Source organism: Treponema sp. (assembly GCF_052169735.1).
Classification (GTDB): domain Bacteria; phylum Spirochaetota; class Spirochaetia; order Treponematales; family Treponemataceae; genus Treponema.
Map to the genome: position 1 here is coordinate 1 of NZ_JBQNBW010000002.1, position 57,671 is coordinate 57,671.

Annotated in this window: 54 protein-coding genes and 2 pseudogenes (1 of these 56 running past the window's edge); 40 read left to right on the top strand and 16 right to left on the bottom strand. The window is 43.5% G+C overall.

The genetic code is table 11. The features are described 5' to 3' along the window. The first annotated feature begins 150 nt into the window (after positions 1-150). The 13 genes from ACTTJ8_RS00565 to ACTTJ8_RS00625 all read left to right on the top strand — a co-directional run bounded on the left by ACTTJ8_RS00565 (position 151) and on the right by ACTTJ8_RS00625 (position 15,988). The gene (locus tag ACTTJ8_RS00565; protein WP_442720032.1) at positions 151-279 is read left to right on the top strand and encodes a hypothetical protein; all 129 of its coding nucleotides are present in this window, start codon (positions 151-153) and stop codon (positions 277-279) included. A 195-nt stretch (positions 280-474) separates the two neighbouring features. Continuing rightward, a complete protein-coding gene (gene hisS, locus ACTTJ8_RS00570) occupies positions 475-1,866 on the top strand; it encodes a histidine--tRNA ligase (RefSeq protein ID WP_442720033.1) in 1,392 nt (463 codons plus the stop codon). Beyond that, positions 1,863-4,265 carry a 30S ribosomal protein S1 gene (gene rpsA / locus ACTTJ8_RS00575; RefSeq protein ID WP_442720034.1) on the top strand — a complete coding sequence of 801 codons (2,403 nt, stop codon included), beginning with the start codon at positions 1,863-1,865 and terminating at the stop codon, positions 4,263-4,265. The genes hisS and rpsA overlap by 4 nt, the downstream gene beginning before the upstream one ends. Before the next feature lie 20 nt (positions 4,266-4,285). Continuing rightward, positions 4,286-5,752: a sigma-54-dependent Fis family transcriptional regulator gene (locus ACTTJ8_RS00580; RefSeq protein WP_442720035.1), complete on the top strand. Its 1,467-nt coding sequence runs from the start codon at positions 4,286-4,288 to the stop codon at positions 5,750-5,752. 18 nt (positions 5,753-5,770) lie between these two features. Continuing rightward, the gene (locus ACTTJ8_RS00585) at positions 5,771-6,442 is read left to right on the top strand and encodes a tetratricopeptide repeat protein (RefSeq protein WP_442715897.1); all 672 of its coding nucleotides are present in this window, start codon (positions 5,771-5,773) and stop codon (positions 6,440-6,442) included. A 70-nt stretch (positions 6,443-6,512) separates the two neighbouring features. Beyond that, the gene (locus ACTTJ8_RS00590; RefSeq protein WP_442719292.1) at positions 6,513-7,190 is read left to right on the top strand and encodes a hypothetical protein; all 678 of its coding nucleotides are present in this window, start codon (positions 6,513-6,515) and stop codon (positions 7,188-7,190) included. Positions 7,191-7,299: 109 nt separating this feature from the next. Further along, positions 7,300-9,390, top strand: coding sequence for a methyl-accepting chemotaxis protein (locus ACTTJ8_RS00595; RefSeq protein WP_442720036.1), 2,091 nt, complete (start codon positions 7,300-7,302; stop codon positions 9,388-9,390). Between the two features lie 198 nt (positions 9,391-9,588). After that, entirely contained in the window at positions 9,589-10,770 is a 1,182-nt protein-coding gene (locus ACTTJ8_RS00600; protein WP_442720037.1) for a dicarboxylate/amino acid:cation symporter, read from the top strand. A gap of 9 nt (positions 10,771-10,779) precedes the next feature. Continuing rightward, entirely contained in the window at positions 10,780-12,072 is a 1,293-nt protein-coding gene (locus ACTTJ8_RS00605; protein ID WP_442719295.1) for an L-cysteine desulfidase family protein, read from the top strand. Between the two features lie 125 nt (positions 12,073-12,197). Beyond that, entirely contained in the window at positions 12,198-12,608 is a 411-nt protein-coding gene (locus tag ACTTJ8_RS00610) for a hypothetical protein (protein ID WP_442715892.1), read from the top strand. After that, positions 12,601-13,473 (top strand): J domain-containing protein, encoded by an 873-nt coding sequence (locus ACTTJ8_RS00615; RefSeq protein WP_442720038.1) that lies wholly within the window; start codon positions 12,601-12,603, stop codon positions 13,471-13,473. The genes ACTTJ8_RS00610 and ACTTJ8_RS00615 overlap by 8 nt, the downstream gene beginning before the upstream one ends. 90 nt (positions 13,474-13,563) lie before the next feature. Then, the gene (map, locus tag ACTTJ8_RS00620; RefSeq protein ID WP_442715890.1) at positions 13,564-14,328 is read left to right on the top strand and encodes a type I methionyl aminopeptidase; all 765 of its coding nucleotides are present in this window, start codon (positions 13,564-13,566) and stop codon (positions 14,326-14,328) included. 451 nt (positions 14,329-14,779) lie between these two features. Further along, entirely contained in the window at positions 14,780-15,988 is a 1,209-nt protein-coding gene (locus tag ACTTJ8_RS00625) for an ATP-binding protein (RefSeq protein WP_442720039.1), read from the top strand. Positions 15,989-16,041: 53 nt separating this feature from the next. On the opposite strand, the gene ACTTJ8_RS00630 is transcribed toward ACTTJ8_RS00625, so the two are convergent. The 3 genes from ACTTJ8_RS00630 to coaD form a co-directional block, all read right to left on the bottom strand. Beyond that, positions 16,042-17,193, bottom strand: coding sequence for an HAD family hydrolase (locus tag ACTTJ8_RS00630; RefSeq protein ID WP_442720040.1), 1,152 nt, complete (start codon positions 17,191-17,193; stop codon positions 16,042-16,044). Positions 17,194-17,255: 62 nt separating this feature from the next. Next, a complete protein-coding gene (pepT, locus tag ACTTJ8_RS00635) occupies positions 17,256-18,470 on the bottom strand; it encodes a peptidase T (RefSeq protein ID WP_442720041.1) in 1,215 nt (404 codons plus the stop codon). A gap of 320 nt (positions 18,471-18,790) precedes the next feature. Further along, positions 18,791-19,273 (bottom strand): pantetheine-phosphate adenylyltransferase, encoded by a 483-nt coding sequence (gene coaD, locus ACTTJ8_RS00640; protein WP_442720042.1) that lies wholly within the window; start codon positions 19,271-19,273, stop codon positions 18,791-18,793. A 394-nt stretch (positions 19,274-19,667) separates the two neighbouring features. On the opposite strand from coaD, the gene ACTTJ8_RS00645 reads away from it, so the two are divergent. Beyond that, positions 19,668-20,552, top strand: a complete 885-nt coding sequence (locus ACTTJ8_RS00645) for an IS256 family transposase (protein ID WP_442715886.1) — start codon at positions 19,668-19,670, stop codon at positions 20,550-20,552. A 74-nt stretch (positions 20,553-20,626) separates the two neighbouring features. Here the strand turns inward: ACTTJ8_RS00645 and ACTTJ8_RS00650 are convergent, their stop codons facing one another. Continuing rightward, on the bottom strand, positions 20,627-20,857 hold the full coding sequence (locus tag ACTTJ8_RS00650; protein ID WP_442720043.1) for a hypothetical protein: 231 nt from the start codon (positions 20,855-20,857) through the stop codon (positions 20,627-20,629). A gap of 367 nt (positions 20,858-21,224) precedes the next feature. Between ACTTJ8_RS00650 and ACTTJ8_RS00655 the strand changes: the two genes are divergently transcribed. Next, positions 21,225-21,614, top strand: a complete 390-nt coding sequence (locus ACTTJ8_RS00655) for a hypothetical protein (RefSeq protein ID WP_442719510.1) — start codon at positions 21,225-21,227, stop codon at positions 21,612-21,614. Between the two features lie 261 nt (positions 21,615-21,875). Here ACTTJ8_RS00655 and ACTTJ8_RS00660 read toward each other — a convergent pair whose 3' ends face one another. After that, positions 21,876-22,331 carry a DUF2004 domain-containing protein gene (locus tag ACTTJ8_RS00660; RefSeq protein ID WP_442720044.1) on the bottom strand — a complete coding sequence of 152 codons (456 nt, stop codon included), beginning with the start codon at positions 22,329-22,331 and terminating at the stop codon, positions 21,876-21,878. 156 nt (positions 22,332-22,487) lie between these two features. Here ACTTJ8_RS00660 and ACTTJ8_RS00665 point away from each other — a divergent pair, with 156 nt between their 5' ends. Then, positions 22,488-23,777, top strand: a complete 1,290-nt coding sequence (locus ACTTJ8_RS00665; RefSeq protein WP_442720045.1) for an ATP-binding protein — start codon at positions 22,488-22,490, stop codon at positions 23,775-23,777. A 24-nt stretch (positions 23,778-23,801) separates the two neighbouring features. Here the strand turns inward: ACTTJ8_RS00665 and ACTTJ8_RS00670 are convergent, their stop codons facing one another. Beyond that, positions 23,802-24,467: a DUF4272 domain-containing protein gene (locus ACTTJ8_RS00670; RefSeq protein ID WP_442720046.1), complete on the bottom strand. Its 666-nt coding sequence runs from the start codon at positions 24,465-24,467 to the stop codon at positions 23,802-23,804. A 218-nt stretch (positions 24,468-24,685) separates the two neighbouring features. Between ACTTJ8_RS00670 and ACTTJ8_RS00675 the strand changes: the two genes are divergently transcribed. The 8 genes from ACTTJ8_RS00675 (at position 24,686) to ACTTJ8_RS00710 (ending at position 32,207) form a co-directional block, all read left to right on the top strand. Continuing rightward, the gene (locus ACTTJ8_RS00675) at positions 24,686-26,104 is read left to right on the top strand and encodes an ATP-binding protein (protein ID WP_442720047.1); all 1,419 of its coding nucleotides are present in this window, start codon (positions 24,686-24,688) and stop codon (positions 26,102-26,104) included. Positions 26,105-26,714: 610 nt separating this feature from the next. Continuing rightward, positions 26,715-26,933: a type II toxin-antitoxin system Y4mF family antitoxin gene (locus tag ACTTJ8_RS00680; RefSeq protein ID WP_442715880.1), complete on the top strand. Its 219-nt coding sequence runs from the start codon at positions 26,715-26,717 to the stop codon at positions 26,931-26,933. Between the two features lie 145 nt (positions 26,934-27,078). Beyond that, on the top strand, positions 27,079-27,414 hold the full coding sequence (locus tag ACTTJ8_RS00685) for a HipA N-terminal domain-containing protein (protein WP_442715879.1): 336 nt from the start codon (positions 27,079-27,081) through the stop codon (positions 27,412-27,414). Beyond that, positions 27,411-28,361: a HipA domain-containing protein gene (locus ACTTJ8_RS00690; RefSeq protein ID WP_442720048.1), complete on the top strand. Its 951-nt coding sequence runs from the start codon at positions 27,411-27,413 to the stop codon at positions 28,359-28,361. Before ACTTJ8_RS00685 ends, ACTTJ8_RS00690 begins: the two co-directional genes overlap by 4 nt. 219 nt (positions 28,362-28,580) lie before the next feature. Then, positions 28,581-29,609, top strand: a complete 1,029-nt coding sequence (locus tag ACTTJ8_RS00695; RefSeq protein ID WP_442720049.1) for a sugar ABC transporter substrate-binding protein — start codon at positions 28,581-28,583, stop codon at positions 29,607-29,609. Continuing rightward, complete coding sequence (locus ACTTJ8_RS00700; protein ID WP_442718410.1) at positions 29,587-30,360, top strand: ATP-binding cassette domain-containing protein; 774 nt, start codon at positions 29,587-29,589, stop codon at positions 30,358-30,360. Before ACTTJ8_RS00695 ends, ACTTJ8_RS00700 begins: the two co-directional genes overlap by 23 nt. Beyond that, positions 30,353-31,324: an ABC transporter permease gene (locus ACTTJ8_RS00705; protein ID WP_442720050.1), complete on the top strand. Its 972-nt coding sequence runs from the start codon at positions 30,353-30,355 to the stop codon at positions 31,322-31,324. Before ACTTJ8_RS00700 ends, ACTTJ8_RS00705 begins: the two co-directional genes overlap by 8 nt. A 337-nt stretch (positions 31,325-31,661) precedes the next feature. Then, positions 31,662-32,207: a restriction endonuclease subunit S gene (locus tag ACTTJ8_RS00710; RefSeq protein WP_442720051.1), complete on the top strand. Its 546-nt coding sequence runs from the start codon at positions 31,662-31,664 to the stop codon at positions 32,205-32,207. Positions 32,208-32,306: 99 nt separating this feature from the next. Here the strand turns inward: ACTTJ8_RS00710 and ACTTJ8_RS00715 are convergent, their stop codons facing one another. Together ACTTJ8_RS00715 and ACTTJ8_RS00720 are read right to left on the bottom strand one after the other, a co-directional pair. Further along, on the bottom strand, positions 32,307-32,519 hold the full coding sequence (locus ACTTJ8_RS00715) for a type II toxin-antitoxin system VapC family toxin (protein WP_442715874.1): 213 nt from the start codon (positions 32,517-32,519) through the stop codon (positions 32,307-32,309). Beyond that, positions 32,516-32,755: a DUF2281 domain-containing protein gene (locus ACTTJ8_RS00720; RefSeq protein WP_442715873.1), complete on the bottom strand. Its 240-nt coding sequence runs from the start codon at positions 32,753-32,755 to the stop codon at positions 32,516-32,518. The genes ACTTJ8_RS00715 and ACTTJ8_RS00720 overlap by 4 nt, the downstream gene beginning before the upstream one ends. Before the next feature lie 357 nt (positions 32,756-33,112). Here ACTTJ8_RS00720 and ACTTJ8_RS00725 point away from each other — a divergent pair, with 357 nt between their 5' ends. Then, positions 33,113-33,922, top strand: coding sequence for a tyrosine-type recombinase/integrase (locus ACTTJ8_RS00725; protein WP_442720052.1), 810 nt, complete (start codon positions 33,113-33,115; stop codon positions 33,920-33,922). 100 nt (positions 33,923-34,022) lie between these two features. Here the strand turns inward: ACTTJ8_RS00725 and ACTTJ8_RS00730 are convergent, their stop codons facing one another. From ACTTJ8_RS00730 to ACTTJ8_RS00740, 3 genes are all read right to left on the bottom strand, one after another. Then, positions 34,023-34,283, bottom strand: a complete 261-nt coding sequence (locus ACTTJ8_RS00730) for a hypothetical protein (protein WP_442720053.1) — start codon at positions 34,281-34,283, stop codon at positions 34,023-34,025. Positions 34,284-34,408: 125 nt separating this feature from the next. Then, positions 34,409-34,996 (bottom strand): hypothetical protein, encoded by a 588-nt coding sequence (locus ACTTJ8_RS00735; RefSeq protein WP_442718415.1) that lies wholly within the window; start codon positions 34,994-34,996, stop codon positions 34,409-34,411. 565 nt (positions 34,997-35,561) lie between these two features. Then, positions 35,562-36,938 (bottom strand): SUMF1/EgtB/PvdO family nonheme iron enzyme, encoded by a 1,377-nt coding sequence (locus ACTTJ8_RS00740; protein WP_442720054.1) that lies wholly within the window; start codon positions 36,936-36,938, stop codon positions 35,562-35,564. A gap of 227 nt (positions 36,939-37,165) precedes the next feature. Here ACTTJ8_RS00740 and ACTTJ8_RS00745 point away from each other — a divergent pair. Then, a pseudogene (locus tag ACTTJ8_RS00745) lies at positions 37,166-37,315 on the top strand (integrase); the annotation flags it as partial. 286 nt (positions 37,316-37,601) lie between these two features. Here ACTTJ8_RS00745 and ACTTJ8_RS00750 read toward each other — a convergent pair. Beyond that, positions 37,602-38,381 (bottom strand): tetratricopeptide repeat protein, encoded by a 780-nt coding sequence (locus tag ACTTJ8_RS00750; protein WP_442715931.1) that lies wholly within the window; start codon positions 38,379-38,381, stop codon positions 37,602-37,604. 405 nt (positions 38,382-38,786) lie between these two features. Continuing rightward, positions 38,787-39,365, bottom strand: coding sequence for a restriction endonuclease subunit S (locus ACTTJ8_RS00755; RefSeq protein ID WP_442720055.1), 579 nt, complete (start codon positions 39,363-39,365; stop codon positions 38,787-38,789). A 353-nt stretch (positions 39,366-39,718) separates the two neighbouring features. Between ACTTJ8_RS00755 and ACTTJ8_RS00760 the strand changes: the two genes are divergently transcribed. The 14 genes and pseudogenes from ACTTJ8_RS00760 (at position 39,719) to ACTTJ8_RS00825 (ending at position 54,335) form a co-directional block, all read left to right on the top strand. Continuing rightward, on the top strand, positions 39,719-39,904 hold the full coding sequence (locus ACTTJ8_RS00760; RefSeq protein ID WP_442720056.1) for a hypothetical protein: 186 nt from the start codon (positions 39,719-39,721) through the stop codon (positions 39,902-39,904). A 366-nt stretch (positions 39,905-40,270) separates the two neighbouring features. Further along, positions 40,271-41,371: a slipin family protein gene (locus tag ACTTJ8_RS00765; RefSeq protein ID WP_442720057.1), complete on the top strand. Its 1,101-nt coding sequence runs from the start codon at positions 40,271-40,273 to the stop codon at positions 41,369-41,371. Between the two features lie 10 nt (positions 41,372-41,381). Further along, a complete protein-coding gene (locus ACTTJ8_RS00770; protein WP_442720058.1) occupies positions 41,382-43,793 on the top strand; it encodes an ATP-dependent helicase in 2,412 nt (803 codons plus the stop codon). Between the two features lie 857 nt (positions 43,794-44,650). Further along, on the top strand, positions 44,651-44,875 hold the full coding sequence (locus ACTTJ8_RS00775) for a hypothetical protein (protein ID WP_442718420.1): 225 nt from the start codon (positions 44,651-44,653) through the stop codon (positions 44,873-44,875). Positions 44,876-44,984: 109 nt separating this feature from the next. Continuing rightward, positions 44,985-45,215: pseudogene (locus tag ACTTJ8_RS00780) on the top strand (type II restriction endonuclease); the annotation flags it as partial. Beyond that, positions 45,194-45,502 carry a type II restriction endonuclease gene (locus tag ACTTJ8_RS00785; RefSeq protein ID WP_442720069.1) on the top strand — a complete coding sequence of 103 codons (309 nt, stop codon included), beginning with the start codon at positions 45,194-45,196 and terminating at the stop codon, positions 45,500-45,502. The pseudogene ACTTJ8_RS00780 and the gene ACTTJ8_RS00785, both read left to right, overlap by 22 nt. Then, positions 45,493-46,554: an aldose epimerase family protein gene (locus tag ACTTJ8_RS00790; RefSeq protein ID WP_442720059.1), complete on the top strand. Its 1,062-nt coding sequence runs from the start codon at positions 45,493-45,495 to the stop codon at positions 46,552-46,554. The genes ACTTJ8_RS00785 and ACTTJ8_RS00790 overlap by 10 nt, the downstream gene beginning before the upstream one ends. Positions 46,555-46,752: 198 nt before the next feature. Continuing rightward, on the top strand, positions 46,753-47,367 hold the full coding sequence (locus tag ACTTJ8_RS00795) for a V-type ATP synthase subunit E (protein WP_442720060.1): 615 nt from the start codon (positions 46,753-46,755) through the stop codon (positions 47,365-47,367). A gap of 3 nt (positions 47,368-47,370) precedes the next feature. Continuing rightward, positions 47,371-47,916, top strand: coding sequence for a hypothetical protein (locus ACTTJ8_RS00800; RefSeq protein WP_442720061.1), 546 nt, complete (start codon positions 47,371-47,373; stop codon positions 47,914-47,916). Continuing rightward, positions 47,913-49,706: a V-type ATP synthase subunit A gene (locus ACTTJ8_RS00805; RefSeq protein ID WP_442720062.1), complete on the top strand. Its 1,794-nt coding sequence runs from the start codon at positions 47,913-47,915 to the stop codon at positions 49,704-49,706. Before ACTTJ8_RS00800 ends, ACTTJ8_RS00805 begins: the two co-directional genes overlap by 4 nt. Next, the gene (locus ACTTJ8_RS00810; protein ID WP_442720063.1) at positions 49,687-51,006 is read left to right on the top strand and encodes a V-type ATP synthase subunit B; all 1,320 of its coding nucleotides are present in this window, start codon (positions 49,687-49,689) and stop codon (positions 51,004-51,006) included. Before ACTTJ8_RS00805 ends, ACTTJ8_RS00810 begins: the two co-directional genes overlap by 20 nt. Before the next feature lie 31 nt (positions 51,007-51,037). Then, positions 51,038-51,655: a V-type ATP synthase subunit D gene (locus ACTTJ8_RS00815; RefSeq protein ID WP_162664304.1), complete on the top strand. Its 618-nt coding sequence runs from the start codon at positions 51,038-51,040 to the stop codon at positions 51,653-51,655. Continuing rightward, on the top strand, positions 51,652-53,622 hold the full coding sequence (locus ACTTJ8_RS00820) for a V-type ATP synthase subunit I (protein WP_442720064.1): 1,971 nt from the start codon (positions 51,652-51,654) through the stop codon (positions 53,620-53,622). The genes ACTTJ8_RS00815 and ACTTJ8_RS00820 overlap by 4 nt, the downstream gene beginning before the upstream one ends. A gap of 290 nt (positions 53,623-53,912) precedes the next feature. Continuing rightward, on the top strand, positions 53,913-54,335 hold the full coding sequence (locus ACTTJ8_RS00825; RefSeq protein WP_442720065.1) for a V-type ATP synthase subunit K: 423 nt from the start codon (positions 53,913-53,915) through the stop codon (positions 54,333-54,335). A 722-nt stretch (positions 54,336-55,057) separates the two neighbouring features. Here the strand turns inward: ACTTJ8_RS00825 and ACTTJ8_RS00830 are convergent. The 3 genes from ACTTJ8_RS00830 to ACTTJ8_RS00840 all read right to left on the bottom strand — a co-directional run. Beyond that, on the bottom strand, positions 55,058-56,077 hold the full coding sequence (locus tag ACTTJ8_RS00830) for a hypothetical protein (protein WP_442720066.1): 1,020 nt from the start codon (positions 56,075-56,077) through the stop codon (positions 55,058-55,060). Positions 56,078-56,098: 21 nt separating this feature from the next. Next, a complete protein-coding gene (locus tag ACTTJ8_RS00835) occupies positions 56,099-57,037 on the bottom strand; it encodes a hypothetical protein (protein WP_442718427.1) in 939 nt (312 codons plus the stop codon). Between the two features lie 63 nt (positions 57,038-57,100). Beyond that, positions 57,101-57,671, bottom strand: the end of a protein-coding gene (locus tag ACTTJ8_RS00840; protein WP_442715942.1) for a CsgG/HfaB family protein. 926 nt of this gene lie beyond the right edge of the window; 571 of the gene's 1,497 nt are visible here — the last part of the coding sequence; its start codon lies off the right edge, out of view — the gene reads right to left on this strand; it ends in the stop codon at positions 57,101-57,103.

The window sequence follows — 57,671 nt, forward strand, 5'->3', positions numbered from 1 at the left end:
AAACGATGTTTCAGCTGTGCTGAAACTCGCTCTTTCCATCGTACACGGATGTACAATGGAAAGAAATGCATAATCATTGGTGAGGGTTATCTGTAATTCGTCTTCCATAGCTGTAGAAAGTATAGGACATCGGGATATAAAATGCAATGTGTGGAGTACAGGAGAAAAACACAAAGCGGGGCGGAACATAATTATGAAGAGATAGTACCGCGTACAGCGTTTGAAGGTAATTATAATGCGGAATCCCTGGCAGGGGTTCCGCATTATAAGCTTTTGTAGATAAAATTCACTGAAACCGCTGCTATACGTAACACCCCAAGCTTTTAATCGTAAAAAAGGCTTTATACCTTCAAGTGTAAAGGTATTTCTATGGTTTAGAACATAGATTTCATGTGTTTTTATGTATAATGCGGAAGTCTTGTGATCGTTTGACATTAGCTAGTAATTGATACGAAAATCAGCTATACTGAAAGAATGAGTGCATTGATACAGCCTAAAATACTCAAAGGCTTCCGTGATTTTTTGCCTCGCGATGAAATACGGCGAGCCTTGTTAATTGAAAAAGTAACCGGAGTTTTTCGTAACGCCGGTTTTGTTCCCATCGATACTCCTGCCTTGGAATATTCGGAAGTTCTTTTGCGTAAAAGCAACGGCGAAACGGAGAAGCAGGTGTTCCGCTTTAGCGACAACGGAGGGCGTGACGTTGCGCTTCGTTTTGATCTTACCGTTCCCTTTGCCCGCTTTGTTGCAGAACACTATAGTGACCTCTATTTTCCATTTAAGCGCTATCACATTGCCAAAGTGTGGCGGGGCGAAAAACCGCAGGCTGGACGGTACCGAGAATTTATCCAATGCGATTTTGACAGCATCGGTTCCGACTGTGCCTATACCGATTTTGAAATACTCAAAGTAATGTATACCTCCCTGAAAGCACTGGGAGTAGAGCATTTTAAGATACATATTTCCCATCGCGGTATCTTTAACCGCTTTTTAGCCCGCTTGGAACTCAAGGATAAAAGCGAAGACATCCTCCGTATTGTTGACAAATTAGCAAAGATCGGCAAAGAGGAGGTAATACAGCAGCTTACTGAAATAAGCGGAACCGAAAAGGCAGAACAAATTGCTGCATACAGCGCTGCCCCGCTCAGCAGCGATTTTGAACAGGTGCTTTCTCATATTGAATCTCTTGCCGGAGGCTGTGCCGCTGACACTGACCGTTTACGCGAGGTGCATCAGTTCTTATGCGATGCAGGCATTGCTAGTAACTTTGTGCTTGATCCGTCCATCACACGGGGGCTGGACTACTATACCGGCATTGTATACGAAACCTTTTTAACCGACCTCCCGCAGCTCGGCTCAGTGTGTTCGGGCGGACGGTATGATAACTTAACGGGTTTGTATATGAAGGATACCGTCAGCGGGGTTGGTGCCTCGATCGGCTTAGACCGCCTGCTTGCCGGTCTCGAACAGCTCGGTATTCTCTCCAAGGATGCAGGTTTTATCGAAGCCATTGTGTTTTACGAAAAAGGTAACTCTATTCGCGTGAACAGTGCTGCGGCGGAGTATCTTGAACGGAACGGCTGCTGTGTAGAAGTGTTCCCGGAACCCAAAAAAATACAGCAGCAGTATACCTATGCGGAAAAGAAGGGGATTGACTGGGGGCTTTTTATTGAGCCGCTGCCTGAAAGAGCGAGTGAGGGCGGACAGCAGAGCGGAAGCTCTGTGTCTACGGAATCGAATGTGGGTGCCGCACTACCGGATGACTGCTCCGGTGTATCAGTACGGCTGAAGCAGCTTTCCACCAGAACTGAGACAAAGCTCGTATTAAAAGATGTGCCTGCTGCCTTAAAAGGCGGTGCAAAATGATCATAGCTATTGACGGTCCTGCCGGTTCAGGAAAAAGCACCATTGCAAAGATGATTGCGGTAGATTTTGGTTTCACCTTTATGAATACCGGCAGCTTTTACCGGGCAATGGCACTCGCAGTCCTCCGCTCATTAGGCGGCGATGAAAGCGGTGCCGGAGCAGCGGTGCCGGATCTCGCAGATGAAGCAAAGTGGGTTGCATTTGCGCGTACCGTACCGCTTGAATATCGGCAGGATGGTATGTATATCGGGAATGCTTGTGTTGAACCGTTCCTGCGCAGCGATGCCGTGGAATCAATTGTGGCAGCGTTGTCTGCTATTGTACCGATCCGGCACCTTATTAACGACAAAATCCGCGCTGCTGCGGCTCAGCTGAATATCGTCTGCGAAGGACGGGATATGACGACTGTTGTGTTTCCTCATGCAGAATGCAAGATATACCTTGATGCTTCTGCGGAATCCCGGGCAAAGCGCCGGTTTGAACAGGGTACAAGCGCTCTTTCGCAGGCAGAAATACGGAAAACAATAGAAGAGCGGGATGCGATTGACCGGAATAAAAAGGAAGGCAGCTTAAAAATTGCACAAGATGCCTTCTATTTAGATACTTCGGACTTGACGATAATGCAGGTTTGTGAGAAAATAAAAGACAAAATACACGATAAAGGGTTGTTTATGGAACAGAAGGAAGTGGCAATGGATGCAGTTATAAATTCCGATCAGAGCATCCAAACACAATTAGAGGAGTATTTGAATTTCGAATCTCCTGAAGTCGGAACATTAAAAGAAGGTCGGGTTATCGAAATAACCGATGATTCGGTGTTTATTGACGTAGGCGGTAAATCCGAAGGGCGCGTCCCGCGTGAAGAGTTTGCAGAAGAGCCGCATATCGGTGATGCCGTACAGGTGTATATTGAAAAGACCGAAGCAACGGATGGTAAGCTCAGTATCTCCAAGCAAAAAGCCGACCGCAGTATTTTGCGGAAGGAGCTGCAGGAAGCGTACCGGAATAAAACTCCTGTTACCGGAACTATTTCAAAAATGGTAAACAAGAGCGGCTATGATGTTAATCTTGGTGCAAACATGATCGCGTTTTTGCCGATTAGTCAGGCAGCAGCACAGAAGGTCGATAAGCCCGAATCTTTGTTAGGGGTAAAGAGCTCTTTCTATATAGAGAAGATGGTTTTTGACCGGAAGGGTAATAGAGATAATATTGTTATTAATAGAAGAAAATATCTTGAAGATACGCTGGAAAAGAACCGCGAAGCATTCTTTGAGGACACTAATATCGGTGATGTAGTAAAAGGCTCTGTTAAGAGTTTTACCAGCTTTGGAGCTTTTATCGACCTCGGAGGCTTTGACGGATTGCTGCATATCAATGATATGAGTTGGGGTCATGTAACCCGTCCGAAAGACTTTGTAAAGAAGGGGCAGGAAATTGAGCTGAAAGTTATCAGGCTTGATCCGGCAGAAAAGCGGATTAATCTTTCGCTGAAACACTTTACTCCTGATCCGTGGCTTGAATTTGAAGATAAATTTCAGGTAAACGATATTGTAAAAGGTCATGTTACAAAGATTACCGACTTTGGTGCCTTTGTTGAATTATCAGAAGGTATCGAAGGTTTAGTGCATATCAGTGAGTTTAGCTGGGTAAAAAAGGTCAGCAAGCCGAGCGATATGGTTAAAATCGGTGATGAAGTAGAGTGCATGATCCTTGGGTATGATATTCAAGCAGGACGTGTTTCTTTAGGTTTGAAGCAGGTTACGGCTAATCCCTGGGATAATATCGATGAACGCTATCCGGTGGGTACCCGTTTAACCCGTAAAGTAGTTAAGTTGACAAATGCCGGAGCTTTTATTGAACTGGAAGAAGGTATTGACGGCTTCTTGCATGTTGATGATCTTTCATGGACAAAACGCGTGCGGCATCCGAATAGTGAGCTGGAAGTAGGTCAAGAGCTGGAAGTGATTGTTATTGAATGCAATCCTGCAGAACACCGCATCCGGCTTGGTGTTAAGCAGCTGAGCGATGATCCGTGGAAAACCTTTGCGGATGCGTATCGTTCGGGTTCAGTTGTAGAAGGAGAGGTTACGTCCATCACTGACTTCGGTATCTTTGTAAAGGTGCCCGGCGGTATTGAAGGACTGATCCATAAACAAAACATGGTTGAAAACCGTGAAGATAATCCCGATGAAGTGCTAAAGAAATTTGCTGTCGGGGATAAGGTGAAAGCAGTAGTACTTGACGTAAATGTAAAAGATAAGAAAACGGCATTCTCTATCAAAGACTATAAGAAGCGGCTTCAGCAGGAAGAACTCTCCCGTTACATGTCTACAAAACAGGAAGATTCTGAGGGCGCATACACCTTAGGCGACTTAATGAAGAATAAAGCATCGGAATAAGTCATTTATGAGAGCTGTGTATGTATGTTTCAGGAGATATTTTACCCGAACAGCTGGCGGCTCTCATGCAAACAGCTTTATTCACCGAAGGTGCGTCTGCTTTCGGTGATGAGCTGCTTGAACGTATTCTCCGTGCAGGTATGCAAGCAGCAGACAGTACTGCTGCTTGTCTTTTTTTAGCGGATAAAACACCTGTCCGTACCCATATAGCCGCGTATTTCTATGATAATGCGTTTTCTCGGTGCGATATGCAATCTGAGTTACCGGCTGCGGCTGCATGGGTAGTGCAGCAACAACAGCCCTTGCGGATACATGCTCCCGATACTGAAACGGCGTTTATGTCAACAGGATTGCCGGGTAAGCAGGCGGCGGTAAGCTTTATCGCTGTTCCGCTTTGCTGTAAGGGTGTCTGTATCGGTGTACTTGAAGCTGTGGGAAAAAACGGCGGCGGTACTTTTTCGGAAGCGGATATTTCTTTATTGGGTTTAGTAGGCAGCTTTGCTGCACCGGTGTACCGTGCTTCACAAGCCTACTCTACTTATATGGACTCATGTAAGTATTTACAGGGCGGCTTACTACACTTTTCCGATCAGGCGGCGTTTGTTGCAGCAAGCGCTGTGATGAGAGAAAAGCTTGAAATCTGTAAGCACCTTGCATCATCTGTTGTACCGGTATTGCTTATTGGTGAAGATGGTGTGGGTAAGACCTCTGTTGCAGAGCAGCTGCATATTCATAGCAGCCGTGCAGCTCATCCCTTTATTCGTGTGAATTGCGCTGAGTTGACAGATGATGTGCTTGACTGCAATCTCTTTGGGCAGCCGGATTCGGCAAGAACTGAAGATATAGGCGGCGCAGTAAAGAAAGCGGAAGGCGGAACGCTTTTTTTTGATGAAGTTACCGCACTTCCGCTCACGTTCCAGAACAGGTTGCTGCATGAACTGCCGCAGCGTGAAGCTGTAGGGAAATCTGTCAGACTCATCGCTTCCACAAGGTTTGATATTGAGCAAGCAGTACGGAATGGAACTTTTTTGTCGGAACTTTATGGGCAGCTGAATGTATTGCCGCTGTATATACCTCCCCTTCGGCAGCGCAAAGAAGATATTTTACCGCTCGCTCAACTTTTTTTGCGGCAATCGGCAGTCATACTTGGGAAGCCTTTTACCGGTTTTACACAGGATGCGCAGAATATGCTGCAGAATGCTGAATGGAAGGGAAATGTGCAGGAGCTTAAAAATACTGTCGAGTTCGGCTGCATACAAGGTGCTCCGCCGCTGGTTGGGAAGCAGGATTTGTTTTCCCGGTCTGATAATCCCTTTTGCACCGATACCATCCGGGACATGAAAACTGCAACGGAGAAGTTTAAACGGATGTATATTCTCGCTGCACTTAAAAAAAGCGGCGGGAATCAAACAGCTGCTGCGGCAGCTCTCAATATTCAAAGGACGTATCTTTCACGGTTGATGAAAGAATTGAAAATAAGAACGTAATCGTAACGGGAGAACTATATGGCAGAACAAAACGAACAAGTATCTTCGTTTTCCGATCGCTGTGTACAATTGTTAACCAACCATCGGAAGCCTATCGTTATCGTACTTGTAACTGTATGTGTGTTGACGGCAGGTGGCTTAATCGTCTCGTCTATTACAGCGCATAAGGCAAAAAATGCTTCTATGGAAACGGAAGCTCTGATCACGGAATGGACAGATTTGCGGGCAAAGAATGCAGAAGATATGTCAGCAAAAGAAGATGCACTGGTGGAAAAGCTTGAAAAACAAGCAGCTGCCGGCGGTGCAACGTATGCAGCATTCCGGGCGTATACAACATTAGGTGAAATCTATGCGCTTCGCAAAGATTGGGAAAAAGCGCTTTCTTTTTACGAAAAAGCAGGGGCTGTTTTGCCTAAGAATTACACTGCAGGGATCGCATATTTTAATGCGGCTGCCTGTGCGGATGAGCTGCAGCAATTTGAAAAAGCATTGGGACTGTATACCTTATCAGCAGCATCAGAGGATTTCCCGCTTAAACCGCGTGCACTATTCAATATAGGACGAATTGAAGAGAGTTTGTCTCATACCGACAAAGCGATTGAGGCGTATACAAAGCTCGCTGAATTGTATCCCGATAATGATTGGACATTACTCGGAAAGTCAAGATTGATAGCTCTTTCTATTCAGTAAGGATGTTCCGGCTGATATGCGTTTGCAGCACTGTTTGCGGGGTTTAGTGATAGTGTTATGCACAGCAAGTATGCTTGTGCTTTCATGCGGTATTGAGACCGTGGTCTTTTTGGAAAAGCCTCGCAGATTGCATGATACCAGTTATCAGACAGATCCGAGTCAACGGTATTGTCATTTTAAGACAGCAGATACACTGAATACGGCATACTCAGCAGGTTACTTTCAAGGAACGGAAATTTATTATCGTATCTATGAGCGGGAAGCGGATTGTCAAAGCGATAAAGCCGGTATTGACCGCTATAATGACAGTAATCCTGCCGGTGCTGCTCAGTATCTGCAGGATACAAAGAAATATTGCCGGTTAACGACATCAACGCTTGCACGGCGGCCGCTTATCGGTACGGTAGGCAGCGATATTGAAGTACGATTCCGATTGCAGGATTATGATAGTATAGATACGGCACAACTTATTACCGGTGCATCTTTGGGCGTTCCCTACCAAGGCGGTGGTGCCTCTTTGGGCATACCGCATCGTGGACTTGAAATCCTTGATAGCAGTAAACGCAGTTTTGATAAACGGAATATTACCGCTGATGATGTGGATGTTCAAAAATCATTTACATCATCTCGTGATGATTTTTGGTATGTTAATTTTTATGCAGTAAGCTATGGGTATGATGCTGCTTTTAAGACGCTTTATAGTTCGCTTGGTCCTCTTGGCTATATTAAGATAAATAAAGATTTATAAAAAACACACATTGCACTGCACATTATAGATGGTAAGGCTTTCCGGTTTACGAATATGTACTGCGGCTGAACTATATGGATTTTCACCAGCTTACGAGGAAGGATTAAATATGTTGAAGAGATTTCCGTTAAAAGCACGTTTGTCTGTTTATTTTGGGCTTCTTTTTGGCGTTTCTATGACTATTATCAATGTTGTTTCCATCGGCAGCTCCCGCCTTACAATGGAGCGGCAGGCTGCAAGGCATCTCGTAACACTTGCAGAAAACCAAGCTGTGATTTTTGAACAAACCTATATCGAAAAATTTAAGACACAATTGGAAACCTTAGCTCGTAGTTCTGTTATGTCAAATGAAAATCTTCCCTTATCAGAAAAAATCAGCATTTTAGCGAGAGATGTTGAGCTTGCAAAAAATGATGGCTGTGTGAATATGCTGTTGGCTGATACAAAGGGGAATGCCTATCGTACCGATGGTACAACTGTCAATGCTTCTAGTTTTGAATGGTTTAAACAGAGTATTCAAGGTAAAATGTTTTTTAGTACGCCATATTCCTCTTATCAATACGGTACCCTCGTATGCATCATTGCTGCTCCTATTTATGGTAAAAATCAAGCTGTTATCGGGATAATTGCTACGGTTTATGATGGCTTAAAGATATATGAAACAATCCGCAATATAAAAATCGGGGAGAGCGGCGAGGTGTATATCCTTGATCAAGATGGTGTTACGATTGCTAATCATAATGTCGCTCTTATTTATTCATACGAAAATAGATATATGCGCTCTCAAACAGAAAAAAAGTTTGAAACAATCGGGAATTTTGAACGCCAAGCGGTACAATCGGCTACATCCGGCTCAGGTTCATACGAGTATGAAGGAGCAATGAGGGATGCTGCCTATGCAAAAATACCTTCTACCGGCTGGACAATAATTGCGACTGATTATCGTAAAGGGTATATGGGGGCGATCAAGCTTATTATCATAATCGATACTATTCTTGTACTGTTGGTAATTTGTATTATCTTTTTCGTTTCGCAGAAGATTTCTCGATCATTGCAAAAAACAGCAGATGCTTTGAAAGAAATAGCACAGGGCAGCGGGGATTTGACCGTTTCTTTGCCGGTCAAAGGAAAAGACGAGCTAACAGACATTGCTCGGTATTTTAATGAAACAATTGGAAAAATAGCTGGAACCATTAAATCAATCAGTGCGAGTACATCCGAAATGGAAGCAACCGGAAATAACCTTGCAGACAACATGCTGGAAACTGCAAGCGCTGTACGGCAGATTACTGCAGCAACTGAATCTGTAAAAGAAAAAATGATTAGTCAAGCAGCAAGTATTACCGAAACAGCAGCGACTGTTGAACAAATTATCCGTACGATAAAGCAACTTACTAACAGCATTGATATACAGGCCGAAAGTGTGAGCCAATCCTCTTCATCCATAGAACAGATGACAGCTAATATTGCAGCGATAAGCCAAACACTCGGAAAAACGGATCAGATTATTAAAAACTTTGTTTCAGCGACAGGGGAGGGAAAATCCGTACTTACCAATTCAAATGCAGTAACAAAAAAAATCGCAGAGGAATCCGGATCTTTGATGGAAGCCTCCAGTGTTATTGAACATATTGCATCACAAACAAATTTGCTTGCGATGAATGCTGCTATTGAGGCTGCTCATGCCGGTGAAGCAGGGAAGGGGTTTGCCGTAGTCGCCGATGAGATTCGTAAACTTTCCGAGGATTCGGCAATGCAGGGAAAAACAATTACCGGTACACTTAAAACGCTCATTGCTGAGATAGAATCTTTGCTGGCATCATCAAAAATCGTGGATGAAAAATTTAACCTGATTTTTAATCTTGCCGGACAGGTACGGTCTATGAGTAATCAGTTGATCGATGCAATGCACGAACAAGAGCATGGCAGCAGCGAAATCCTAACGGCGATAAAAAATATTAACAGTGTAATCAACGAGGTGCAGGCTGGGGCGGAAGAGATGCTGCGGGGCAGTGAAGGAGCCGTGATAGAGATGCACAATCTGGATAGTTTTACTCGAAGTATTACTGATAGCATGAATGAAATGGCTGCAGGAGCAGTACAGATCAATAACACTATTCAGGAAGTCAATAATATGACACAACAGAATCGCCAAACAGTTGAAAATCTTGCTGCAGAAGTTGAAAAATTTAAAGTCTAATCGGTTCCGTCTAGGCAAGGGGATACTCTCTCTTCTCTGATCAAAAACGTATTATTTTCTATTTGACAACTAAAAAAAGCGGGTTTACAATACTACAAATGGTGTGTTTGTCTATTTTCCAAGCGCTAAAATTTTTGCAAGCTTTTGGCGCTTCCCTTTGATATGCAACATACCAGCTATAGAGGAGGTCTTCACATTATGGAAAAACAAGGCGGTATGAAATTAGGATTATTGCCGCAATTAGGTTTAGGCATTCTTGCTGGTGTACTCTTGGGGCTATTTGTGCCGGCACCTGTGATGGGGATCATTGCAACAATTAAAAAATTGCTTGGTTCGATTATCTTTTTTGCTGTTCCGCTAGTTATCTTCGGCTTTATTGCTCCTGCAATCTGTGATCTGAAGGCAAATGCAGGAAAGATGCTTGGTACATTCTTGCTGATATCTTATCTGTCGGCAGTAGGCGCTTCATTGTTTTCATCTATTGCAGGATACGTTCTGATCCCATTCCTGCATATCCCGTCGCAGGCAGCGGAATTGGTGGCGATACCGTCAACAGCTTTTTCATTAAATATCCAGCCGGTTATGCCGGTTATGACAGCGCTGGTACTGGCAATTTTAGCCGGTATTTCTGTGCTGTGGACAAAAGCGGCTACTGTTGAAAAAGTCTTAAAAGAGATTCAAGCGATGGTGCTTGAAATCGTCAATCGCGTTGTTGTACCGCTTTTACCTTTCTTTATTGCCACAACCTTTGCTGAACTGGCTTACAGCGGTAGTCTTACCCGTCAGCTTCCGGTATTCTTAAAGGTTATTATTATCGTATTGATAGGACACTTTATTTGGATGACCCTGTTGTACACAATCGGCGGGGCTGTTTCAAAGAAGAACCCTCTGGAGGTTGTTAAGCATTACGGTCCTGCGTATGCAACAGCAGTTGGTACTATGTCGAGCGCGGCAACATTGCCCGTTGCCCTCCGGTGTGCACATAAATCATCTGCGCTGCCGGATGATATTGTGGATTTTGCTATCCCGCTTGGGGCAACAACACACTTGTGCGGTTCGGTTTTAACAGAAACTTTCTTTGCTATGACCATTTCTCAGATGCTTTACGGGTCAGTCCCTTCAATCGGCACTATGATTTTGTTCTCATTCTTGTTTGGTGTTTTTGCAGTCGGTGCACCGGGAGTACCGGGCGGTACTGTTATGGCATCACTGGGTATTGTCATTAGCGTATTAGGCTTTGATGAGGTAGGAACGGGTCTTTTGATCGCTATTTTTGCCTTACAGGATAGTTTTGGTACCGCATGTAATGTAACTGGAGACGGTGCACTCGCTTTGATATTGCGCGGTATATTTTACAAGCCTGATGGAACGGCTAAATAGGCGTGTTTTATGGAATTAACTGATTTTGACTGTAGAAACTTCATTGCAATTCTTGAAGAAGAACTTGTTCCCGCTCTCGGCTGTACCGAGCCGATTTCGATTGCCTATGCCGGTGCACATGCCCGTGCATTATTAGGAAAGATACCGGAAAAGGTATGTATTAAAAGCAGCGGGAATATTATTAAGAATGTAAAAAGCGTGATTGTTCCCAATTCGGGAAATATGAAAGGTATACCCGCAGCTGCTGCAATCGGTATTATCGGGGGAAATCCTGAGAAGGGGCTTGAAGTTCTTGCGGATATAACTGAAGAGGATATACAGCAAACGAAAGATTTTCTCGCACGGGTGCCCTGTACCGTTTCTGTGTTGAACAGTGTTGCTTCACTGCACTTTATTGTCGAGGTTTTTGCCGGTAACGATAGTGCCTCTGTAGAAATTATTCACCAGCATACTAACATCGTACACACGATAAAAAACGGAAAGGATGTTATCAGTGTACCTTTTGACCCTGCAAGTGCCAATGCAGCGCTTACCGACCGTTCCATACTTTCAGTAAAAAAGATACTTGAGTTTGCCGATACGGTAGCGATTGAACGGGTTGCTCCGTTGCTAGATCGCCAAATTGCCTACAATACCCGAATCTCTCAAGAGGGAATGGAACATCAATATGGTATCAACGCCGGAGCAAATATCCTTGAGGCTGCTCAGGGAGAGCAGGCGGTAACCTTTAAGGTTCGCGCACAAGCAGCAGCAGCAGCAGGATCAGATGCCCGTATGAGCGGCTGCACGCTTCCCGTTGTAACAAACTCAGGCAGCGGAAACCAAGGATTGACTGCATCCCTTCCGGTTATTGTGTTTGCAGAAGAGAAAAAACTTTCGCATGAGAAGCTGTTGCGCGGTTTACTGGTGAGCAACTTAACCGCTATTCATCAGAAAACAAGGATAGGCAGACTTTCTGCCTATTGCGGCGCAGTAAGCGCGGCATGCGGAAGCGGGGCTGGTATTACATATCTTGCCGGCGGAACCTACGAGCAAGTGTGTAAAACCATCGTCAATACGCTTGCGGTAGTTTCCGGTATTGTCTGTGATGGCGCTAAACCTTCTTGTGCTGCAAAAATCGCTACCGTTGTGGATGCTGCGGTGAATGCACATTACCTTGCAATGAAAAACCAAGCATTCCAAGCAGGAGACGGTATTGTGAAAGATACCGTAGAAAAAACCATTGCAGGGGTCGGCTCAATCGCAGCAGACGGAATGCGGGAAACCGATAAAGTGATTCTGCAAATTATGGTAGAGGATTAACGCCGCTTTTCACATAAATTGCTTTTTATATACTAAACCTGTTCGGTAACTGCTGCAAAAATATTGTAAGCGGTTACCCCTGTTTTCTGCTTGCATAAGAGATTTATTTTTTCTATTATATCGCTATGACAGCTGTATTGATCTATTTTGATAAAAAGAAACATCCCCAAACCCATACCTATATTGATGCAATCAAAAAAGCTGCACACAGCCGCTGCGATGATCTCCGTATCTTAGACGGCTATTCACTTGCAGATACAGACCGCCTGTATACGTATGGATATATCGCCGTGTTTTGTGCAGACAAAAATGTATTCAGTTCCTCCTATGATCCCAAAATACTGACAATCCTTAAAGAGCATGGACTCAAGAGCGGCTGCAAAGGCTGTGTTTTAACGCTTGGCAAGGGATTGTTTTCCGGAAAGTTTGCACGGAACGTGATGAACGGTTTGGAAAGCTGCGGATTTATTATTGACTATTTTAATATTTTGAAAAACGTTGCGGATGCCAGCCGCGCTGGAGAAAATATTGGCTAACCAGACCGGTGGAGGGCAGCGCAGCAATGCAGCCGTGGGGACGGACGGAGCGGACTACTATAAGCTGTTAGGTATTCCGCCTACTGCTACCACTGCAGAAATAAAAAGGGCATTCCGTAAAAAAGCAAAAGAATTACATCCTGATATACCGCATAATGCGGATCGTAATGGAGGGACACGAGCAAATGAACAGGCAATGAGAACACTTCTCCGTGCCTACGAAACATTGCTCAATGCCCGCAGACGGGCTGAATTTGATTTTTTCTATACACAAACAAAGCGGAAGGTTCCCTCTTTTAATTACCGGGATTGGCTGAAAGAACAGCCTGATATGCAAAGTAAGGCAACACTTATCTTTTTCGATCTTTTTCATCATGAAGAAACAGAAGCTGTTGAACTTTTTTTGCAGTTACGCACATTACATCAGGGATTTTCTTTGCGCCAGTATTTCAACCGCGGAGATTTTATGGATGGCTGCTTTGTGCTTGCAGAAGAACTCTATTTCCGTGATTATTATTATGAAGCCTTTTTACTGTTGGAACAGATCATTCGGGAAGAGCTAAAAAAAGATTATTTCCGCCACTTTTTTCCGGAAGTGTTGATCTTTGTCCGTAAACTGTTACGTGAAAAAATATTCTATACGCTTGAGGATGATGTTGTGCTTGAATGCTGCGAAGCCTCCCTTGATTTTGGGTTAAATAAAACGGATCAGGCTGAAATTCTAAAAAAAATGGCAGAAATTTATTACCGTATGGGGGACTTAAGTACTGCTGCGGGCTGTGTAGAAGCCTCATTACGGATGAATCCCCGCATACGGGGCATTGCAAAACTGAAAAACAACTATCAAGAACAGTTATGGCGGTAAATCCGGTGTAAGGGGGAGGCAAAAGTATCGGTATGTGTCGGTACTCGTGTCGGTCTCTGTAAAAATATGCTGTTCTTAAAAGGAATGTATATGATACGTATTAAAACCAAAGAGCAGATAGACGGTATTCGTCTTTCGTGTAAAGCATTGGCAAGACTCTTTAAAGAGCTCACTCCCCGTGTCCAGCCGGGCGTAACGGCTCAAGAGCTTGATGACTTTTGTGTTGCTTATATCAAGGATATCGGCGGCACTCCGGCATGGTATGCGGAAAATTTTCCGGGTGCAGCCTGTATCTCTATCAACGAAGAAGTTATCCACGGCGTTCCCAGCAAAAAAAAGATTGTACGGGAAGGGGATCTTGTGTCGCTCGACATCGGTATAGACCTGAATGGCTATATTAGCGACTCCTGTGTAACAGTACCGGTTGGAAAGGTAAGCCCGGAGCGGGCACAGCTTTTAAAGGTTACTACCGACTGCCTGTATGCAGGTATTGCGGCTTGTCAAGCTGGTAAGCGGGTTAATGCCATTTCCCGGGCTGTATATGATTTGGCTCGGCAGTATAAGTACGGTGTTGTGTATGAATATTGCGGACACGGGGTTGGGCTGAAGGTGCATGAAGACCCTAATATCCCCAATGTTCCGGAGCGGGGTGCCCCCAATCCGCGGCTTGTACCGGGAATGGTTATCGCGATTGAACCGATGATCAATCTGGGAACTGCCGATGTTAAAACCCGTGCTGATGGCTGGACGGTAGTTACCGCAGACAAGTCATGTTCCTGCCACATGGAGCATACCGTCGCTATTTTTGAAGATCATACTGAAATCCTCACACAGCTTGCCCCCGGTGAAGTATAACCGGTAAGCGCAGCCGTATGACCGTCCGGTTAGCTTATCCCTCGGTGATTTCTTTGCACTCTCAATATCTTAACGCTTTTATTCGTGCGAAGGTTACCTCCCATGCCGCGTCGGGGGTACTATAACCGCGGCGGCGCGGAGGGGAGCAAAGCGGGCAATTTAATGTATTTCCTGATAAAATGAGCTGATAGGCTTGATATTTTAGCGGATTCTTATTCGTTATACTCGATATAATTTGTTTTCTTTTGTTCTATTTCGACTATAATCGAAGTATGTATTGTTCTTTTTTATCATTTCGGCTATAATCGATATATAGATTGTTTTTGTTTGTTGTTTCGATTATAACCGAAATGATTCCTTGAAATCAACAGCTGCGGCGGGTCTATGAAAATAAGCCCTTCGTGTGAATGAGAAATACGGTTGGTAGCGATGCTCAACGAGAGGAATGTTTATGGACTATATTCTCAGACCTTTGTATATACAACAAATTGAACCTTTTGTGGATAAGCCCGTTATCAAGGTTTTAACCGGCATGAGAAGAGTTGGTAAATCGACTCTTTTGTCAATCATTAAAGATGAAGTACTCAAGGACATACCGGATCAAAATAAAATATATCTTAACTTTGAATCAGCCGAGCTGTTCGATATTACCACAGCAGCTGCATTACTTGCCTATCTACGGTCATTGCTGCATACTGTTCGCGGCAAATGCTATTTTTTCTTTGATGAAATACAAACGGTTCACGGCTGGGAACGGGTTATCAATGGATTAAGTGTAGACGTAAGCTGCGATATCTATATAACCGGTTCTAACTCAACATTACTTTCCGGGGACATTGCAACGCTCCTTTCAGGCCGTTATATAACAGTAGAAATATACCCGTTTACTTTCAAGGAATTTATGGAAATCTTTCAGAGCAGGCAGCTTTCAAAGGAAAGACTCTTCGAATCATTTATCAAAGTGGGAGGGATGCCTTTTTTGCGCTATTTTAATTTGGAAGAAGCGCCGTGTTTTAAGTACCTCACAGATGTATACAATACGGTATTGATGAAAGATGTACTGCAATATAATCATATACGCGATGTTGATAGTTTCCATCGGGTATTATCCTTTGTTCTTGAAAATATCGGACACACGTTTTCGGCAAATAGTATCAAAAATTATTTCAAAAATGAGCAACGGCTTCTGTCTGTAGATACGATTCTCAATTATTTAACTTATTGCTGTACTGCATTTATTATCAAAAAAGTTCCCCGCTATGACACATCAGGAAAAAAATTCCTTAAAGTAGACGAAAAATATTATGTTACCGATCACGGATTCCGGCAGGCACGGGGATTTTCCAACACAAAAGATATCGAGCGCACGTTGGAAAACATTGTTTACATAGAACTTTCCTCACGCGGTTATCAGATAGAGATCGGCAAGGTTCAAGATAGGGAAATTGATTTTATTGCGAGGAAAGATCAGTATATCTCCTACTATCAAGTCGCATATATGCTGCCTGACGAACAAACGAGAGAGCGGGAGTTTGGGGTATATAAGCTGATAGCAGATAATTTTCCAAAATACGTTCTCTCAATGGATCGATTCGATTTTAGCCGTGACGGTATTATTCATAAAAATATTATCGACTTTTTACTGGAAAAAGAGCATTAGACCTGTTCGATAACGCAAGTTTTCGAACAGGTTTATTAGTAGTGCGGAAATCCCTATCCTCTTGGGTCTGCGGAGGGGAGCTGCGATATAAACAGCCCGCAGGTTTCATCCCGGTGCTGCACCAGAATGGCTGGTTTGGGTATATTTTGTTCGGAAAGTCCTTGCTGTATAAACGGATATAGCTTCTCCCGCGGTGTTTGGTTGCGGAATAAGATAAGAATCACTGCATCATTTTTAAATGCATCCATCATCCAAAAATCCCCGTCGCTATCACCGGCAACTAAAATAGGAGCCTTTCCCCCATGCCGTGGGGCAATTAATGTCTGTATTGCCTCTGCTTTTCCTTCCCGCCATGTTTGCGGAATGGAATAGTCACGGGAATCGGTAAAAACACCGTCTGCATTCCGCAACCGTCGCCTGCCGAAAACCTGTTCCGGTTTGAGGCAATACCCGTATTCAGGATGACACGCAAATACCCGCACCCCATCCTCCTGCGAAGCGGAACAGATATAGGGCGTGATGCCGTTGGTTTCAAGGCAGCGGAACAAATGCTGTATTTCCGGCTGTATGCGTATCCCTTTGCGGTATGTAGCGGTAACGCTTCCGGCTTTACTCGGCAGCTCTGCCGGAGAGGTAAGTGTATACGTGCTGATTTTTTCGGTAAGGGCTTGCGCAATTGTTTTTTCTGCAATGGCATTTAGTTCAGGCAAGGTCATGCCGGTACAGACCGACTGAGAAAGGTCGGTATTGCATACGGTTACCGCATACCGCATCAGCACCAGCATCTTGGTTTTAAAGTCGAGGTATTCCGCAGTTTGCACAATCGATTCAAGCGGCTGCGTCCCCCGCAATGCAGCACAATTATGGTATAAAAAGCAATAACGCTCATCTAAATCAGCGGATAGCTCTGCTGCGGTAAGCTGCCGCCCTTCAGTATTGAAGCAGCCGTTTAACGGCACATCCTGTGGTATTTCATATCGGATGGTAACTGCGAACTGTTCCGGGGTCAGCTTAAAACAAAGATGCTCAAGCTGATAGAGGAACATGCTATCCTGTACATCATAGAAGATGCAGGTAAAATCCCAGTCAAACACAGCATAATTATCTGCAAAGGCTTTTTCTGCAATAAGCTGCTCTAAACGCTGCTTATTCGGAGCTTCCCAATTTCCGGTAAGTGTTGGTCTCCGGTTTGTTATATTTCCCATTTAAGTTTCCTTTTGAGCAAAAACGTGAATAAGCACCGCTATATAGGCATCGAAGAGTGCTCTTATGCCTGTTTCACCATATTTTCGATGATTCGGAGCAATAATTCCGTGCCTTTATGGATAGAACTGACAGGAATGCACTCAAAACGTCCATGGAAGTTAAAGCCGCCTGCAAAAATATTAGGACAGGGCAGTCCCATAAAGGAAAGACGCGCTCCGTCAGTACCGCCGCGGATGGGATGAATAATCGGGGTAATACCGATGTCTTCCATGGATTTTTTTGCCAAGTCAATGATTTCGATATGCGGTTCAATCTGTTTACGCATATTATAGTAGCTATCTTTTAAGGTGAGCGTTACCGTATTGCCGTATTTGGTGTTCAAAAACGCAACAGCGCTTTGCAGCAGCGCTTTTTTCTGTTCAAATTTTTCGGTAGAATGGTCGCGGATAATATAGGACATCGAAGTATGGTCAACTGCGCCATTGAGGTGAGTCAGCAAGAAAAAGCCTTCATAGCCTTCTGTGTATTCGGGTTTTTGTTCAACCGGCAGCATAGAATCCAACTCATGGGCAATCCGTAGGGAATTGATCATCACATTCTTTGCAGTACCCGGATGTACATTCTTTCCCTGAATTTCGATTTTTGCACTTGCGGCATTGAAATTTTCGTACTCAAGCTCTCCGATCTGTCCGCCGTCAATGGTATAAGCAAAATCTGCCCCGAATTTTTTTACATCAAAAAGATCAGCCCCTCTGCCTATTTCTTCATCCGGGGTAAAGCCGATTTTAATGGTGCCGTGCTGCATTTCAGGATGATCCCGGAGATATTCTACCATCCCCATGATAATCGTAATGCCGGATTTATCATCAGCGCCCAGTAGTGTAGTACCGTCCGTTGTGATAATGTCCTCACCTATGAGTGAATTAAGGAAGGGAAACTCCTTTACCGTAAGCGAATAGGTATCATTGAGCTTAATATCGCCGCCGGTATAGTGAACTATTTGCGGATTTGTACACTTGCCGTCAAGGTCGGGGGCGGTATCCATGTGAGCAATAAAGCCGACAACCGGCAATTTTTTGTCGGTAGTTGCCGGGATGGTGCCGTACACATACCCATGCGCATCCTGCTCTGCGTCTGCAACACCCAATGATTGCAGCTCTTCCACCAGCATTTTACCGAGTTCCAGTTGTCCCTTTGTACTCGGACATTCGGGATTATCTTCATTCGATTTAGTATCAACCGCAATGTACCTAAAAAAACGTTTTACTGCGTCCATAGTAACTCCTATAAAAACTCAAGAAGAATGTATCAACCTTCCATTGACTTTTTACACGCATTCGCAACGAAGTGAGAACGTGTATATGACTTCTCTAAAAAATTCACATTTTTAAATGTTTTCCATATTATATGCACGTTTACGCTGCTACTATACTGCAAAACTGCAAAAACAACCAGTGTAATGACCGCAAGTTACATCTAAAGAAAACTTCTAAAAACCTGAAGTTTTTAGAAGTTCCCCGTAGTTGATCTTTCAGCCACTCAACAACCCCGACGCAGTATATGAGCAGGAACGCTCCGCACGAATAACGAAGCCCCTTACTGTCCGGAAAACTTTTTTTTCAGCATTTCTGCAACGATGGGAGGTACCATTGTAGAAACATCCCCGCCGAATGCAGCAAGCTCCTTGATTGAACTGGAGCGCAGCACAAAGAACTTGGGGTCAGGTACAAGGAAGACCGTTTCAATCTGAGGATTTAAGCTTTTATTCATCATAGCAAGATCAAACTCATAGAGAAAGTCATTGTCGTTCCTCACACCGCGGATCAGCACATCAGCACCGATCTTTTTTGCATAATCGACGATAAGCGAATCCCATAAATGCACTGATACATTATTCCAGCCGGAGACAAGTTCTTTAATAACCGTACAGCGCTCATCATCCGAGAAGCAGTAATTTTTATTTTTATTTACAGCAATCACTACGTGTATTTCAGAAAACAGTTTTTGAGCCCGTTCAATAATATTGAGGTGTCCAAAGGTCGGCGGATCAAAGGATCCTGCAAAAACAGCTTTTACCATACTGTCCATTGTACTGCATAAAATGCGAAACCGCAAATGTTTTTTCTTTACAGGCTACTGGGAACTTCTAAAAACCTCAGTTTTTTAGAGATGGTCTTATCTAGTACTGTATTAAACCTGTTCGGAAACTTCCGTTTTTGAACAGGTTACCTTGAAATGCGATGTTCTAAATCGTGCTATTTGCGCGATTTAGAACTCGTCGACCTATTCGAAAACGCAGTTATCGAATAGGTCTATTCCTTATCTGCGGTTTATCGGCTCTGACTATCACATAGGAGATCTATGCTAGTAAAGCCCCTCCATATAGTAAATCCTGTATGAAAAAAGCTTCTCGCTTTAAGTTTGCAAAATTGTCTGTGCAAATAGCTGAAAATATGATACCTTGGGAGTAGTTATGACAGCCAGAAAAAACAAGAATACGAAGGATGCAATCGAGGCGATACTCGGTCAGATTGACTTTCACGGGATGATAAAAGATGAGTTTACCGGTCAAAATGGACTGCTCCGGTACATTACGAAACGGTTTTATGAGAGGGTGCTGCAAGCGGAGATAGATGAGCACCTTGGTTACGTAAAAAATGACAATGCTGGAGACAACTCAGGCAATAGTAGGAATGGCTACACAGAGAAATCCCTCATTCTGGATGACAATAGCAGGGTAGTAATTCAGGTACCGCGCGACCGCAATAGCACATTCCGGCCTCTTATAATCCCCAAACATCAAAAACACGCTCCATTATTTAGTGATCAGATTATCTCGATGTACTCAGGCGGAATGAGTTCTCTCGATATGCAACGGCGTTTAGAGAATGTCTATGAGATAGATGTTTCGCCGGAATTGATTTTCCGGGTAATACAATACGTCATGGAGGATGTTAGACAGTGGCAAAGTCGCCCGCTGGGGAATTCTTACCCGATACTTTTCTTTGACGAGCTACAGTTAAATTTAAGGCAGGGTGATAAAAGCGTCAGCCAAGTCTTGTATGGTGTTCTTGCGATAAACTGGGATGGTGAGAAAGATATTCTGGGGGTATGGCGAGCTGACACAGAAGGAGCACCGTTCTGGATGAGTGTACTGACAGACATAAAGAACCGTGGTATGAAGGATCCTCTCATTGCTTGCATGGACGGACTTACAAACATCCCCGATGCGGTAAGGGCTGTATTTCCTAATGCACATATACAGCATTATGTAGTCAATATGAATCGAAGCTCAACGAAGGGGGGCGCCCTCAAAGATTTGAAACAGGTTTGCCGCGACCTCAAGATAATTGAATAGACCTGCTCGGAAACAGACCTTTCTGAACAGATTACCTTGAAATGCGATGTTCTCATTCGCACTTTTAAAGCCAGCTATTTCTTTCTTGAGCCTGATAATGTTCCGTAGTTCACATTAAGCTGCTCACACGCCTTCTTGACTCCAATATAGTCGATAACACGAGTATAGCCGGTTAAGTCTTTTTGTGCCGAATAACCGAGGGTATTTATCGGCATAGTGATAGGTGCCGTTTGAGTAGTATAATTGCTTATACTGCGGATTGATTCGTGCTTTGTATTCTGTATACTTTGCAAGCACATGTACATTAAGCAAATAAAGCAAACGAAATATAAATTCCAGAGAAAACAATGGCATGGTATAAGACTCGCGTGAGGGATTGGAGGGGCAGCAGCGCTGTTCCGTAGGAATGGAGCGGCAGCGGAACCCCGGAAAGCCCGACGGTTTTGCGCAGTGCATGAGTACAGAGCGCAAAACCGGCACGCCCATCTGCATCCTACCTACAGCTGGCAGATTTACCTTTATACGGAAATTAGGTATACTGCGGAGGTCTCTCGGTATAGTTCAATCGATCATTTTGAGACGATACGCTTTTGTAAAGGGCGCGTATACTAGTATTCTAAGTGAGTACTATTTAAAGTAGTAAAAATAAAGTAGTGAATGCAAGGAGAATTTATGAAAAACTGGAAAGCGGCTGCGGCTGCAGTGTTGTGTGGAATTGGGGTCTGTTTAACGGGCTGTGCAGCAGGTGCAAAAACGGATAAGGCGGTAGCTCAGCAGGGTGAGGCTGTCGGTGGGCAAAAGCGGATGAAGATTTGGTTTGATACCGGCGGTGCTCCCGGGGAATCGTACGGGACGGTGTTACAAAACGGCGCAGCAGCGGCGGCGAAGGAATTGGAGCCAGGACCATTTTTACAACTAAGAACAATGCTTAATCCCAACACCATAGTAAGCAGGAGGGGAATACCTCGTAGTACGCGTAGTACGTTTCGAATCTTCATAATATACTTCCTTAATTATGTGCATCTGCAAAATATGAGTGAATTTTCTAGATGCTATTTTTAGTTTTTTATGAGCTTGTGAGCCTACCGTTTAACCAATACGGATGACCGGTGTACCTACACAGCGCTCATAAAGGATCAACTTTCTTTCGTAAAAATATCCTGCTCTCCCCAACAAGTCAAGAGCATGATTTCTTTTTATTGGTGTCTCTCAATATACGGTTTATCTGCTTGAAGCTGTCTTTGTGTGCATGAATAGCAGTTTTTTATCTGTACTGACGGTTTAATCCCTACCGCTGTGAGGCTGTATGCTGTGCCAGAGATGCTAACTTTCCCAATCAATGGATATAATTTTTGCATCTTCACCGAATTTTACGCAGAGTATTTCATCGCTTTCATCAGGTGCAATCATAAAATCCATTGCGATGTGCGGCTTTTCACTGTCAATCCATAAGCCTACATTCGTTACCGTCATTTTACTTACAAACTCGGTAATATCAGTCGGTAAATCTTCCAGTCCGCATTCTTCAATATGAAAGTCGATATAGTAACTGTCATCGTTTAAATATGCTATAAGTGCTTTTCTTGCGTCTTTTATTTTATCTTCTATGTTCTCAAGAAACTGTGCATAAAGGTCGAGTATGCCGGTAGACGGTTCTACATTTTTGCCGAGCCAAAGCCATGTGTCTATCCCCTGAATCTCTTTTTCCCAAATAACATCCGTGTCATCGACTGCCTCAAGATTCAACTGACCGAAATACCAATGTTCCGTTTTTTTCATAACTTAATCTCCCATAAAAGCTTTTTGTAAGCATATCAAAAAATGAAACTTTTGTCTGTGGACACATATATTGCATATGATATTTACAAATGATACACTATGTACGAATAAAAACCGTGGTAAAACACATAATTTGTTCATGTAAAGGATATCGATATGATTATAGAAAGAAAGCACTATCTAGATGAACTTATTAAGAAAAGAAACAATGGACGAATAAAAATAATTACCGGTATCCGAAGATGCGGAAAATCATATTTGCTGTTTCAGCTATACAAAAACTATTTACTACAAAATGACGTAGATGAAACACAGATTATCGAAATAACCCTTGATGATATTGAAAATATTCGCTATAGAGATCCGTTTGCATTGAATGACTATGTAAAAAGTAAAGTGCAGAATGATAAAAGATATTATATTTTCATTGATGAAATACAATTTTCAAGATCAGTTCAAAACCCATATAGTGATGATTCCAATGAAAAAATAACATTTGTTGATACGCTCCTTTCGCTTATGAAGCGAAAAAACGTTGATATTTATGTTATCGGCAGTAATTCAAAAATGCTTTCTAAAGATATTTTGACACAGTTTCGCGATAGGGGAGATGAAATTCACCTGTATCCCTTATCTTTTGCTGAAATAAATAGCTGTTATGAAAATACGGATAGAGCTTGGGAAGACTATGTCCTATATGGCGGGATGCCGTTTGTCGTGCAGCTTGAAACCTTTGCAGAAAAAAGCCGGTATTTGAAAGGCTTATTTGAAGAAACTTATATTAGAGATATTATGGAAAGAAATCAGATCAAAAATAGTGAAGAGATATTAGGAGTTTTGCTTGATTTTATTTCCTCAGCAGTCGGTTCTTTGAAAAATCCCCTCAAATTGTCCAATCGATATGCCTCAGAGCAGAAAATAAAGATTTCAAACAATACAATTTCAAAATATCTCTCATACTTTGAAGAAGCATATATTTTATATGCTTCTAAAAGATACGATATTAAGGGGGCAATGTATTTTTCTACGCCGCTTAAATATTATTTTGCGGACATAGGACTAAGAAATGCACGGCTTAATTTTAGACAAATCGAAGAAACCCATCTTATGGAAAATATCATTTACAATGACTTGATAAGAAGAGGTTATACTGTCGATGTCGGTATTGTGGAATACTTTCATAATATAGAAGGAAAAACAAAAAGAACGCAATTGGAAGTTGACTTCGTTGTTAATAAAGGAAACGTACGATATTATATTCAATCTGCTTTTGCAATCAACAGTGAGGAGAAAAAAGAGCAAGAAAGAAACCCTCTCAAACGCATTGACGATTCCTTTAAAAAAATCATTATTGTAAAAGACATCATCGTTCCAAGATATGATGAATATGGGATTTATTATATTGGGATAAGAGACTTTCTATTGCATGACGATTTGCTAGAATGAGAACCGTATCTTTTTTTCTTACGTTTACGTATCCATCGAAATATCGAACCAATCGCTTTCTTCGGAAATAAGCCATTCAAGTCCGCGCCTTCGTTCCATCAAAACATCGGGATTTAAGTCCTTGATTTCCGTTTCCGGGCGAAGCCGTTTTCCCTCCGTTGCCCAATGGTAACGGTAGTGAAGATCGAGCATATCCAGTATTTCCTCTATCCCGCGTAACTTACATTGTGCTTTAAACGCAGCTTTCCCATCGGTGTCGCCGACCAGCTTTATCGCTCTCTCCACATCACAGATGGTGTTCGGATACGAAATATCTTCGACCAAGCCCAAAGCCCACACAAGCGACCAATACGCTTCATAAGTCCAGCAGACATCGATGACATCCTGTTTAGTGTATGTCCTGTCAAAAAGCCGTTTTTCTTTTTCCAAAAGGCAGTCCGATACTTCGTAGTTTTTAAGCAAACGTAAAAATAGTTCCTTCGATTCTTCATACCCTTGCTCATTATGAATGTCTTCGGCCAATTGAATTGACAAAAGACATGCGATGGCTCTGTCGCAGATTTCTTCAAGGCTTTTAAGCTTCGCCTCTTTTGATGATTCCACCAAGGGCAGTTCTTCCATACAGGCAATGCCCATTCCCTTTATTTTTGCATTCGATTTTTCACGCCGATCTTCAGGTTTTATGTACATAATAATTCTCCTGTTTTTTGTTTACGCTGCCATTATATCAAAAACTGAACTCATTGATAACTGCTGGAAAAACACCTTAAACATGGTATAATGTTACTTTAGTACATTTAACACCTTAGCACATTTGACTTGATAAACAGAATGAAATATGATACAGTTTTATTCAAATCATTTTTAATAAAATTAGTTTGAACAAAACTATTGATGAGGCTGTAAATATGTTCATTGGAAGAGAAAAAGAATTATCGTATCTAAATGAATTTTATCAAAAACCCGGACTAGGAATGACTGTTATATACGGGCGCAGACGTATTGGCAAATCTACCCTTATTTCGGAATTTGTGAAAGATAAAAAGGTAATTTTTTATACAGCCACTAAAGTGGGTAAAGAAAGGAATCTGGAGTTATTTTCAAAGCAGGTAACTGATGTATTTTTAGCAGGCATTGAAGACATACACTTTCGTACAATCGAGGCCGTGTTTGACTTTATTGCACAAAATATGTCAGATGAAAAAATGCTACTGGTAATAGATGAATTACCGTATTGGGCAGAAAAAGATGAAGCGCTGCTTTCAGTATTGCAAAAGTATATTGATACCGTTTGGCGGGCTAAAAACTTAAAAATTATACTGTGCGGATCTGCATTAAGCTTTATAGAAAACAAGGTGCTGAGTGAAAAAAGCCCGTTATTTGGAAGACGGGATTCTCAAATAAAATTAGAAGCATTTGACTATTTGGATGCAGCTCAATTCGTACCGAAGTATTCTTATGAGGACAAAGCAATCTGCTATGGAATCACCGGCGGGGTAGCAAAGTATCTGTCAATGATTGATCCTAAGAAAAATCTTGATGAAAATATTGTACGGTTATTCTTTCGAACAGACGGATATTTATATGATGAAACAAGAAACCTTCTGACACAGGAATTTTCAGACATCACAGTGGTTAATAATATAATTGAGCAGATTGCATCAGGAAAAAATACCGTCAATGTTATCGCTAACAAAATAAATGAAAAAGAGCCGACCATTCTCTATTCTATTGAAAAATTAATAAGTGTAGGGTTGGTAGAAAAGAAAAAATGTATCACAGAGGAAAAGAATAAGAAAAAGACACAGTACGTTTTAAAAGACCACATGTTTAAGTTTTGGTATGCATTTATTCCAAAGGCTGCCAGCGTAATAGAAATGGGACAGGGTGAACTGTATTATAAAAAAGCAGTAAAACCAATTTTACATTCTTTTATGGGAACAGTATTTGAGGATATGTGCAGATATTATACCTTGAAACAAGGAATTCTTGGAAAATTTAATTGTTTTATTACAGCTGTTGGGACATGGTGGCGAACAGAAACCGTTTTAAATAGCAATGGAGAGAAAGTCATACAATCTGCGGATATTGATGTGGTTGCATTGTCAGAAATGGAAAAAAAGGCAGTCATAGGTGAGTGTAAATTTAAGAATGAAAAGATAGATAAGGGAATATATGAAACATTGATACGGCGAGCAAATGTAATATCACCGACATACGACATTGTAACATATATTTTGTTTTCACTGTCAGGTTATACAAAATGGTTTGATACTTTACAGGACAAAAAACTGATATTAGTATCGCTTAAAGAGATGTATCAATAGTCAGTGCTTGTATGGAATAAAGCGTTGCAAATTGGAAAAATAAAGAATTCCTCATCAAAAAGGGAGCGGTAAATATTAAGATTCCCAAACCACAACCTTATTGGTATGAAACGTACGTATTAAAAATACCAAGACACAGAGTCGTTTTGGTTGGCTCTATAAAGGAAACAAAAGAAAAGAGAAGCAGGCGGACTTCTTTGGATGTTGCAATGAAGGAGCTCTCAGCTTACAAAGAGTAAAAATCAGTGCACATAATATAGAACCTTCACACGCATCAACACCCCCAACGCAGAGCATTCGTCAAAACTATACATCCGTGTATAGTTTTGACTGCAATGGTGTGGCTCTGTCACACCATTACTACTGCGTGGAACAACCGCTATCCATGGCGGTAGATGAACGGCGGATATTAAACACTCCGCACGAATAAAGATGTGAATACACAGAGCTGTCATAACTACTTTAAAATACACCTTTTAGGGTATAATTATTTATTTTAAAAGTTATTATATACCCGATAGGGTGTATTCCCGTCTTTCCTCTTTGACATTATACCCTAAAGGGTATATAATGCACATACAGCAGCACTTCACAGGGGAGTAAGGTTTATATGAATAGAATAGCGGAATTCATTAAAACAAATAGAAAATCCACCGGTTTGACGCAGGAAGATTTTGCGATGAGATCAGGTCTTGGACTTCGCTTTGTCCGTGAATTGGAACAAGGAAAAGAAACCGTACGAATGGATAAAGTGAATGTTGCATTGGCAATGTTCGGCATGGAGGCAATACCGGGTAAAAAGGAAGGTCTAACTTCAGCAACAAAATAAGGTTGCCTCGTTAACCGATGAGTTTGCGTATCGCAAACATCACAAATTGTATGTACGCTATCGCGTATCAATTCAGTATCCTCCAAAATTGATATTTTGTTCGGCTGCTGAATTTTAAGGAAGGTCTAACTTCGGCGGCATATAAATGAAAAACATATTTAGAACTGCATACGTCTATGTATATAATACCTTTGCCGGAAAACTCTGTGAAACCGACGACGGCTATTCTTTTTCTTACGATAAAACGTATGTTGCGCAAGGAGATAATCGCCCGGTTTCATTGACACTTCCGATACGTGAAGAACCTTATACATCAAAAACATTGTTTTCCTTTTTTGATGGATTGATTCCCGAAGGCTGGCTTCTTGAGGTCGTAAGCCGTAATTGGAAAATAGACCCTAAAGACAGATTTTCCTTGCTGTTAGTTGCTTGTAAGGATCCTATCGGAAATGTCAGCATAAACGAGGAAGAGAAACTATGAATTGTCTGTGTTGCGGAAAGCCGATAAAAGACAATAGTGAAAATAACGGCTGGCATAAGACGTGTATAAATAAGTTTTTCATGACCAATGCGATTCCGGAAATTGAAATAACAGACTTGGTGTTGGAAGAACTAGCAAAAGCAAGCACCAATAAAGGGTATACTATTCCGGGTGTTCAGAAAAAACTTTCATTGCATCTTTCAAATGAAGTGCATCCCAGATTAACTGTTGTGAATTACCCCACAGGATATATTTTGAAACCTCAAGTAAAAGAATTTCGTGCGTTACCGGAGTCTGAACATCTTGTTATGTCTATGGCGGATAAAGCTAAGATTAGAACCGTTCCTCATGCTCTTATAAAAAGCAAAGACTCTTATGCGTATATTACAAAAAGAATCGATCGTGTTTTTTCAAAAGATTCCAATGTAAAGCTCATTGCTATGGAAGATTTTTGTCAACTTGATTTAAGATTGACTCAAGATAAATATAAAGGCTCTTATGAGCGGTGCGGAAATATCATTAAGAAATATTCTTATCGTCCCGGTCTTGATATGACCGAATTATTTTATCGGCTCGTCTTTTCATTTATTGTTGGAAATTCCGATATGCATTTAAAGAATTTTTCTTTAATTGAATCAACATCGGGGTCGGGAACATATCATCTTTCCCCTGCGTATGATTTGCTTCCGGTAAATGTTATTATGCCGGAAGACAAAGATGAATGTGCTTTACCAATGAATGGAAAGAAGAGAAATATCCATTGTAAAGATTTTCTCACCTTTGCCGCCGGTTGTGGCATAGCGAATCTTGCAGCGGAGAAAATGATAGGTCAATTAATATCTATGGTACCTGTCTTTATTGAAATGTGTCGTAATTCTCTCATCCCTGATGATATGAAGGAAGCCTTGATCACATTACTCGATAAAAGAGCATCCGCTCTAAAATAGGATGGAGATGGAGCGCAAAACCGGTACGCCCATCTGCATCCTACCTACAGCAGGCAGATTTACCTTTATACGGAAATTAGGTATACTGCGAAAGTCTTACGGTATTATTCAATCGATCATTTTGAGACGATATGCCTTTGTAAATGGCTCGTATACTAGTATACTAAGTGAGTACTATTTAAAGTAGTAAAAATAAAGTAGTGAATGCAAGGAGAATTTATGAAAAACTGGAAAGCGGCTGCGGCTGCAGTGTTGTGTGGAATTGGGGTCTGTTTAACGGGCTGTGCAGCAGGTGCAAAAACGGATAAGGCGGTACCTCCGCAGGGAGAGACTCTCGGCGGACAAAAGCGGATGAAGATTTGGTTTGATACCGGCGGTGCTCCCGGGGAATCATACGGGACTGTGTTACAAAATGGAGCAGCAGCGGCGGCGAAAGATCTGAATATCGATATAAGTTTTGTGTATTCTGATTGGAGCGCCGAAAAGATGCTGAAAAACTTTCGGGAGGGGCTTGCAACAAAGCCTGATGGGATGGTTGTTATCGGGGTACCGGGTGATGACGGTTATGAACAGCTTATCGATCAAGCCTATGCTCAAGGTGCACTGGTAACCTGTGTTGACACTCCATTGCCACGGCTCTATCAGAAGTATCAGAATAAGGGCTTTGGGTTTATCGGACCGGATAACTATAATCAAGGAAAACTGCTTGCAGAACGGTGTGTAGACTATTTTAAGCTGCAAAAAGACGATAAGGTCTTTGTGTGGGGGCTGAAGAGCTTACCGGGACGCGGCAGACGTGCTCAAGCAATTATCGAGGTGTTTGAGAAAGCTGGGCTCAAGGTGGATTACTTGGAAATTTCCCCTGAGGCGAACAAGGATGCAACGTTGGGTGCTCCTATTTTAACCGGGTATTTGTCTGCAAATAAGGATTGTAAACTTGCTGTTATTGATCACGGTGCTTTGACTGCTCAGGCGGGTAATGCGCTCCGTTCGGCAGGTATTGCGCCGGATGCTGTTGCGGTTGCCGGTTTTAGCTTATCTCCGGCTACGGCAGAGGGGATTAAAACGGGGTATGTCGATTTAATTGGTGAAGGGCAGCCGTATTTAATCGGTTATCTGGCAGTAACAACCTTGCTGCAGTCAAAAGAAGCGGGATTCGGCGGGTTAATTATCGATACAGCCGGCGGATTTGTAACGAAAGAAAATATCGATATGATCGCTCCGCTTGCAGAAAAGGGAATACGGTAAGTCATTGGACTTTTTACTGGAAATGCACGGTATTCATAAGAGTTTTGGTACCGTGCAGGCGCTCCGGGGCGCTGACTTTAGTGTGAAACCCGGTGAGATTGTCGGTTTATTGGGGGATAACGGTGCTGGTAAATCGACGCTTATCAAAATTATCTCCGGGTTATACGGTGCGGATAGCGGCTCTTTTTTGTTCAAAGGGCATGCGGTGAACTTCCGCCGGTATTCTGTTGCGCAAGCCCGGCGGATGGGGATAGAAACGGTGTATCAAGACCGCGCGCTCGGCGTTTTGCAGCCGCTGTGGCGGAATATCTTTATGGGCAGACATATTAAAAACCGTTTAGGGCTGATCGATGTCCGTACTGAAAAACGCATAACGCAGCAGCTGCTGGCGGAACTCGGTCTTGGCGGAGACCGGCTGACACCTGATACTGCTGCCGGGGTTCTCTCCGGTGGAGAACGGCAGGGTATTGCGATTGGACGCGCGATGTATTTTGATGCGGGGCTGGTGATTTTGGATGAACCGACTACTGCGCTTGCCGTCAATGAGGTGGATAAGGTTTTGCAGTTTATCCGTGCAGTGCGGGAAAAAGGGAAGTCTGTTATTTTTATTACCCATACGATTGACCATGTATGGCAGACTGCCGACCGTTTTTGTATTTTATCTCATGGAAAAACAGCCGGTATGCTTGAGCGCTCGCAGATAACGTTTGATGATTTATTAACTGCTGTAAGGAAGGGCTTTGATGCGTAGTGTGTACAGACTGCTCAAGCCGATGCTGCCGGTTACGCTGGTGCTGACGGGGCTTTGGATTGCCTTTATCATTGCTGCGCCGCAAACTTTTTTAGATAAATATATATACATTTCGTTTATGACCTCTATTCCCTTCATTGCTATTGCTGCTGCCGGAATAACGCTGGTGGTAATTGCAGGGGAAATGGATATGTCCTTTGCTTCGAACATGGCGATGAGCGGTTTTGCTTTTGCGGTGATTACGCGCTGGAGCGGTTCACCTGCGTTGGGACTTGCTGCGGCGCTTGCGATGGGGGCTTGCATCGGTCTTATCAACGGATTGACAATTACCGCTACCGGCGCTCCCTCTATTGTGGTAACCATTGGGTTTGATTTTTTTTGGCGCGGTTCGGTGATGCTTCTTTCAAACGGACTGGCTGTATCGCTTGCTTCAATGAGGACGAGTCCTACCGTGCAATGCTTTACCGGAAGGATCGGCGGGCTTATCCCTGCGCAAACAGTGTGGATGCTGGGTGTTTCTATCTTTTTTGCGGTGATTTTGCATCGGACGGTGCTTGGTGACGGCATACGGTTTCTTGGGGATAATAAAGAAGCTGCACGCATGATGGGGCTGCCTGTCCGCCGTACGCGCATTGGTGTGTTCGTGCTGGCGGGAATAACGGCAGCATTTTCCGGTGTGTTGTCGTGTATGGAGCTGGGAAATTGGTGGCCGACGCAGGGGGAAGGCTATTTGCTGCTGGTTTTTGCCTCGGTCTTTTTGGGCGGTACATCTGTGTACGGCGGCAGAGGGACGCTATGGGGTTCTCTTGCCGGTGCTATGGTGATCGGTATGATAGAAGCCGGATTAGTAAGTGCCGGACTCTCCGGGTTTTGGACGCGCTTTGTACACGGCTTAGTACTTGTCAGCTCGGTAGTGTTTTATGCGCTGGCATCCGAAAGAAAAGGAAAACGATCAAGACTATAGTAAAGTCATATTATGGACTGTTTGTTTGTGCAGAGGGGTATCTCACATGCTGCGTCTAACATGAGGGTATTAAAGCCGGCTGCAACCACCACGTCAAAAATATACATCCTTGTACATTTTTGACTGCGAGTTTTTTACAAAGCAAAAAACTCGTTTCTGTTTGGAACCACCGGCATCCGTGCCGGATCGCACATACAGTGCGAAACGTTGCGCACTGTGCCCCGATACTCGCGTCGGGGTTGTTGATTTCACTACCAAAATCTGTAAACCTATGGTATAATACTTCTCATAGTGTTATTATGAGAAGTTCGACGACGGTACTGAGGAACAGATTGAAGTGCCGTTTGCTTTGCCGGAAAATTGGTGTTGGGAAAAAATTTCTTCAATATGCGAAATAAATCCTAAGAATAAGCTGAATGATGCTTTAGAAGTTTCTTTCGTGCCAATGACCTTAATTGATTCAGAATTTAATAACAATTTTACCTATGAATTACGAACATGGAGAACAGTAAAATTCGGTTTCAGTCATTTTTCCGACAATGATATTGGAATTGCAAAAATTACCCCTTGTTTTGAAAATAGAAAATCTGTAATTTTTAAGAACTTAAAGAACAAATATGGGGCAGGAACAACAGAATTACATATATTACGAATAAACAATAAATATATTTTCAATGAATATGTATTTTGGTTTATAAAAACAGATGCTTTCATAAAGGAAGGGATCAATAATTTTACCGGCGCTGTAGGACAACAGAGAATTGGAAAAGAATTTATTGCAGAAACTCTTATTCCAATTCCACCGTTAAATGAACAACGCAAAATATGTAACAGCATTCATGAGTTAATGAAGAAATTAGACGAGATTATTTTGAATCTTTGAGCTCGTGTCAGCGAACTTATTCAGATAAAAATTGATACGGTCACTGTGTAACGAGATCAACAAAATATAATAAGTGTCGCATAATTTTTACCGGTCTTTTTACACAGAAACAATGCATGGCTCATTGTAATCCGGAATGAGTGAAGCATGTGTAATAAAGGTCAATTTTTCAATTTTTGCTTGTACAGACACAAGAGAAAAATAAATTTCATTTTCCTCGTTTTCTATAATGGTACGTGCTTTTACTGAAAGCCGATCATCTCCTGTTAAAAACCAAATAAAAATGTGTGTATCGCAAAGGATTTTCATCATACAGCTCCAAAAAGTTTTGCAATCTCGTCATTATCTTCATCAAAATTCCTCGGATACGAAAATTCACCTTTTGCAATACCAAAGCAGCGTTTTACTGTTTTAATCTGCGAATGAACAGGTTCAACTACCTTTGTATTTTTTAAACTATCTGCAATCATAAAAAGAAGTTGGATTTTCTGTTCATAAGGCATTTCTAAAACCTGAGTTTCTATTTGTGCATACTGTTCATAGGACATTTTCAAATCTCCACTGAATTTATTAACCCTATTCGGAAACTTGCGTTTCCGAATAGGGTACCTTGAAATGCGATGTTCTAAATCGTGCTATTTGTACGATTTAGAACTCGTCGACCTGTTCAAAAACGCAGTTATCGAACAGGTCAATTATAACATAAGTATTTATTTTTATGCTAGATTATCGTTTAGTTGTGAAGATGGTTCAATAGTTGACATTTTACTCCGCGCGAATCAAGCTAAGTAAATAGTTTTTCAACATGATCATCAGTATATTTTTGCTAATAACAAGAACTCACACTGCAAGTATACTTTCCATATAAGCGAGAAATCGCAAATCTTGTTTATTGGGAGGTCGTTATGGAAAACGGCGAAACTTTTGAAGCGTATCTGAAGAAAAGTAATCTTTCTCAGAATACTCTTACATCATATTTATGGATAGTTAAATACTACACAGAACATTATGATTCTGTCAGCAAAGAAAACCTGCTTGCATACAAAGGTTATCTGATTGAGTTCTTTAAACCGAAGACGGTAAATTTAAGGATTCAGGGAATTAACAAGTACTTGCAGTTTATTCACAAAGAGCAGCTGCAGTTAAAATTTGTAAAAGTCCAGCAGAAAAATTTTCTTGAAAATGTTATTAGCAATGCAGACTACCAGTTTTTAAAATCGAGTCTTAAAAAAGACGGAAATCGTGAATGGTATTTTGTTGTATGGTTCCTCGCAGCTACAGGAGCTCGTGTCAGCGAACTTATTCAAATAAAAGTTGAGCATGTAAAATTAGGATATTTTGATCTATATTCAAAGGGAGGAAAACTGAGGCGCCTTTATATTCCAAAAATTTTGAAGGAAGAAGCCTTACAATGGCTGGAATCCGTTGGACGCCAATCCGGCTATCTGTTTTTAAATCGCTTTGCAAAGCATATTACCACTCGCGGTATTGCACAGCAGCTAAAGAGTTATGCTAGAAAATACGGAATAAATGAAAAAGTCGTCTATCCGCATTCATTCCGGCATCGTTACGCAAAGAATTTTCTTGAAAAGTTCAATGATATTTCTCTTCTTGCCGATTTGATGGGACATGAAAGTATCGAAACAACACGCATTTATTTACGCCACACCGCAAGCGAACAGCGGGAACTGGTTGATATGATAGTTGATTGGTAAAGAGATCACAATCAAATCAACAACTCCGATGCTATGCATTGAGGTTGTTGATTTGAAAAATTTGATACTGTTTAAAGCCATTGACATTCGGTTAGCACCATTACCGGCATAAAATCCTATTACAATACGTTCTACACCGGCTTACGGCAACATGAGCTAACACAGGTGTAATATGCAGAGCATATTCTGCTTCGTCCCATTCTCCGCTTTCAAGCTTGTAGCGGTATTGCTTAATGCGCTTTTTGAGACGTTTTTTCTTCTTTTGCGCAAGATATATCCCTTGCGGTTTGAGTAAAAAGCCTAATAGGGGAAGACTTTTCTTTTTTTCGATAAAAAGAAAAGTCTTCCCCTGCGACCCCATCTAAAGAAAAACGGGTTCTTAGGGTTCTACCCTAAGAACCCGCCCGCTGACGCGCGGCACTATTGAAGATCGGGTCAGCGGCGGTGTTCCGCACGTACACTTGCAGTGAGTATTTACAGAGCACTTTACACCGATAAAGATTCGTTATTCTTTGCCTCCTCCTCCGTGCGTCCCTGTTTATAGCTAGTTTTGCCATTCTCACTGAACAGCCACATTTTGGCTTTATCATTTGCCCACAGGTAAAAATCTTCCCTAAAAATACAATCTATGTCCGCCTCATCTTTGGGAGAAAAGTGTACTATTTCACTATAATATTGCTCCACCCTTGCTTGCCATTTCGATCGGTCGATACGTCCATAATGCTTAGCAAGTACTGCCGCATTTTTTGAATCATAAATAAGCTTATAATACAGCGGATTAATTAAAAAGCAAATTTTGCTTTCGTAGCTGTAAGCGCTATAGTTTGATTTATTCCATTCGTAGCTGCCTGATTGCATTGCTTCCGTATTATCCCAGAGCGTGTCGATAAAACTATCCCGCACTGCAACTTTAGAACGCCTAATAGTTCCCCATGCTGTTCCAATTTTTTTTACACATTCTTTAAATGCTTTCTTATCATTCTTTTTGATTGCATCTAAGAGCTGTTTTCTAAACATATACTTTGCCGCAACATTCATCTCTTCATCCAAACAAATAGCTCTATCCATATTCATAAAAAACTCCTTTTATATTTCCGCCCCCCTCCCCCCATACAGGACGGGTTTTCCAAAATCTCTCCCCAAACTGCACCACCATCCTTGGCGATACTGACGCGGTTATTACCGGAAGCATCGCCTCTGTTAAGTCCATACCGTTTTTTAGTCAAAAAAATTTTCGAGCCGCATCGTTAAAAAATGTACGTCCTGTACATTTTTTAACAGCAAGTTTGTGAAACAAACTTGCTACTGCGTGGAACCACGGACATCCTGTCCGATTGTCGTAGTTCCACCTTTTTTTCAAAACTATACTGCACCTCACAACACATTTTGCCGGTTCGGTTTCGCCGCATACCGCCACGGATGGTGGTGGTTCCAAACAGTAGTAAGTTTTTCGCTAGAAAAACTTATCGTTGAGCAGTGTACACGGACGTACACTGCTCAACAGCCCGTAGCTGCCCTACCTCTCCGGCAAAATGTGTGAATCCTCAGTAGCGGCACGGATGCGGCTGGTTCCATGCAGAAGCAAGATTTGCGCTCATCGCAAATCTCGTAGTGAAAACTGCACAAGGACGTGCAGTTTTCACGGGCGACAAGCCACACGAAGGCCAAGATTGTCGTTGCTGATGCCGGGGTAGTTGATGTGCCGAAAACCGACGGCGCAGTTCTTCGCGTCATCGACCGAACTACCTCCGCGCCTGACACGGGTAGAAGTGCCAGAAACAGCTCCTGTCGGATCCTGTCCACCCGCAGGCGTATTATCATACCAGTCCCAGCACCACTCCCATACGTTCCCGCTCATGTCGTATAAGCCGTACCCGTTTGCTTGCTTCTGCTTTACTGCATGCGTTTTATCGCTGCTGTTTGCATTATACCACGCATAGTTTACAAGTTTGCTTTCTTCATTCGTTCCAGTCCATTTGTCCTTTGTACCGCCCTTCGCTGCCCATTCCCATTCAGCCTCCGTCGGTAACCGGAACCCTTTTTTATTCATATCCATGGCTGGTACTTTTTTTGCCGTTGCGTCAGCTGTACCATAGGTATGCCCATCAACGGTATATACACACTGGCTTTCTCCTAATTCCGGTACTTTCTTTGTAAGCTCATTGCAGAACGCTATACACTCACACCAGTTCACGCTTTCCACCGGTCGCTTTCCCTGCACTTCACTGCCGTAAGGACTGTTATCAAACTTGCTCGGATTATCACCCATCACTGCCTGCCACAGCTCCTGCGTTACCTCCGTCTCCCCGATCCGGTAGGCAGTAAGGCTTACGGTGTGCTCTCCGTTATTATTACTGTAATCAGCATGACCAAGGGTTCCGTTCGTTACCGCGGCAATGTCGATCATTTTCATTTCGATAAACTTTGCATACAGCGCTTTGTTTCCGCTGGCGCCCTTGCTAATCTCCGTTACTTTTTCACCGCTGAAGTCTGCATTGGCATACCAGCCAAAAAAGATATGATCTACTTTGTTTGCAGGTTTTAAGGTAATCGTTTCCGTTTCTACCGTATACTTTGGAGGGTTGTCGGCATGGTTGCTTCCCCCGTCACAGTTATAGGTGATGGTGTATTCGATCAACGTAACCGTTACCGTACAGCTCGCTGTTTTACCGCCGTCTGCGGTTGTTACCTTAATTTTAGTCGTTCCGGCTTTTTTCGCCGTTACCGTACCATCCTGACCGACTGTCGCAACCGCTGTATTATCCGAACTCCATACTACTTTTTTGTTCACTGCCTTTTCAGGCTGAACGGTTGCTTTCAGCGTTAGAGTTTCTTCTTCTGCAAGTATTACCGTAGTCTGATCCAGTGTTACGCCCGTTACTGCTATTGGCGTGCTTACATTTATTGGCGTGCTTACATTCGCTTTACAGCTTACCGTAAACGCAGTAAGCAGCAGCGCTCCTGCCAACCAACTCAAGAGCAGTACGCTCTTGTTCCATGAATGAGTTCTTTTCATGCTCATTTCTCCTTTTGATAAAAATATACGGTATACCCGATACGTCTCCGCTTTATTTCAACTAGGCTCCTAGCATCTACTCCGCCTATTTTCAAAAGCTGTGGTTTGCGCTTTTGGGGGAGAATGCTTGTAACTGCTGTCGGGGCTTTCGGCTATCATTGCTATATAACATAACACATTTATTCGAAGATTTCAACAACCGCATTATAATCGAAAAATAGTATAAAAGGTACTTAAAGAATTTTCTTGAAAAGTTCAATGATATTTCCCTGCTTGCCGATTTGATGGGGCATGAAAGCATCGAAACAACACGCATTTATTTACGCCGCACAGCAAGCGAACAGCGGGAACTGGTTGACAGCATTGTAACGTGGTAAAAATCGGAACTGTCCAACAACTGTTACTCAATCCGCTTTGGCTGATATGATAAATCATTTCCTGACAGAAAAAGCCGATAGGTTTTCAGTTTTTGGACAGGTTTTACTAAACATAGAGGACTTTTTTTTACATATTTATAAAAGATATTTTTTATCAAAACTGTGATTTACTATCTTTTCACAATTGGTTAAACCTGTTGATTCTTGTCTATTATTCTCAATGTACAGCCCTTAATTAAAACCGACACATATCAAAGTCTTTCCGATTGCCTGTTTGAAGCAAGCGTTATTTATCTCTAATCTCTTTCAATTTTCTAATAGTATCTTGATCTTTTATCCATACATCCATCGAACCAAAACAATATGTTACGGCCTCATCTTCATCACCAAATCCATAATAGTCCGGTAAATATTCAGGCAATTCACTTTCATGCAGTAAATACTTCACTATATACGGATTTGCCTTTTTGGCTTTTATGTATTTTTTTAAGATTTTTGTGTCGCTTTCTTGTTTTTTTATAGAAAGTAATAGGTCGCTAAACAACATGAATGCAGTCTCTTCCTGATATTGTTTTAGTAATTCCGTTCCTTTGTCCAACTGATTTTGGTCTATCAACCAGTTTATCAAAGTATAGCGTAATCCCTGATTATCATTCGGATTTAATTGTAATAACTCTTCATATATTTGTATCGCGTCATCCTTTTTCTCATTATCCCATAATAATTGTCCATATCCTGCCGAAAGCCGCATAAACGGTCTTGTTTCAAGTATTCCCCAGAAATATCCGCTATTTTCTGAAAAATACTTCTCCCCATATTTTTTTCTAAATACTTCTATTCCTTTTTTGTAATACTCATTTTTCTTTTTATATGATCTATACTCTCCTGCCAGAATGCAGTATGCATCTGCACAGTTCGGATCAAGTTCAAGAGCTTTTTGCGCTAATCGTTTTCGTTGTACGGATGACTCACTATCCCATGCATCATAAACAATATCTTGAGCCTTTTGCTCATTATTCTGTTCTGCTTCAAATTGAAAATCAGAAAAATTTAAAATATTAGTCATAAGAAATCCTTCATTCAATATAATCAACCATACTATTTTCCTAGTAGTGTCTACAATATCTACATTTTTCTTGATGCTACTTTATGAATTATATTCAGAAGGCATTTTGAAAGCTTCTGTTTATAAACACGCTCTGTTTCTTTATCCGCAAAACTCTTTATTCGTGCGGAGGGTTCAATACCTCGACGCTTGCACCGGGGTTGTTGATTACACTGGTACTATAACCGTATTATGTGTATATGTCAAATAGATTTTTATACTGAATCCATAAAAAGGAATCTTAAAAAAGACTACTTCACGATATGGAAAATCTATAGACAAGGCGACACCTCATGTAATAGGTCACAGATATTACGTCCAATACAAAACCTGAGCTGCAATTATTTACCTTCGATCGAATCAAAACTATTCTGTTAGCGTAGTCGTGATACAATCAAGCTGAGCAAACAGTTCTTCAATTTTGGCAACAATTCTTTGTTGTTCCGATAAAGGAGGAAGAGGAATAATGGTTTTACATATATCATTTAAATGTAAATTGGGAACACCAATCCCTGTTAAATGACCATTAAACTGTTTTTTACAGAATGGAGAATTTATTACATAATGTAGATAATTAGGATGAACGACCTCTGCAGGACGCAATACTGCTAAAGTTACGTAAATATCAAAAATCTTATCAGTATCAACCAAAGCGGCTACGCCTGTTGTTCCATTTTTAGCTAATAAAATGTCATTTCTATATGGTTGAATACGTTTTTGAAGTTCCTCATGTAATTCTTTTGTAATATATTTTATTTTACTCCAGTCTATTTTTCTAGAAGTTACATCTTTAGATGATAAGAAAGGGATTCCATTTTCTTTATCAGAATAAGTTGGGGTTTGATGTGTTCCGTCTGTAATAGGAATTTTGCATAAATTTGGCAGTCTGCACCACGCCCAGCCATCCGGCACGGCAAACGGGATTTCGTCCTCGATATCCTTCACCCTGCCGTCTGAGAACTTCTCATAGTGCCTGTTATACAATCATAAGCATCTGCAAAAAACTCAGGTATAATTTCTAGAGATGTTCGCAAAAAGAAGGCAAGTACACTCAACATATTTTAACTATTTACCCTGAGCTTTCATTTTCCCCTAGCCAAGCCCTCAATAAACTCATACAATAAGAAGTCTGTTTTTTTCACGCGGTGTTTCATTCAAAGCACAGCAGCGCCGGAACAGTAGTCTCCTGCGTTCTGCCGTGAAAAAATATGAGATAATCCGGTACCGAGTTGGAGCAAAGCTCTCTCGCCCGGACTGGACTAATTGGGTTCGATTCCCACCTGCTCTTCACGCAGTGTATGGTAACATCAGCTTCTGAAAAGAAGCCCCACAACACATACGGAATACTTGCCCTCGCTGTCTGCGGCAAAGGCGCTGATGTCTCGGCGTTTTTGTATACCGCTTTTATCCGATGCCGCACCGTCCCGAAGACTTGTGCGGGTTCAGGTAAGGAGCTTGCAGACGGCAACCGGCGGACAACTTAGCATTGCAGCAGATACCGGAATGTAGAGCGCAGATGCCGAAGCTCAGGCTGCTACGGTTCTCTTTCTAGAAAAGGAGCCTAACTGCACCGAGGATAGAAGCATTGCAGCATTCCTAAAGCCGCAATCCGTTCTCCGGCGGCAGGACTGGTCTTCCGTATTCTTTAATTACATTATGCGAAATTTTCTTGAAAATTTCGCGCCATTTATTCTAGGAGAGAGGGTAATTGCATCAGACGCATAGATAAAAATCGCAGAATTATTGAGGTTGCGAGACCATTTGAACCGCGAAGTGGTTCAATTCTGGTTGAACAACCCAATAATTCTGCGGGGTTGTAAAACACTCTGATGCAATTACCCGTAGGAAGTATGTATATTCGATATGATCAAAAAGTATTACTGTTTAAGCACGGAAAGTTTATCAAAATCCTAAAGCCCGGTCTTTTTTTGAACTGGCAAGGCTATACGCTTGAATGTCATTCGGTTTTTGAAGAACTGCATACCGCAGGCGATCCGGCTGAACTGCTTGCCGACGAGGTATTTCGCAATCAAACGGAAACCGTTACCGTGAGCGCCGGTCATATTGCACTCTATTTTGAGGACGGGCTTTTAAAAGACGTGTTAACACCGGGACAGCATATTTTTTGGAATAATAGCCGCACTAAAACATTTCAGCAGATTGATTTGAACAATCCTGAAATCAGCGCGGATATTGATCGGAATATCCTCATTACCGGTATATTAAGACCGTACATTATCAATTACGGAGTTGAACCCTACGAGAAGGGGCTTCTTTATTTTGACAAAAAATTTATCAAAATAGTGGAGCCAGGGACTTATTTTTTCTGGAAAAGCGCTCAATCCATCAATATGCTAAAAGCTGATATGCGTGCACGGCAGCTTGAAATTTCCGGTCAGGAAATATTGACAAAGGATAAAGTCCTGCTCCGGCTGAATTTTATGTGCCGGTATAAAATAAACGATCCGGTTACTGCGCTGGTTTCAAATGCCGATTATGAAAATCAGCTGTATGTGTGCTTTCAACTTGCATTGCGCGAGTATGTCGGCACGCTCCTTTTTGATGAGCTGCTGCAAAAAAAACAGGAAATCAATGCTTTCGTTATGGAGACCTTAAAACCCTACCAAGCACAATTCGGTATCGAAGTGCTTTCATGCGGACTAAAGGATATTATTTTGCCGGGAGAGATTCGGGATATTGTCAATCAAGTGCTGATTGCCGAAAAGAAAGCACAGGCGAATATCATCACCCGCCGCGAAGAAACCGCTTCTACACGAAGCCTTCTCAATACTGCTAAATTGATGGAAGAAAATCCCTTGTTGCTAAAGCTCAAAGAACTTGAATATGTCGATAAGATGAGCGAAAAGATCAGCCAAATTTCCATTACCGGCGGCGGGCAGATTTTAGATCAACTTAAAGAATTGCTGACGGGAAATCTCGGTAAAAACTAAAATGAAAACGATGGAAGAAATGAGTAATTATTTATCGGTTTTAAATCCTGAACAGCTTGAAGCGGTGTGTCATACCGGCTCACCACTTTTGATTTTGGCAGGTGCCGGTTCGGGAAAGACGCGGGTTATTACAACAAAAATTGCATGGCTCATTGCTGAACAGGGGGTACGCCCCGAATCGATTTTGGCAGTTACCTTTACCAACAAGGCTGCTCGGGAAATGGCAGAGCGGGCACAAGCGTTGGATGAACGCGCGGGTCGGTCGAGTATCAGAACCTTTCACTCTTTCGGTGCGTGGATGCTGCGCCGGTATGCCGAATGGGCAGGACTTTCTCCCAATTTTACGATTTACGATGATGATGATTCGGTAACACTGCTGATGAAGGCGCTGCCTCAACTGAATAAGCAGGAGGCACAGCGATTTATGCGGAAAATCTCCCGCGCGAAAGATTATTGCCTGTTGCCCGATAGTCCGCAGCTTGCGGCAATCGACCCCGCGCCTGAGTTTGCGGTAATCTACCGGACGTATCAACAGCGGCTCCGCGAAACGGGGAATGCCGACTTCGGCGACCTGATTATGCTGCCGGTTCAGCTGCTGCAAGATCATACCGCTATTGCCCAACAACTGCATAGACGCTTTAAAGTGATCCTTGTGGATGAGTATCAGGATTCAAATGATGCTCAATTCCGGCTGCTACGGGAACTGACGGGGGATGACACGTATGTCTGTGTTGTCGGCGATGATGATCAGTCCATTTACCGGTTTCGCGGCGCTGAAGTGCAGAACATCCTCACCTTTGACCGTCAATTTCCGCACACAAAGATTATCCGGCTGGTGCGGAACTACCGCTCGTATGAACCTATCCTGCAAGTTGCCGGTTCTATTGTGTCCCGCAATGAGGGACGGCTCGGTAAAACGCTGATTGCAGCGCGCGGAACCGGCGGACAAAAGCCCTGCCTTTATTACCTACCGTCTCAAGACGCGGAGGCAGAGCTGTGTGTGCAGCTCATCAAAAAAGCGGTGCAGGAGGGCGGTTCGTACGCAGACTGGGCAATTTTGTACCGAACCAATGCGCAATCGCTCAACTTTGAAACAACTTTCCTGCACGAAAAAATTCCGCACAAAGTAGTCGGTACGCTCAAGTTCTACGAACGTGAGGAAATTAAGGATGCGCTGGCTCTTTTAGCGCTTATCGCAAACGGGCGCGACGAAATTGCCTTCCGCCGTATGGTGAATAAACCCGCGCGGGGAATCGGCGAAACCACACAAAATAAGTTGGTTGCGTACGCCCGTTCGGCATTTGCACATTCATCTGTATATACAGGTGAGCCCACAAATGCGGAAGAAGCCGTAAACACGGAACCTCCGGCATATACAGGCGTATTGGCATTCGGCGATTCACCGGAACAAGACCGCGGAAGCACTCAACAAGGAGCCGACTACATTACCGTGCTGCTCACCGATGCGGCAAAGTTATCACTCACAAAAAAGGCAGGCGCTGCACTGCGTGAGTTTCTCACTACACTGTATTCCCTCCGCAGTATTCTGACTGAGTGCAGTGCGGAGAATAGCGATACCGCGAATAGCGCTGCTACAGATACTGACGCTGTTTTTGATACCGGTGCGCTGTCGGTAAATATGCCGGCAGATATGTCCGCGCCGGATGCCGCTCCGGACAGTCCCCGTGCCGGTCAGAATGCCCAGCTCTTACCAGGGCAAGGTCTGGCCGCTTTTGTTCTTACCGTAATCGAACAAACCGGCTTGGGAATCTTTCACCGGAATCAAGACGAAGTGATGGGTACGCAGAAAACGGCGAACTTACAGGAACTTGCCAATACCGCTTCTCTGTACCCCTGTACAGCTGCCGGGCTGACCTCATTTTTGGAGCATATTGAACTAGACCGCAGTCTTGCGGAAACCGATGCCGGAGCTGATGCCGTGCAGCTCATCACCATTCATAATACGAAGGGGCTTGAATTTCCCAATGTAGTTATCACGGGGCTTGAAAACGGGATATTCCCGCGCAATAACGAAAGTAACGAGGATCTGGAGGAGGAACGGCGGCTGATGTACGTTGCCTGTACCCGTGCGCAAGATGCCTTGTATATGACCAGCTGCGCAGCACGGCGGATGTATGGAAAGTTGTCATATATGGAACCAAGCCGTTTTTTAGCGGAAATTGACGAGGGACTGGTTGACGTTGCCGGACAGCCCATCGCAAGATTTGCCTCTCCCGCCGATGAGGAAGCCTCGTTGTGGAAATGCGGACAGCGCCTCTTTCACGACGACTACGGCTACGGGTATGTGGTACAGTCCCGGCAAAGCGGCGGCGAGCTGGTGATTACCGTACAGTTTGAAAACGGCAGCCAGAAACGTTTTTTCCCTGAGTATCAGAAGAGTCAACTTTTTCGTGTCGACTAGTCTTTTGCAAATATACGGCATATCTACTGCGTTGCTGCGCACAAATAAATGCTCAACGTACAGCAAGTACGTTTCCGCTTTATTTTTGCTTGCGCCTTGTATCTGCACCGTCTCTTTGCAAAAGCTTACGGAGTTTTTTTCGTGTCGACTAGTCTTTTGCAAATATACGGCGCATCTACTGCGTCGCACGCCGAAAATAAATGCTCAACGTATATAAATACGCCTGCGCTTTATTTTCGGCTAACTCCTTGTATCTACGCCGTCTCTTTGCAAAAGCGCTGGATGTGTGTATCTACTTCGTTGCTGTGAACAAATTAGTCTTCAACGTAGCAGAACCGGCATGTCCTTTCCTCAAATACAGCGCAAGTAAAATCTTATTCATCTTTTGTAGACACTTCTTCAGGGTGTTATAAACATCTTCTACTTTCATGCATTTATGGAGAAGTTTTACGCGTTCATTATAATCGGCATTAGATTGATGGCTTGCGCCGCTTGTGGTTAATATTGAACTTTAATGCAGGAACGAAAAAAATACTATTTCTAGCTGAAAGTAACAAGTGCTGCAAATAATGTTTAGACAGGGTATGGAATAATATTGCTGAATTTTCATGCATTGAATAAAAAAATCTTATACTTTCAATACGGCAATGGAAACACCACCTTTTTTAGAAAAATATTGACTTATTGCAAAAATTATCATATAATATAAATAGATTGAGGACATAGGGCTTGTCCTGGCTAAATAAATAAGATCCGATAGATGATTGGGGTCGGAGAGCCTGACCCGGCTAATAAAATAAAGCTCGATTGAGGAAGCTCTGTAGGCAACTACAGGGCTTTTTTTATAGGTGGGAAAAATGGAATTACGGTATTTATCATCCGTTTTTTATCAAAAATATAAAGATTGTACAGAAATAATGAGCAAAGGTGAAACCAGACCTTATATTATTCTTCTGGTTGAAGTAGAAAATAATAAATTTGCAATTCCAATGAGGACAAACCTACACAGGACAAATGATTGTTATGAAAGCAATCCTCAGACGAACTCTGGACTCGATTATACAAAATTGGGGGTAGAATAAAATCTAACACGCGCTTCAACCTGACATTTGTTTTGGCGTAAAACTTGCTTAATGTGCCTATACGGCACCGTAAAAATTATACACATTTGAAAAAGCTGTTTCCACAAAAGAAAACGAGTGGATAATCAAGGGTTTCATCGACATATATAAAAATATTTACATAATTTCAATAGATACAAAAATTATATCAAAAGTATTGGAACTACTTTTGTCTCCTTTGTTACAAAATTTTGCAAAAGAAAATGATTTAGAATTAGAATTAAGTCCTCAGCAAAATCTTTATCCAGATTTGAATTTTATTGATAAAAAAGATAATATATTTTTTGCCCAGCCAAAATAAAAATAGCGGCAGCTCATCCCGGTAGTGGAAATACTAAAAATATTGGTTCAATTATAAAAATAGAAGACCTAATAAATGGTAATGGTCATTTTTCTGCATTAGGAGAAGAAATATTTGATGACTATCTGATGTATTATCTTACCAAGTACGATAGAAAGCGCGAGTTTCAGCAGAGCAAAAACTCGTTTCTGCATAGAATCTTTCCCTTGTACATTTATGAAAAGCATTGTACAATGGTAAAAGTGTTGCTTGTTGCAGGTAACTTTTGGCAGGTGGTATGGAAGTAACAAAAGAACGGTTCGGACTGCTTTCTTCAGGGGAAGCTGTCTCACTTTTTACGGTTTCAAATGGAACAATGTCATTTTCGGCAACCGATTACGGCTGCTGTATTACCAGTATTTTGCTGCCTGCTGCCAAGGGCGGCTGTGATGACGTTATACTCGGTTATTCCACACTTGAAGGATATATCCGCAATAAGCCTCACTTCGGCTCGATTATCGGCAGGTGCGCAGGGCGGATTGCGAATGCCGAATTTGTTTTAGAGGGTACCAAGTATCAGCTGATCCGCAATTCAGGCGGAAAACACTGTCTGCACGGCGGCTATCCTGCGTATGACCGGCAGTTGTGGTATGCTGACCCTATTTCCGGCAGTGATGAGGCAGGGGTACGTTTTTCCCGAATAAGCCCCGACGGCGAGCAAGGTTTTCCCGGCGAAGTCCGGCTTACCGTTTCGTATACCCTCAACAAAAACAATACCATCACCTTGCGCTATGAAGCTCATACCACGAAAACAACTCCGATCAATTTGACAAACCATACGTATTTTAATCTCAATCCTGCCGGAATGGAGGCGGATGGCGGTTATGTTTCGGCTCTTAACCATCAGGTACAGCTTTTCGCAAGCCGTTATGTAGCAGTTGACGATTCATTACTGCCGACCGGTGTGCTGATACCGGTAGAAGGAACTCCGTTCGATTTCCGTACAACAAAGCCGTTATCACAAGATTTTGGTCTGTTAGAAAACGGTTACGACGGAACATGGCTGCGCGATGCGGACAGCACGGGTGATCTTCCGCTTGCTGCTATTATAACGGAGCCGGTAACAGGCAGAACACTGCGTATTTATTCAACACAGCCGGCAATCACCATGTATACCGCAAACTTTTTGAACGGAGAGCAGGGGAAAAACGGCGATGTGTACAACAAGCATTCTGCCGTGTGCTTTGAAACCCAGCATGTGCCGGATTCGCCTCATCACCCTGAGTTTCCTTCCGTGTGGGTACATCCCGGCGAAGTATACCGGCACGAAACACAGTGGCGGTTTACGGTGCAGCAGTGAAGCTGACCGCTGCATAGAGCCGGTAACAGAGCTTTCGGAGCTGAACTGGACTTGTTCGATACCTGCATTGTCGAACAGGTTTAATGGAGCCGGATAACTGCTCTGTATTTCTACACTATGGTAGAAACTGATAGAATAAAACCTGAGTAGAATGGTTATAAATCGATATTATACATATATAAGAGAGGTGAGTTGATTATGGAAGTTCAGTTACAGGATCTTGTTGAAAAGATCAAGCAGGACGGTATTGCTTCTGCTGAACAGCAAGCTGCGGGTATCATTGCCGAAGCGGAGAAAAAGGCAAAGGCTATCGTTGCGGATGCGGAAAAAGAGGCTGAAACCTTGTTGAAGAAGACTGAAGTCGAATCCCAACGGTTTACAAACGCTTCGGAGGCTGCCGTTAAACAGGCTTGCCGCAATGCGCTCATCGCCTTTAGAGAAGGAGTTACCGCTTCTCTCGATGCCCTCATCAAAGCGGAAACCGCAGCGGCATATAACAGCGATGTACTCAAAACGCTGATCCCCGAAGCGGTAAAGGGCTGGATTAAAACAAACGAAGCCGATATTTCCGTTGTTCTTTCTCCCGAAGATGCGCAAAAGCTGGAAAGCGCTTTGCTTGCTGCGTTTAAGAAAGAGGTTGAAAAAGGCATCGAGGTTAAATCCGATGCACAGCTTGCAGGCGGCTTTAGAATTGGGGTAAAGGACGGTTCGGCATACTATGATTTCTCTGCGGAATCAGTCGCCGATTTGTTTTCTGCCTATATCAGCTCACGCGCTGCACGCCTGTTGAAGGATGCGGTAAAGGAGTTATAAGGAGTGGCTTCATACTATTATTTGATGGCTCAGCTGCCGTCAATTATGCCGCACACCGACCCGCCGCTGTCTTACGCGCAATTTAAAGAGCTTGCCCTGCGGTTTTTAACTGAAAAAGATGCTGCCGTGCTGGAATCTTTAACGCTCGTTCCGCCCCGCGAGGCTGTCCATACGGCTTCTGCTGTGGTGAACGAATGGTATGCGTTTGAACAGGAACTGCGGTTTGCGCTTGAACAAATGCGCGCTGCAAAGCTGAAACGGGATGAGCGGATTGCTCAAGCAGAAACACCTGCTTCCGCCTTTGATATCGGCGCTATTGTGCGCGGGGTTTCCAACATCGATGACCCCTTAGCGGCGGAACGGTATTTGCTGAATGCGCGGCTTGCGGCAGCAGATCAGCTGCGGAAACTGCATTTCTTTGACAGCGAAGCGGTTTTCGGCTATGGAATTGTATTACTGTTGAGCGAACGGGCTTCAAAATTTAAGATGGAAACCGGCCGCACAGAATATCACTCAATTTATACACAAATTCTCGGAGAAAAGATATGAGAGGAACGAAAGGAAAGGTAGTCGGTATTAACGGGAATATGGTCAGCGTTGAGTTTGACGGTCTGGTTACGTTAAACGAAGTTGGCTACGTCCATATCGGCGACACCAAATTGAAGAGCGAGATCATCCGTATACGCGGCTCCGTTGCTCAGATGCAGGTATTCGAAATTACCAAGGGTATCCGCGTCGGTGATGAAGTTGAGTTTACCGGCGATCTCTTGTCGGTTGAACTTGGGCCGGGACTGCTCGGCAGAGTGTATGACGGTTTGCAGAACCCGCTCCCCGACCTTGCAGAAAAGGCGGGCTACTTTTTGGAGCGCGGTATCTATTTGAATGCGCTTCCTACCGAGGCACAGTGGGATTTTACGCCGGTTGCACAGGTCGGCGATACGCTTGTGCGCGGCGATGTGCTGGGAACCGTGCCGGAGGGGAATTTTACCCACCGGATTATGCTTCCCTTCGGTATGTACGGCACATACACGCTTTCTTCCATTAAACCGGCAGGGCAATACACCGTACACGAAACCATTGCGGAAGTAACCGACGAGCGCGGTAAAAAGTATCTGCTTACGATGAGCTTCCGTTGGCCGGTAAAGCGTGCGATTGACTGCTATGCCGAACGGCTCAAGCCCTCAGAAACGCTTGTTACCAAAATCCGCACCGTAGATACCTTCTTCCCGGTAGCAAAGGGCGGTACCTACTGTATTCCGGGGCCGTTCGGCGCTGGTAAAACCGTTTTACAGCACGCAACCAGCCGTAACGCAGAGGTTGATATCGTTATCATCGCCGCCTGCGGTGAGCGCGCCGGTGAAGTTGTAGAAACCTTAAAAGAATTCCCTGAATTAACCGACCCCCGCACGGGACGCACCCTGATGGAGCGGACGGTTATCATTTGTAATACATCGTCGATGCCGGTTGCGGCGCGCGAGGCTTCGGTTTATACCGGCGTTACCCTTGCCGAATACTACCGCCAGATGGGGCTTGACGTTCTGCTCCTTGCAGACTCCACCAGCCGCTGGGCGCAGGCTTTGCGCGAAATGTCCGGACGCTTGGAAGAAATCCCCGGTGAAGAAGCTTTCCCCGCCTATTTGGAATCCTACATTGCAGCGTTCTATGAGCGCGCCGGTATTGTCCGCTTAAAGGACGGCAGCAAAGGCTCCGTAACAATCGGCGGTACGGTTTCCCCCGCAGGCGGTAACTTTGAAGAGCCGGTTACGCAGGCAACGCTCAAAGTTGTCGGCGCATTCCACGGTCTTTCCCGCGAACGCTCCGATGCCCGTAAATATCCTGCCATCCACCCGCTCGATTCATGGTCAAAATACCCAAGCGTACTCGGCACGGCTCAGGTAGAATACGGCAGAGGAATGCTCCGCCGCGGTACCGAGGTCGAACAGATGATGAAGGTTGTCGGTGAAGAAGGTACCAGTATGGAAGACTTTATCGTCTACTTGAAGGGCGACTTCCTTGACGCGGTTTATTTACAGCAAAACTCCTTCGATAAGGTTGACGATGCCGTTTCCGTAGAGCGTCAGCGCTATATTTACAAACTGATCCTGCGCATATTGGGCTCTCAATTCTCCTTTAACACCAAGGATGAAGCCCGCGCATACTTTAACAAGCTGCGCCAGTCCTTTATCGACTATAACTATTCGCCGTGGGAATCGCCGGAATTTAAGAAGCACGAAGCGGCAATTACCGGGGCGCTTTCCGATAAAGCAACAGGGCTTGATGAAAAAGCGGCAAAACTCATAAAAGAAGCGGAGGCACATCATGAAGAAAGTGTACAGTAAGATTGAATCCATTAACGGTTCGGTTATAACCGTCAAGGCTGAAGATGTGTCCTACGGGGAGCTTGCGCAGGTACAGACAAGCTTTGGCTCCTCGCTTGCACAGGTTAATAAGCTGGACGGTGATCTTGTTTCGCTACAGGTATTTGCAGGCGGACGCGGTGTTTCCACCGGTGATGAAGTACGCTTCCTCGGTCGGGAAATGCAGGTAAGCTTTTCCGATGACTTACTCGGACGTATCTTTAACGGTTCAGGTGAGCCGCGCGACCAAGGCCCGATGCTCAAGGATAATATGGTAGAAATCGGCGGTCCGTCCGTAAACCCGTCCAAGCGTATTATGGCGAAGCGGATGATCAGAACCGGTATTCCGATGATCGACGTATTCAATACCCTCGTGGTTTCCCAGAAGCTGCCGATTTTCTCAAGCTCCGGTGAACCCTACAACGAACTGCTTGCACGTATCGCAATGCAGGCTGAGGTTGATGTCATCGTACTCGGCGGTATGGGACTTAAATACGACGACTACCTCTATTTTAAGGACACGCTGGAAGAAGCAGGCGCGCTGAGCCGCACGGTGATGTTCGTACACACCGCCGCCGACCCGACGGTAGAATGTTTGATGATCCCCGATATGTGTCTTGCAGTCGGTGAACAATTTGCACTCAAAGGCAAGGATGTCCTCGTTCTTTTAACCGATATGACCAACTTCGCTGACGCGATGAAGGAAATCGCCATTATACAGGAGCAGGTTCCGTCAAACCGCGGTTATCCCGGCGACCTTTACAGCCAGCTTGCCGCCCGCTACGAAAAGGCGGTTGACTTTGACGATGCAGGTTCGGTTACCGTTCTTGCCGTTACCACCATGCCCGGCGACGACGTAACGCACCCCGTTCCCGATAACACCGGATATATCACCGAAGGTCAGTTCTATCTTAAACACGGACGCATCGAACCGTTTGGAAGTCTTTCCCGTCTCAAGCAGAACGTCAACGGCAAGACCCGTGAAGATCACCGTGCCCTTATGGACAATATGATCAAGCTCTATGCTTCCTACAAGGACACGCTTGAGAAAAAGTCGATGGGCTTTATGATGAGTGAATGGGACGGCAAGCTGCTGAAATACGGTGAGCTTTTTGAATCCCGCATGATGGATTTGTCGGTAAACATTCCGCTTGAGGAAGCGCTCGATAACGGATGGAAGATTCTTTCGTCCTGCTTTACTCCTGAGGAAACCGGTATTAAGTCCGATTTGATTAAAACCTTCTGGCCCAAGGATGCGCAGAACAATCCCTCCGCGGATTAATGCGTTTCCTTCTCTATTATAAGGAATAGCGATGGCTATTAAACTGACGAAAAACGAGCTGAAAAATCAAAAAGAATCGCTTAAGATGTTCCAGCGGTACTTGCCGACGCTTCAGCTTAAAAAACAGCAGCTGCAAACCGAGATCCGCACGATTGAGACGCATGCAAAAGAGGTTCGGCTGAACCGAGACGCGCTGCACAAGGAGTTTGAGCAGTGGATTGCCGTCTTCGGTGAAGCGGGAGTCTTTACGCCTGAAATCCTCAAGGTGAAAGAAGTGCGTACCTCGACGGGAAATATTGCCGGTGTTTCGATACCGGTATTTTCCGGGGCGGACTTTGAACGCAGCAGCTACGATCTTTTTACAACGCCGCTCTGGCTCGATATTGCTTGCGACCGGATGGAGCGAGTTTTATCGCTCGATCTTGAAGCCCAAATCCTCGATGAACAGGTAGCTCGGCTCAACAACGAACTGCGTACCACAACGCAGCGGGTCAACTTGTTTGAAAAGGTAAAGATACCGGAAACAAAGCGGAACATCAAGAAGATTTCCGTGTATCTGGGAGATCAGCAGGTAGCGGCGGTTGTACGCGGGAAAATTTCCAAGAAAAACTTGGAAAAGAACGCTCCTGATGAGGAGGAAACAGCATGATTTTACCGATGAAAAAACTGACGCTCCTTGTGCTGGATTCTCAGAAAAAGGCAGCGTTAAAAACACTGCGGAACTTCGGTGCGGTGCATATCGAAAAGGAAGCCGCTTCAAGCGATACCTTGACGGAATTGCAGAACACATACACGAGAGTTCAGCAAGCGGAAGCACTGATTACCGAATCGCAGCCGAAAAAAGCTGAAAAAACAAAGACTGAACCGCTCACATTGAACCGGAATGACTTATTGCAGGCAGTTGACGAAATTCTTGAGCTTAAAGACCAAGAATCAAATACACGGGCTGCAATCAATAAGCTAACCGGCGACATCGAAGCATACAGTTCTTGGGGTGATTTTGATCCCGAAGATATACGCAGCTTTGAAGAAAACAGCATCTATTTGACGATAGGCGAACTTCCGGAAAAGTCGTATGCGACACTGCCTGAAACCATTAAAACGGTGCGGCTTGCAGGCGGCAAAAAAACAGTCCGCTTTGCGATAGTGTCCGAAACCATTGATGTGCCGGTTGATCTGCCCTCCGATTTTAACCCGCTTATTCTACCGGATATGCGGCTGTCGGCAATGCATACCAAAAGAGAACAGCTGCAAAAACAGCTGCCCTCATTCAAAGCAAAGATTGGAGCACGGACTGAACTGCTTGCGCCGTTAAAGGCGGAAGCAAAAAAACTTGCAAAAGAGATTGAGTTTGAAACCGTCCGTGCCGGTATGGAAGTCATTCCGCTTGAGGAAGATACGGCGGCTGCTTCCAGTACCGATAGCTCGGTAACGCTTGCCGCATCCGGCAGTGCAGCTACTGCGGCGGTCGGTTCCGGTAATGCTGCAAACGGCACTGCCGGGACTGCCTCAAAAGAGCCGATACGGCTTGCACGGCTTTCCGGTTATATCCTTGCTGAAAAACAAGCGGATTTTGCAGGGCTTGCAAAGGCAAACGGCTGGGCATTTATTGCCGATGATCCGGCTGAAGAAGATGCCGTCCCGACTGCAATGCGGCATAACCGGTTTGTACAGCTGCTTACCCCGCTGACGGACTTCCTCGGTACCGTGCCGGGCTACCGCGAACCCGATATTTCGCTGTGGTTCCTGCTCTTTTTCGGTATCTTCTTTGCGATGATTTTTGGGGACGCAGGCTACGGCGGCATCCTCGTGATCTTGTCGCTCATCGGAATCGGCAAAGCAAAAGCGAAGGAGCAGCCCGCTCCGCTCGCCATGCAGATGTTCCTCTACCTCGGTGTCCTCACCGTTATTTGGGGAACGGCAACCTGCAACTGGTTCGGCATCTCGGTGGATTACATCCCCGCATGGCTGAAAAACCTCTCCGTACCGGCTATCTCGAACGCAACCGAAGAGAGCATCAGAAATGCCAACTTGATGCAGTTCTGCTTTACACTCGGTCTCATTCAGCTGACAATCGGGCATATCATTTCGATTGTGCGGAATATCCGTTCTCCGCAGATACTGGGACATGTCGGCTCCATTGCAATGCTCTGCGGTATGTATGTCGTGGTACTCAGTCTTGTTGTCAGCGCCGAGCGGTATCAGATTAACCAACCGGTAATGATTGCGGTAGGCGGCGGCTTTGCGCTTAACTTTATTTTTTCTAATTATCAAACCGGTATCGGGCAGAGTATCGTGGACAGCCTTAAAAATATCATCACGATGTTCTTAGGGGTGGTAAACGTCTTTGCCGATATTATGAGTTATATCCGTCTTTGGGCAGTCGGGCTTGCAGGTTCTGCAATCAGCGCGACAGTCAACCAAATGGCGGGGCCGGCACTCGGCAGCTTCCTCATCTTTTTGGGTGTGCTGCTGTTATTCTTCGGACACGGTTTAAACTATATTATGAACGTACTTTCGGTTATCGTACACGGAGTGCGGCTTAATACGTTAGAGTTTTCAAACCATGTCGGGTTAACGTGGGCAGGGTTCAAATACGAACCTTTTGCAGAATAAGGGTTCTAAAACGAGGAGCTTTTAAAAAGCTGACGTTCTTAGAAGATGTGATAAAACGCCGGTACGTCAGGATCGGCGGATAGAAAGCGGTAACGCTAACATTTCTTATTTCATACGCGGGAGCGGTGAGATAGATCGAGTAAATTAAGCCTGTTCGGAAACTTCCGTTTCAGAACAGGTTACCTTAAAATGCGATGTTCAAAATCGTGCTATCTGTGCGATTTTGAACTCGTCGACCAGTTCGACAACGAAGTTATCGAACTGGTCTAGTATAAACTTGGAGGACTTCAATGAGTTTTGGTATGTTTGGTGCAGCAGCTGCACTCGGTATTTCAGCATTCGGATCGGCATTAGGGCTTGCTATCGCAGGACAGGGCACAATCGGAGCATGGAAGCGGTGTTATTTGAATAATAAACCGGCTCCCTTCATCCTCCTCGCATTTGCAGGCGCCCCGCTCACGCAGACTATCTACGGCTTCTTGCTGATGAATAAAATGATCCCGTCAGTAAAAGATCCGTGGTTCTTGTTAGGCGTCGGTATTGCATGCGGTCTCGGTATTGCAGCTTCCGCTATTGCACAGGGCAAGGCTGCTGCTGCAGGTTCAGATGCGCTGGCGGAAACCGGTAAAGGTTTCGGTCAGTACATTACTGTTGTCGGTCTTTGCGAAACCGTCGCGTTGTTCGTTATGGTTTTCGGACTGATTAACTGCTAATCGTGCGGTGATAAAAAACGGATTTCGGCTGGTGCCGGAATCCGTTTTTTCGTTTTAGAATAACACCCTTACAGCCCTTCGGAACGCTTACTCGTGCCAGCATACTATTCATACACCGACGAGCAGTGTCAGATCGCAAGAACGGTAATGATCCGTTCATCATCCTTGATGAAACATACGATACTGATAAAGCCATCAAATAGAATTAAAAAATCTTGTTTTTTACCAATTATAATACAAGCGTAAAAGCGCTAAAAACAAACTCAACTTAGTTCAGCTTATAAGATATATTTTTTGCAAATATTTTTCTGTGTGCTGAACTGTATTACTTATTTCGATACATTGCCGCATAACCTAACAAGAATAGCTATAGTAGATATTGGTACAAATCATGTATTCTTGTTATCCAATGCATTTATAGATAACAAGTGAAGGATAATACATAAAAACGATATACGGTGTTTTGTATAAAATTATTGTCTAACTATCTCTGAATATGAACGTATCGAGGTGTGATAGCGTGTAAAATCACTCAATGCAGTTCCCATTACAGCGATTAGCAAATGAGAATTGATTGTATTATCGAATTGATAAAGCTGCAAGTAGGGGATATTTTTCCTAACTTGCAGCTTATAGAAAATATGATTTTTAAAATACTCACTGTTATCGTTTACTTTCTAAAGTTTCCAAACAGGTTTACTCTTTCCATCACACCCGTAGCATTAATATATAACAGATAAAGCTGTCTCCATGGCATCAAGCCAGTTTTCATCGGCAGGGGTAATAGTTGCGGCAGCTTGTAATGCCTTATTGCCGGAAAGATAGGCTGTTGTTTCAGCCTCAGCACGCGCTTGCGTTTGTTTCGTCTTGGCGTCAGCCGCAATTTTTGTGCGTTCCGTTTTTCCTTCTTGTGAAATTTTTATTAATTCTTGCTGAGCTGCAGCTTTTTGTTTTTCAGGAGCAAGTTTTACTTGCGCATCCATCATTTTACGGCTGTATTCAAGCTCTTGCTGCTTTTCTTGTTGACTCATTACGGTCGGGTGCCGGGCATCATCCATCATTGTTTTAACCATATCCCGGACATCTTTTTCATCAGGCGTTAAATCTTCCGGCAATTCTCCCAGCACGCTCTTGAGATATTTTGCGGTTGTCCGAGCCCATGTTTGCGCCGGTATCACATATATTTGATACAGTACAACCTTATGTGTCATTTTACCCGTTACGGCATCTTCTTCATCGACGTTTTGCCAAAACTCCGCTTTATTTTCGTGTCCCGTAATTTCAACATTCGACTGCGTTTGCGTTACTTCTTCAATGGCTTGTTTGGTTGTATCAGTCATACTACCGGAACGGGCTTTTTCGGCAGCATACACATTGATGGACTGCTGAAGTTCTCTTGCTACAATACGCGCATAATTAGCGTTAGCGCGCATTTGCGCCGCGCGGACATCCGCTCCGTATCCAACGGAGAGTTTAAATACATCGCCGTCAATGCCAAAGTGCGTTTTTGCTTTCGTAAAATTTCCGCATACAGCTGAGCCAAGCCACTCAGGAATAGCCTCCGTTCCAACCGTTCTGCCCGCCCAATCTCGAACATACGTTTTATTCGCTGCAACTTTTACTCCGGATGTATCGGAGGGCGTGGACGATTGTCCAGCTGACATGGATGGTGCGGATGCACAACTGCCGAAAAACACCAACAGAGCGATAACGCCTGTTGTCATCAAAATGGTTCTTTTCATTTTTCTTCTCCTATAATTTAATTATTTTGCCGTCTGTTTCAGTGCGGACGGTAAAGAGTTTCGTAATTCAGTTATGACGGCATGAAACATACGCTGCTTTGCCGCAGATTCCATACTAGCTCCAATACGGCTCAATGTTTTGCTATACGAAAAGAGCGGTGTTCGTTGATTTTCAAAAATAGTAATGCTGATGGATGGGATGAAAAATATACCCGCAGGTAATTCTTTTTTATTCTCCGTAAGATCAAGCGCGCATATATAACGCGCTGCCTCTTGATTGGCTGTAACGGAAAATCCTAAGTCAGCTAATATTTCCTGCACTGCAGCGGTTATCTGCGATTGGTTATCGCCTATGCAGTGCACTGCAATAACATGCTCCGCTTGAGCCTTTTTCAGCATGCTCGGTAAACTATTAAGGCTATCTTGGACATCAGCGAACATATCGATACTTTCAGGATACAGCGCGTATGCAAATTCCAATACCGAAAGTAAATGAGAGGACTGCGCCGCTTCCTGCGCTTGCAGCAAAAACAACGCGTGTCTAAAATCACTATTTTGTTGGTTCCCCATAGCATATAACCCCGAAAATGCTTCAGCAGCTTGCTGTACTTTGGGAGCATATATCTGCCATGCTTCTTGGCGATTAATATAGGCAATTACTTCATAGTTTTTTTGCTCTTTGTTGAATCGCGCTTTTGTGTACCGCACCGCAAAGAGCGTTGTATCCGATAATATGCGTGTTACGTCTTCCAATCTGCTTTTTGAGTCATGGTCTGTAACTAAGGTTTTTTCCGCAGTATTCACACTGATACGTGAAGAAAAATAACGGGATACCCCAGCAAGCGCATTGTGTTCTGCTGAAACGGCATCCTGTCCGTAGCCTCGCACGGCAATATAAGCAGAGGAAGAAAATAGCATTTGCGCAAATGACGCTTCGGATACTGTACTGTTTCGAACCATCGGGGCGGAAGCGCAGGAAAAAAATAAGACAACAATACAGCACGCTAACAGTATATGTTTCATCTATTCTACCGAGTTAAGATACGATTCCCATTCTTGAAGCGAAAGGATTGGAAGCGGCTTGTTATCTTTCGGTTTATCTTTCGTAAAACCAATAAAGTCAATAATAAAATCAATGATGCGAACACTAAGCGGCTCTATAAACTTATCATTAATGGGAATACTGCTAAATGCAACCGTACGAAAATGCTCATCATTAAAAAGCCGAAACTGAGGGGGAACCGCTTCGTTTTTATATCGCAGCTTTCTATTATACCAATAGGTACTCCCCCATGAAAAGTCATCAGTGGTTAATAATTCGCCGTATTTATTATATATACCGATTTTAATATAATAGTCCGTTACGCCGTTAAATGTATAAACTTGAGATATCCAATTGTTATCCCGATTGCTCTTTATCTTTTCCCATTCTTCTGCAATCGTATTATAGAGTACTAACACTTTTCTATTGGGAACTAATTTGATACCCTTTTCCCATTTTACCGTAACATGATTACCGCTACTGCTTACTTGCGTCTGCATTTTTATCGGATCAAAATCATATACAAGAATAGGATAGTTGTAGTTCATATAA

Coding starts and splice junctions, on each gene's coding strand:
- hisS (WP_442720033.1), top strand. CDS start 475: ATGAGTGCATTGATACAGCCTAAAATACTCAAAGGCTTCCGTGATTTT.
- rpsA (WP_442720034.1), top strand. CDS start 1,863: ATGATCATAGCTATTGACGGTCCTGCCGGTTCAGGAAAAAGCACCATT.
- ACTTJ8_RS00580 (WP_442720035.1), top strand. CDS start 4,286: ATGTATGTTTCAGGAGATATTTTACCCGAACAGCTGGCGGCTCTCATG.
- ACTTJ8_RS00585 (WP_442715897.1), top strand. CDS start 5,771: ATGGCAGAACAAAACGAACAAGTATCTTCGTTTTCCGATCGCTGTGTA.
- ACTTJ8_RS00590 (WP_442719292.1), top strand. CDS start 6,513: ATGCTTGTGCTTTCATGCGGTATTGAGACCGTGGTCTTTTTGGAAAAG.
- ACTTJ8_RS00595 (WP_442720036.1), top strand. CDS start 7,300: ATGTTGAAGAGATTTCCGTTAAAAGCACGTTTGTCTGTTTATTTTGGG.
- ACTTJ8_RS00600 (WP_442720037.1), top strand. CDS start 9,589: ATGGAAAAACAAGGCGGTATGAAATTAGGATTATTGCCGCAATTAGGT.
- ACTTJ8_RS00605 (WP_442719295.1), top strand. CDS start 10,780: ATGGAATTAACTGATTTTGACTGTAGAAACTTCATTGCAATTCTTGAA.
- ACTTJ8_RS00610 (WP_442715892.1), top strand. CDS start 12,198: ATGACAGCTGTATTGATCTATTTTGATAAAAAGAAACATCCCCAAACC.
- map (WP_442715890.1), top strand. CDS start 13,564: ATGATACGTATTAAAACCAAAGAGCAGATAGACGGTATTCGTCTTTCG.
- ACTTJ8_RS00625 (WP_442720039.1), top strand. CDS start 14,780: ATGGACTATATTCTCAGACCTTTGTATATACAACAAATTGAACCTTTT.
- ACTTJ8_RS00630 (WP_442720040.1), bottom strand. CDS start 17,193: ATGGGAAATATAACAAACCGGAGACCAACACTTACCGGAAATTGGGAA.
- pepT (WP_442720041.1), bottom strand. CDS start 18,470: ATGGACGCAGTAAAACGTTTTTTTAGGTACATTGCGGTTGATACTAAA.
- coaD (WP_442720042.1), bottom strand. CDS start 19,273: ATGGTAAAAGCTGTTTTTGCAGGATCCTTTGATCCGCCGACCTTTGGA.
- ACTTJ8_RS00645 (WP_442715886.1), top strand. CDS start 19,668: ATGACAGCCAGAAAAAACAAGAATACGAAGGATGCAATCGAGGCGATA.
- ACTTJ8_RS00650 (WP_442720043.1), bottom strand. CDS start 20,857: ATGTACATGTGCTTGCAAAGTATACAGAATACAAAGCACGAATCAATC.
- ACTTJ8_RS00655 (WP_442719510.1), top strand. CDS start 21,225: ATGAAAAACTGGAAAGCGGCTGCGGCTGCAGTGTTGTGTGGAATTGGG.
- ACTTJ8_RS00660 (WP_442720044.1), bottom strand. CDS start 22,331: ATGAAAAAAACGGAACATTGGTATTTCGGTCAGTTGAATCTTGAGGCA.
- ACTTJ8_RS00665 (WP_442720045.1), top strand. CDS start 22,488: ATGATTATAGAAAGAAAGCACTATCTAGATGAACTTATTAAGAAAAGA.
- ACTTJ8_RS00670 (WP_442720046.1), bottom strand. CDS start 24,467: ATGTACATAAAACCTGAAGATCGGCGTGAAAAATCGAATGCAAAAATA.
- ACTTJ8_RS00675 (WP_442720047.1), top strand. CDS start 24,686: ATGTTCATTGGAAGAGAAAAAGAATTATCGTATCTAAATGAATTTTAT.
- ACTTJ8_RS00680 (WP_442715880.1), top strand. CDS start 26,715: ATGAATAGAATAGCGGAATTCATTAAAACAAATAGAAAATCCACCGGT.
- ACTTJ8_RS00685 (WP_442715879.1), top strand. CDS start 27,079: ATGAAAAACATATTTAGAACTGCATACGTCTATGTATATAATACCTTT.
- ACTTJ8_RS00690 (WP_442720048.1), top strand. CDS start 27,411: ATGAATTGTCTGTGTTGCGGAAAGCCGATAAAAGACAATAGTGAAAAT.
- ACTTJ8_RS00695 (WP_442720049.1), top strand. CDS start 28,581: ATGAAAAACTGGAAAGCGGCTGCGGCTGCAGTGTTGTGTGGAATTGGG.
- ACTTJ8_RS00705 (WP_442720050.1), top strand. CDS start 30,353: ATGCGTAGTGTGTACAGACTGCTCAAGCCGATGCTGCCGGTTACGCTG.
- ACTTJ8_RS00715 (WP_442715874.1), bottom strand. CDS start 32,519: ATGATGAAAATCCTTTGCGATACACACATTTTTATTTGGTTTTTAACA.
- ACTTJ8_RS00720 (WP_442715873.1), bottom strand. CDS start 32,755: ATGTCCTATGAACAGTATGCACAAATAGAAACTCAGGTTTTAGAAATG.
- ACTTJ8_RS00725 (WP_442720052.1), top strand. CDS start 33,113: ATGGAAAACGGCGAAACTTTTGAAGCGTATCTGAAGAAAAGTAATCTT.
- ACTTJ8_RS00730 (WP_442720053.1), bottom strand. CDS start 34,283: ATGGGGTCGCAGGGGAAGACTTTTCTTTTTATCGAAAAAAAGAAAAGT.
- ACTTJ8_RS00735 (WP_442718415.1), bottom strand. CDS start 34,996: ATGAATATGGATAGAGCTATTTGTTTGGATGAAGAGATGAATGTTGCG.
- ACTTJ8_RS00740 (WP_442720054.1), bottom strand. CDS start 36,938: ATGAAAAGAACTCATTCATGGAACAAGAGCGTACTGCTCTTGAGTTGG.
- ACTTJ8_RS00750 (WP_442715931.1), bottom strand. CDS start 38,381: ATGACTAATATTTTAAATTTTTCTGATTTTCAATTTGAAGCAGAACAG.
- ACTTJ8_RS00760 (WP_442720056.1), top strand. CDS start 39,719: ATGGTAACATCAGCTTCTGAAAAGAAGCCCCACAACACATACGGAATA.
- ACTTJ8_RS00765 (WP_442720057.1), top strand. CDS start 40,271: ATGTATATTCGATATGATCAAAAAGTATTACTGTTTAAGCACGGAAAG.
- ACTTJ8_RS00770 (WP_442720058.1), top strand. CDS start 41,382: ATGGAAGAAATGAGTAATTATTTATCGGTTTTAAATCCTGAACAGCTT.
- ACTTJ8_RS00775 (WP_442718420.1), top strand. CDS start 44,651: ATGGAATTACGGTATTTATCATCCGTTTTTTATCAAAAATATAAAGAT.
- ACTTJ8_RS00790 (WP_442720059.1), top strand. CDS start 45,493: ATGGAAGTAACAAAAGAACGGTTCGGACTGCTTTCTTCAGGGGAAGCT.
- ACTTJ8_RS00795 (WP_442720060.1), top strand. CDS start 46,753: ATGGAAGTTCAGTTACAGGATCTTGTTGAAAAGATCAAGCAGGACGGT.
- ACTTJ8_RS00805 (WP_442720062.1), top strand. CDS start 47,913: ATGAGAGGAACGAAAGGAAAGGTAGTCGGTATTAACGGGAATATGGTC.
- ACTTJ8_RS00810 (WP_442720063.1), top strand. CDS start 49,687: ATGAAGAAAGTGTACAGTAAGATTGAATCCATTAACGGTTCGGTTATA.
- ACTTJ8_RS00815 (WP_162664304.1), top strand. CDS start 51,038: ATGGCTATTAAACTGACGAAAAACGAGCTGAAAAATCAAAAAGAATCG.
- ACTTJ8_RS00820 (WP_442720064.1), top strand. CDS start 51,652: ATGATTTTACCGATGAAAAAACTGACGCTCCTTGTGCTGGATTCTCAG.
- ACTTJ8_RS00825 (WP_442720065.1), top strand. CDS start 53,913: ATGAGTTTTGGTATGTTTGGTGCAGCAGCTGCACTCGGTATTTCAGCA.
- ACTTJ8_RS00830 (WP_442720066.1), bottom strand. CDS start 56,077: ATGAAAAGAACCATTTTGATGACAACAGGCGTTATCGCTCTGTTGGTG.
- ACTTJ8_RS00835 (WP_442718427.1), bottom strand. CDS start 57,037: ATGGTTCGAAACAGTACAGTATCCGAAGCGTCATTTGCGCAAATGCTA.